The 57671-nt window shown below is 42.9% G+C and carries 54 protein-coding genes and 5 pseudogenes (1 of these 59 running past the window's edge); 25 read left to right on the top strand and 34 right to left on the bottom strand.

Features of this window, described 5'->3' with window-relative positions:
- Nucleotides 1-761, top strand: the 3' portion of a protein-coding gene (locus RMY63_RS16620) for an SMEK domain-containing protein (protein WP_322729753.1). 55 nt of this gene lie to the left of the window's left edge; 761 of the gene's 816 nt are visible here — the last part of the coding sequence; the start codon falls outside the window, past its left edge; its stop codon occupies nucleotides 759-761.
- On the top strand, nucleotides 745-4206 hold the full coding sequence (locus RMY63_RS16615; protein WP_322729752.1) for an NACHT domain-containing protein: 3462 nt from the start codon (nucleotides 745-747) through the stop codon (nucleotides 4204-4206). Before RMY63_RS16620 ends, RMY63_RS16615 begins: the two co-directional genes overlap by 17 nt.
- 147 nt (nucleotides 4207-4353) lie before the next feature.
- On the opposite strand, the gene RMY63_RS16610 is transcribed toward RMY63_RS16615, so the two are convergent.
- The 3 genes from RMY63_RS16610 to RMY63_RS16600 all read right to left on the bottom strand — a co-directional run bounded on the left by RMY63_RS16610 (nucleotide 4354) and on the right by RMY63_RS16600 (nucleotide 7014).
- Nucleotides 4354-4683: a helix-turn-helix transcriptional regulator gene (locus tag RMY63_RS16610; protein ID WP_322729751.1), complete on the bottom strand. Its 330-nt coding sequence runs from the start codon at nucleotides 4681-4683 to the stop codon at nucleotides 4354-4356.
- Nucleotides 4676-5065 carry a type II toxin-antitoxin system RelE/ParE family toxin gene (locus tag RMY63_RS16605; protein WP_322729750.1) on the bottom strand — a complete coding sequence of 130 codons (390 nt, stop codon included), beginning with the start codon at nucleotides 5063-5065 and terminating at the stop codon, nucleotides 4676-4678. The genes RMY63_RS16610 and RMY63_RS16605 overlap by 8 nt, the downstream gene beginning before the upstream one ends.
- Before the next feature lie 194 nt (nucleotides 5066-5259).
- Nucleotides 5260-7014 (bottom strand): N-acetylmuramoyl-L-alanine amidase, encoded by a 1755-nt coding sequence (locus RMY63_RS16600; protein ID WP_322729749.1) that lies wholly within the window; start codon nucleotides 7012-7014, stop codon nucleotides 5260-5262.
- A gap of 84 nt (nucleotides 7015-7098) precedes the next feature.
- Here RMY63_RS16600 and RMY63_RS16595 point away from each other — a divergent pair, with 84 nt between their 5' ends.
- The gene (locus tag RMY63_RS16595; protein WP_322729748.1) at nucleotides 7099-8736 is read left to right on the top strand and encodes a CTP synthase; all 1638 of its coding nucleotides are present in this window, start codon (nucleotides 7099-7101) and stop codon (nucleotides 8734-8736) included.
- 101 nt (nucleotides 8737-8837) lie between these two features.
- Nucleotides 8838-9260 carry a hypothetical protein gene (locus tag RMY63_RS16590; protein ID WP_322729747.1) on the top strand — a complete coding sequence of 141 codons (423 nt, stop codon included), beginning with the start codon at nucleotides 8838-8840 and terminating at the stop codon, nucleotides 9258-9260.
- A 191-nt stretch (nucleotides 9261-9451) separates the two neighbouring features.
- Here RMY63_RS16590 and RMY63_RS16585 read toward each other — a convergent pair whose 3' ends face one another.
- From RMY63_RS16585 to RMY63_RS16570, 4 genes are all read right to left on the bottom strand, one after another.
- Nucleotides 9452-10930 carry an ABC transporter substrate-binding protein gene (locus RMY63_RS16585; protein WP_322729746.1) on the bottom strand — a complete coding sequence of 493 codons (1479 nt, stop codon included), beginning with the start codon at nucleotides 10928-10930 and terminating at the stop codon, nucleotides 9452-9454.
- 304 nt (nucleotides 10931-11234) lie between these two features.
- Nucleotides 11235-12137, bottom strand: a complete 903-nt coding sequence (locus tag RMY63_RS16580) for an ROK family protein (protein WP_322729745.1) — start codon at nucleotides 12135-12137, stop codon at nucleotides 11235-11237.
- 133 nt (nucleotides 12138-12270) lie between these two features.
- A complete protein-coding gene (locus tag RMY63_RS16575; RefSeq protein ID WP_322729744.1) occupies nucleotides 12271-12480 on the bottom strand; it encodes a hypothetical protein in 210 nt (69 codons plus the stop codon).
- A gap of 116 nt (nucleotides 12481-12596) precedes the next feature.
- Nucleotides 12597-13493, bottom strand: coding sequence for an ABC transporter permease (locus tag RMY63_RS16570; protein WP_322729795.1), 897 nt, complete (start codon nucleotides 13491-13493; stop codon nucleotides 12597-12599).
- A 193-nt stretch (nucleotides 13494-13686) separates the two neighbouring features.
- Here RMY63_RS16570 and RMY63_RS41820 point away from each other — a divergent pair.
- A pseudogene (locus RMY63_RS41820) lies at nucleotides 13687-13743 on the top strand (hypothetical protein); the annotation flags it as partial.
- Nucleotides 13744-14178: 435 nt separating this feature from the next.
- Here RMY63_RS41820 and RMY63_RS16565 read toward each other — a convergent pair.
- The 9 genes and pseudogenes from RMY63_RS16565 to RMY63_RS16525 form a co-directional block, all read right to left on the bottom strand.
- Nucleotides 14179-15252 (bottom strand): GHMP kinase, encoded by a 1074-nt coding sequence (locus RMY63_RS16565; RefSeq protein ID WP_322729743.1) that lies wholly within the window; start codon nucleotides 15250-15252, stop codon nucleotides 14179-14181.
- A gap of 360 nt (nucleotides 15253-15612) precedes the next feature.
- Complete coding sequence (locus RMY63_RS16560) at nucleotides 15613-16155, bottom strand: (2Fe-2S) ferredoxin domain-containing protein (RefSeq protein ID WP_322729742.1); 543 nt, start codon at nucleotides 16153-16155, stop codon at nucleotides 15613-15615.
- 252 nt (nucleotides 16156-16407) lie between these two features.
- The gene (gene nifT / locus RMY63_RS16555) at nucleotides 16408-16611 is read right to left on the bottom strand and encodes a putative nitrogen fixation protein NifT (protein WP_069070440.1); all 204 of its coding nucleotides are present in this window, start codon (nucleotides 16609-16611) and stop codon (nucleotides 16408-16410) included.
- A complete protein-coding gene (locus tag RMY63_RS16550) occupies nucleotides 16586-16873 on the bottom strand; it encodes a nitrogen fixation protein NifZ (protein WP_069070441.1) in 288 nt (95 codons plus the stop codon). The genes nifT and RMY63_RS16550 overlap by 26 nt, the downstream gene beginning before the upstream one ends.
- Nucleotides 16860-17993 (bottom strand): homocitrate synthase, encoded by a 1134-nt coding sequence (nifV, locus tag RMY63_RS16545; RefSeq protein WP_322729741.1) that lies wholly within the window; start codon nucleotides 17991-17993, stop codon nucleotides 16860-16862. The genes RMY63_RS16550 and nifV overlap by 14 nt, the downstream gene beginning before the upstream one ends.
- A gap of 371 nt (nucleotides 17994-18364) precedes the next feature.
- A complete protein-coding gene (locus tag RMY63_RS16540; RefSeq protein WP_322729740.1) occupies nucleotides 18365-18562 on the bottom strand; it encodes a DUF2949 domain-containing protein in 198 nt (65 codons plus the stop codon).
- A 305-nt stretch (nucleotides 18563-18867) separates the two neighbouring features.
- Nucleotides 18868-19098: an Asr1405/Asl0597 family protein gene (locus tag RMY63_RS16535; RefSeq protein ID WP_322729739.1), complete on the bottom strand. Its 231-nt coding sequence runs from the start codon at nucleotides 19096-19098 to the stop codon at nucleotides 18868-18870.
- A 142-nt stretch (nucleotides 19099-19240) separates the two neighbouring features.
- Nucleotides 19241-19981 carry a serine O-acetyltransferase gene (gene cysE, locus RMY63_RS16530; protein ID WP_322729738.1) on the bottom strand — a complete coding sequence of 247 codons (741 nt, stop codon included), beginning with the start codon at nucleotides 19979-19981 and terminating at the stop codon, nucleotides 19241-19243.
- Nucleotides 19982-20842: 861 nt separating this feature from the next.
- Nucleotides 20843-21034: pseudogene (locus RMY63_RS16525) on the bottom strand (hypothetical protein); the annotation flags it as partial.
- Between the two features lie 116 nt (nucleotides 21035-21150).
- On the opposite strand from RMY63_RS16525, the gene RMY63_RS16520 reads away from it, so the two are divergent.
- The 3 genes from RMY63_RS16520 (at nucleotide 21151) to RMY63_RS16510 (ending at nucleotide 24027) form a co-directional block, all read left to right on the top strand.
- Nucleotides 21151-23205: a serine/threonine-protein kinase gene (locus RMY63_RS16520; protein ID WP_322729737.1), complete on the top strand. Its 2055-nt coding sequence runs from the start codon at nucleotides 21151-21153 to the stop codon at nucleotides 23203-23205.
- Between the two features lie 208 nt (nucleotides 23206-23413).
- Nucleotides 23414-23641, top strand: coding sequence for a type II toxin-antitoxin system prevent-host-death family antitoxin (locus tag RMY63_RS16515; RefSeq protein WP_322729736.1), 228 nt, complete (start codon nucleotides 23414-23416; stop codon nucleotides 23639-23641).
- Nucleotides 23641-24027, top strand: coding sequence for a type II toxin-antitoxin system VapC family toxin (locus tag RMY63_RS16510; protein ID WP_322729735.1), 387 nt, complete (start codon nucleotides 23641-23643; stop codon nucleotides 24025-24027). The genes RMY63_RS16515 and RMY63_RS16510 overlap by 1 nt, the downstream gene beginning before the upstream one ends.
- Nucleotides 24028-24111: 84 nt before the next feature.
- Here RMY63_RS16510 and RMY63_RS16505 read toward each other — a convergent pair whose 3' ends face one another.
- Nucleotides 24112-24348, bottom strand: coding sequence for a DUF6887 family protein (locus RMY63_RS16505; protein WP_322729734.1), 237 nt, complete (start codon nucleotides 24346-24348; stop codon nucleotides 24112-24114).
- Nucleotides 24349-24474: a DUF6888 family protein gene (locus tag RMY63_RS41815; RefSeq protein ID WP_416212524.1), complete on the bottom strand. Its 126-nt coding sequence runs from the start codon at nucleotides 24472-24474 to the stop codon at nucleotides 24349-24351.
- A gap of 107 nt (nucleotides 24475-24581) precedes the next feature.
- Between RMY63_RS41815 and RMY63_RS16500 the strand changes: the two genes are divergently transcribed.
- From RMY63_RS16500 to RMY63_RS16485, 4 genes and pseudogenes are all read left to right on the top strand, one after another.
- Entirely contained in the window at nucleotides 24582-25409 is an 828-nt protein-coding gene (locus tag RMY63_RS16500; RefSeq protein ID WP_322729733.1) for an Rpn family recombination-promoting nuclease/putative transposase, read from the top strand.
- A gap of 183 nt (nucleotides 25410-25592) precedes the next feature.
- Nucleotides 25593-25799 (top strand): annotated as a pseudogene (locus RMY63_RS16495) (flagellar assembly protein H); the annotation flags it as partial.
- 88 nt (nucleotides 25800-25887) lie between these two features.
- The gene (locus tag RMY63_RS16490) at nucleotides 25888-26175 is read left to right on the top strand and encodes an addiction module protein (RefSeq protein WP_322729732.1); all 288 of its coding nucleotides are present in this window, start codon (nucleotides 25888-25890) and stop codon (nucleotides 26173-26175) included.
- 58 nt (nucleotides 26176-26233) lie between these two features.
- On the top strand, nucleotides 26234-27040 hold the full coding sequence (locus tag RMY63_RS16485) for an Rpn family recombination-promoting nuclease/putative transposase (RefSeq protein ID WP_322729731.1): 807 nt from the start codon (nucleotides 26234-26236) through the stop codon (nucleotides 27038-27040).
- A gap of 77 nt (nucleotides 27041-27117) precedes the next feature.
- Here RMY63_RS16485 and RMY63_RS16480 read toward each other — a convergent pair whose 3' ends face one another.
- From RMY63_RS16480 to RMY63_RS41810, 3 genes and pseudogenes are all read right to left on the bottom strand, one after another.
- A complete protein-coding gene (locus tag RMY63_RS16480) occupies nucleotides 27118-27495 on the bottom strand; it encodes a hypothetical protein (protein WP_416212526.1) in 378 nt (125 codons plus the stop codon).
- Nucleotides 27496-28002: 507 nt separating this feature from the next.
- Nucleotides 28003-29292: pseudogene (locus RMY63_RS16475) on the bottom strand (NACHT domain-containing protein); the annotation flags it as partial.
- Nucleotides 29237-29497, bottom strand: coding sequence for a zinc-binding dehydrogenase (locus tag RMY63_RS41810; protein ID WP_416212525.1), 261 nt, complete (start codon nucleotides 29495-29497; stop codon nucleotides 29237-29239). The pseudogene RMY63_RS16475 and the gene RMY63_RS41810, both read right to left, overlap by 56 nt.
- A 261-nt stretch (nucleotides 29498-29758) precedes the next feature.
- Here RMY63_RS41810 and RMY63_RS16465 point away from each other — a divergent pair, with 261 nt between their 5' ends.
- Nucleotides 29759-31102: a PQQ-dependent sugar dehydrogenase gene (locus RMY63_RS16465; protein ID WP_322729730.1), complete on the top strand. Its 1344-nt coding sequence runs from the start codon at nucleotides 29759-29761 to the stop codon at nucleotides 31100-31102.
- Between the two features lie 89 nt (nucleotides 31103-31191).
- Here RMY63_RS16465 and RMY63_RS16460 read toward each other — a convergent pair whose 3' ends face one another.
- On the bottom strand, nucleotides 31192-32166 hold the full coding sequence (locus tag RMY63_RS16460; RefSeq protein WP_322729729.1) for an NAD(P)-dependent alcohol dehydrogenase: 975 nt from the start codon (nucleotides 32164-32166) through the stop codon (nucleotides 31192-31194).
- Between the two features lie 164 nt (nucleotides 32167-32330).
- Between RMY63_RS16460 and RMY63_RS16455 the strand changes: the two genes are divergently transcribed.
- Entirely contained in the window at nucleotides 32331-32753 is a 423-nt protein-coding gene (locus RMY63_RS16455) for a XisH family protein (protein WP_322729728.1), read from the top strand.
- Nucleotides 32735-33076 carry a XisI protein gene (locus tag RMY63_RS16450; protein WP_322729727.1) on the top strand — a complete coding sequence of 114 codons (342 nt, stop codon included), beginning with the start codon at nucleotides 32735-32737 and terminating at the stop codon, nucleotides 33074-33076. The genes RMY63_RS16455 and RMY63_RS16450 overlap by 19 nt, the downstream gene beginning before the upstream one ends.
- A gap of 35 nt (nucleotides 33077-33111) precedes the next feature.
- Here RMY63_RS16450 and RMY63_RS16445 read toward each other — a convergent pair whose 3' ends face one another.
- Nucleotides 33112-33690 carry a Uma2 family endonuclease gene (locus tag RMY63_RS16445; protein WP_322729726.1) on the bottom strand — a complete coding sequence of 193 codons (579 nt, stop codon included), beginning with the start codon at nucleotides 33688-33690 and terminating at the stop codon, nucleotides 33112-33114.
- Between the two features lie 1293 nt (nucleotides 33691-34983).
- Between RMY63_RS16445 and nifB the strand changes: the two genes are divergently transcribed.
- The 8 genes and pseudogenes from nifB (at nucleotide 34984) to RMY63_RS16405 (ending at nucleotide 42397) form a co-directional block, all read left to right on the top strand.
- On the top strand, nucleotides 34984-36429 hold the full coding sequence (gene nifB / locus RMY63_RS16440; RefSeq protein ID WP_322729725.1) for a nitrogenase cofactor biosynthesis protein NifB: 1446 nt from the start codon (nucleotides 34984-34986) through the stop codon (nucleotides 36427-36429).
- 141 nt (nucleotides 36430-36570) lie between these two features.
- Complete coding sequence (locus RMY63_RS16435; protein WP_322729724.1) at nucleotides 36571-36948, top strand: 4Fe-4S binding protein; 378 nt, start codon at nucleotides 36571-36573, stop codon at nucleotides 36946-36948.
- Between the two features lie 25 nt (nucleotides 36949-36973).
- The gene (nifS, locus tag RMY63_RS16430) at nucleotides 36974-38188 is read left to right on the top strand and encodes a cysteine desulfurase NifS (protein WP_322729723.1); all 1215 of its coding nucleotides are present in this window, start codon (nucleotides 36974-36976) and stop codon (nucleotides 38186-38188) included.
- A 137-nt stretch (nucleotides 38189-38325) separates the two neighbouring features.
- On the top strand, nucleotides 38326-39225 hold the full coding sequence (nifU, locus tag RMY63_RS16425; RefSeq protein WP_322729722.1) for a Fe-S cluster assembly protein NifU: 900 nt from the start codon (nucleotides 38326-38328) through the stop codon (nucleotides 39223-39225).
- A gap of 294 nt (nucleotides 39226-39519) precedes the next feature.
- A complete protein-coding gene (locus tag RMY63_RS16420) occupies nucleotides 39520-39876 on the top strand; it encodes a group 1 truncated hemoglobin (protein ID WP_322729721.1) in 357 nt (118 codons plus the stop codon).
- A 409-nt stretch (nucleotides 39877-40285) separates the two neighbouring features.
- Nucleotides 40286-41179 (top strand): nitrogenase iron protein, encoded by an 894-nt coding sequence (gene nifH / locus RMY63_RS16415; RefSeq protein WP_322729720.1) that lies wholly within the window; start codon nucleotides 40286-40288, stop codon nucleotides 41177-41179.
- A gap of 148 nt (nucleotides 41180-41327) precedes the next feature.
- A pseudogene (locus tag RMY63_RS16410) lies at nucleotides 41328-42125 on the top strand (nitrogenase component 1); the annotation flags it as partial.
- A 140-nt stretch (nucleotides 42126-42265) separates the two neighbouring features.
- Nucleotides 42266-42397 (top strand): hypothetical protein, encoded by a 132-nt coding sequence (locus tag RMY63_RS16405; protein ID WP_322729719.1) that lies wholly within the window; start codon nucleotides 42266-42268, stop codon nucleotides 42395-42397.
- A 16-nt stretch (nucleotides 42398-42413) separates the two neighbouring features.
- On the opposite strand, the gene RMY63_RS16400 is transcribed toward RMY63_RS16405, so the two are convergent.
- The 9 genes from RMY63_RS16400 to RMY63_RS16360 all read right to left on the bottom strand — a co-directional run bounded on the left by RMY63_RS16400 (nucleotide 42414) and on the right by RMY63_RS16360 (nucleotide 53235).
- On the bottom strand, nucleotides 42414-42785 hold the full coding sequence (locus tag RMY63_RS16400; RefSeq protein WP_322729718.1) for a VOC family protein: 372 nt from the start codon (nucleotides 42783-42785) through the stop codon (nucleotides 42414-42416).
- Nucleotides 42786-42902: 117 nt separating this feature from the next.
- On the bottom strand, nucleotides 42903-44036 hold the full coding sequence (locus RMY63_RS16395) for a DNA methyltransferase (protein WP_322729717.1): 1134 nt from the start codon (nucleotides 44034-44036) through the stop codon (nucleotides 42903-42905).
- Nucleotides 44003-44869, bottom strand: a complete 867-nt coding sequence (locus RMY63_RS16390) for a DNA adenine methylase (RefSeq protein WP_322729716.1) — start codon at nucleotides 44867-44869, stop codon at nucleotides 44003-44005. The genes RMY63_RS16395 and RMY63_RS16390 overlap by 34 nt, the downstream gene beginning before the upstream one ends.
- Before the next feature lie 116 nt (nucleotides 44870-44985).
- Nucleotides 44986-45294, bottom strand: a complete 309-nt coding sequence (locus tag RMY63_RS16385) for a type II toxin-antitoxin system Phd/YefM family antitoxin (RefSeq protein ID WP_322729715.1) — start codon at nucleotides 45292-45294, stop codon at nucleotides 44986-44988.
- Nucleotides 45295-45918: 624 nt separating this feature from the next.
- On the bottom strand, nucleotides 45919-46527 hold the full coding sequence (locus tag RMY63_RS16380; protein WP_322729714.1) for a PIN domain-containing protein: 609 nt from the start codon (nucleotides 46525-46527) through the stop codon (nucleotides 45919-45921).
- Nucleotides 46524-46994 carry a hypothetical protein gene (locus tag RMY63_RS16375; protein ID WP_322729713.1) on the bottom strand — a complete coding sequence of 157 codons (471 nt, stop codon included), beginning with the start codon at nucleotides 46992-46994 and terminating at the stop codon, nucleotides 46524-46526. Before RMY63_RS16375 ends, RMY63_RS16380 begins: the two co-directional genes overlap by 4 nt.
- Nucleotides 46995-47417: 423 nt before the next feature.
- On the bottom strand, nucleotides 47418-48296 hold the full coding sequence (locus tag RMY63_RS16370) for a hypothetical protein (protein ID WP_322729712.1): 879 nt from the start codon (nucleotides 48294-48296) through the stop codon (nucleotides 47418-47420).
- A 15-nt stretch (nucleotides 48297-48311) separates the two neighbouring features.
- Nucleotides 48312-48695 (bottom strand): hypothetical protein, encoded by a 384-nt coding sequence (locus tag RMY63_RS16365; protein ID WP_322729711.1) that lies wholly within the window; start codon nucleotides 48693-48695, stop codon nucleotides 48312-48314.
- A gap of 34 nt (nucleotides 48696-48729) precedes the next feature.
- Nucleotides 48730-53235: a CHAT domain-containing tetratricopeptide repeat protein gene (locus RMY63_RS16360; RefSeq protein ID WP_322729710.1), complete on the bottom strand. Its 4506-nt coding sequence runs from the start codon at nucleotides 53233-53235 to the stop codon at nucleotides 48730-48732.
- A 224-nt stretch (nucleotides 53236-53459) separates the two neighbouring features.
- Between RMY63_RS16360 and RMY63_RS16355 the strand changes: the two genes are divergently transcribed.
- Together RMY63_RS16355 and RMY63_RS16350 are read left to right on the top strand one after the other, a co-directional pair.
- Complete coding sequence (locus tag RMY63_RS16355) at nucleotides 53460-54122, top strand: tyrosine-type recombinase/integrase (RefSeq protein WP_322729709.1); 663 nt, start codon at nucleotides 53460-53462, stop codon at nucleotides 54120-54122.
- Between the two features lie 301 nt (nucleotides 54123-54423).
- A complete protein-coding gene (locus tag RMY63_RS16350) occupies nucleotides 54424-54660 on the top strand; it encodes an EF-hand domain-containing protein (RefSeq protein ID WP_416212523.1) in 237 nt (78 codons plus the stop codon).
- A 532-nt stretch (nucleotides 54661-55192) separates the two neighbouring features.
- Here RMY63_RS16350 and RMY63_RS16345 read toward each other — a convergent pair.
- The gene (locus tag RMY63_RS16345) at nucleotides 55193-55396 is read right to left on the bottom strand and encodes a hypothetical protein (RefSeq protein ID WP_322729707.1); all 204 of its coding nucleotides are present in this window, start codon (nucleotides 55394-55396) and stop codon (nucleotides 55193-55195) included.
- Nucleotides 55397-55578: 182 nt separating this feature from the next.
- Nucleotides 55579-57090 carry a group II intron reverse transcriptase/maturase gene (locus tag RMY63_RS16340; RefSeq protein WP_322729706.1) on the bottom strand — a complete coding sequence of 504 codons (1512 nt, stop codon included), beginning with the start codon at nucleotides 57088-57090 and terminating at the stop codon, nucleotides 55579-55581.
- Between the last annotated feature and the right edge of the window lie 581 nt (nucleotides 57091-57671).

The following is a 57671-nucleotide window of genomic DNA, read 5'->3' as shown; positions in this document are numbered from 1 at the left end:
CAGAGATCAAGGCTGCTACAGCGATGGAGAAAACAGATATAAACAAAGTATCTGAGAATGTATTAATACCTCTCTTTGCAGAAATTTACGGCTTTGAAAATCTTAAAAACTTGAATTTTACAGAAGGTAGTAACTTTCCTGGTATTGATTTAGGTGATGAAACTGCAAAAGTTGCTTTTCAGATTACAGCTACGCCTAATATTAACAAGATAAAGCACACATTAAATAAATTTATCGAATATGAATTATATAAGAAATATGATAGATTAATTATTTATGTTTTGCTAGAAAAGCAAAATTCTTATTCAAATAAAAAAATTAATAAAATCATCCAAGGTAAGCTTAATTTCAATACCAAGCAAGATATTTTGGATTATCGCGACGTACTCAAAGCTATTAATCAATTTCAAATTGAGAAAGCATTAAGCATAAAAACCCTTTTGGAAGAAAATTTTGGCACTGGTAAAATGCAAGTTGAGAGTAAAGAATTAGTAAATGGTTCTCATAAAAAATTAAACTCAGAACTTGAGGAGACTTTAAAACTGTATTTTACGAAATGTTTTGAGGATGATGAATTTGCAGAATTAGACCAAGCAGGCGAAACTGATCCAGAAAGTCGTACATTGCTAGAACAGATATTTATTGATCTTGATATTAAAATTAGAGGTGAAAAACCTATTAAGTTAAGGTTAGAGGATTTGCCTGAATCAACCAGAAGAAAGTTTTTTTACTTAGAAGAAGCAGATGACATCCCTTTTTGAAACAGATCAATCTACTAATCTCACGGTCATGGATTGTCTTTTGGAAGAGTATTATACCAGGGTTGTAGTGATTGGTGGCCCTGGGAAGGGAAAATCTACACTGGGGCAGCAGTTAGCGCAGGTACATCGTGCCAAGTTGATTGGAAAAAAAGATTATCAATCTAAAAAACCTAAAACTGTAAGGATTCCCTTTCGGATTGTACTCAAGCACTTTGCCCAATGGCTTGCTAAAAGGCCTGATTTGGATAGCTTAGAAGCTTATATAGCTGAGAGGATGGGCGTACTAACCTCACGAACTAACTTAGTATCCCCAAAAGATATTCAAGATATTCTTTGCTGCCGTCCTTGCCTTTTGATTTTAGATGGACTGGATGAAGTCGGAATTACTGAATTACAAGAGAAGATGCTGGTACGTATTAAAAACTTTCTGTCAGTAGCAGAAAGTTTAAATGCTGATTTAATGGTAGTAGGAAGTTCTAGACCAAAAGAATTTGATAAACAGTATAAAAGTTACTTTAATACTAAAGAATTTTTGCATTTAGAACTAGTCGATATGTCAGCCCAAAAAGTTAATGAATATGCTGATAAATGGGTATTAGCAAAAAAAATAAAAGATGAAGAAAAACAAAGAATAATTTCTACTCTTGAAGAATGCCAGCAAGATACCAATACCTCTGCGTTACTAACAAGTCCTCTTTACGTAACAATTATCCTACTTATTATCAAGAATCGTGGTCGTCCTCCCAGTCAAAAAGAAGATTTATTTAATAAATATTGGGAGATTATATTTGCTAGAGAACAAAGTAAAGATAAGGGAATTATTAAAAGTGATGAGTCGCTCTTATTTGGATTACATTCTTACTTAGGATATTTACTGCATCACAGAGCTGCAAAAGAAAACGTTCAATCGCGCTTACCTGAAAATGACTTTAGAGATGCTGTTTGTAAATTCCTACGTCAAGAAGGCAAGCGTTCCACTGCTGAAACCATAAATTTTAAGATGGAAGCCTTGGTGAAGGATGGTGATAGATTAGTTTTGATTACTGAAGCTAATGATTTGTTTGGTTTTGATATTCGCTCTTTTCAAGAATTCTTTGCAGCGGTTCATTTAGTAGAGAATGCCGAGGATACTGCTCAACGTTTTGAAAGCTTAAAAAATATCATTTATTTAGCACACTGGCGGAATGTTGCTTTATTTTTCGTTGGTCGTATTGCTCGAAGCCATAAGGGAGAAGCTAATAAGATTTTAAGACTCTGTAAAGAGATAGACCAAACAAAAACAAATCATTATTTACGGCCAGGAGCTTGGTTTGCGCTTGAAGTAGCAAGCGATGGTGCTTTTAGTAAAATTAATCCGGATTTACAATATGAATTTATAGAATACGGACTAAAAGTTTTAGACACGGGGCTAACTACAGAGCAAAAAGAAGCATTGGAATCTTTCATAGAGCAATTATCTCAAGAAGATAAACAAGAATCATTGCATCCTCTTCTAGAAGAGAAGTTGCGTTCTTTGCCAGATTCATGCTCAGAAACAGTATTAGAACTTTATGGTCAACATTTTGGAGCAAAAAAACCTTTCCAAGATAAGATTAATGCTCTGCTTCAAACTCAACGAGAAACAACTGTAATTACTGCATTGTGTCTTGCTATGAGCTATAAATCTGAGCCTTCATGGATGGTAGAGAGATTACAAGATTATTGGGACTACTACAAAAAAATATTTAGTGAGCGTGGGTTCTCTTCGTCTGAAATAAAAATGTGGTTAAGCTCACTTGAATATACTGAGGCAGTTCTGAGAAATTGGTCAATTTCTGAAGACCAAGCAAACGAATTAGCAGAAATATTTTCTTTAGAAGTGTATTATAATTCTTCAAGTTCTGAGCAACAACTTATCGGGGAGTTTCTAAAACCAAAAACGCTTTCTGAACAATTAATATTATTGCTGAGATGCTCTAGATTATTGATCGAGTTGTCCATGAAAACTAACAAACACAGAAATATTTTAATATATGGAGAGGAACAAGATGTCTCACAACATGCAATAGCTATAAGAATGATGAGGATTGGGCTAGAACCATCTGACTCTATGCCTAAAGAAATTATCGATAATATAGAGGAGCTATTGCAATGCCATAACTTAATACCCAGGCTAGAAGTAAGTTTATGGTCGTTACTTTGGTTTTTCAAAGAGCCTCATATTGATCATATATCTGTCTTTATGGAAAGATTAAAATTAATTCACCGCACTTCATTCCTTTCTAATAAATGGTGGCGTTCTTTTGCTTTAAGAAAAAATTGGCCTCTTTTGAATCTAGCCGTGGATAAACAATTACTTGAAGAACAAGATAGTGTTAATAGATTATTACCCTTCTTGGAAGCTAAAAAACAGATAGCTATTTTTAAAGAAATAGAGGAGACTATTCTCAAATATAAGCAGCAATCAGATGATAGACAACATTTACAAAAACTTATAATAGCAATACATACGCAGATTGGATTAAATGAACTTTTGCCTGAGTTATTACCATTAGCTAATCAAATAGGCATAAGTGTTGAAGATTTAGCAGAAGCATATATTTATAGCCCTATTAGCTTCAGTACATTGAAATGCGAAAGTGATGAACTCTACGAAATCTTAACGATTGCTGAAGAGGCTATAAAACAGCATAAAAGATTAAGTAGAATATTAATGAATCTGATTGAACTTAAGTGGTCATCAGATCCAATCTTCTTAAGAAAGACACAGGACATTTTAGAATTAATTCTTACTACTTGGTCGCAATCTTTAGACGACACTATTACTAACTTATGTTGGGTTTATTTCCTAAAAATATTAAGTTATGATACTCCGACTCAAAGAATAATACTACTTGTGTTTAATACTCTACCTCTTAAAGAACTTTTACTTAATAAAAGAGAGTTTTATCGGAGTGGCATTTCTAATAATTTTTTATTGAAATCTACAGATGTATTAGAATCATTTCTTAGTCATGAGGATGAAAATGTTCGTATAGGGAGCGTATTCCTTTTATATGTAATTTTTCGCTCGCCAATGAAATCTTATAAATTCTCCAATAAAGAAGAAATACAAGAAGCCATTAATCTTTGCTTTAATGCAGATGCAGGATGGAGTCTGATAAATTCTGACAGTAACAAGCATTCTTTACTAGGAATTTTATACTTAACTTTGTCAGATTATCCAATTGAGAATATTAATTATAGACAAATGTTATTAGCAGCATTGCAACAAACTCAAATTATCGAGAAAGAGGAAGCTTGGGTTAAGATGCTAAGAGAGATTCAAATGCCTGTTAATAAGTATGAGACATGGCATAACCTGTTAGAAGAAATTTTAAAACAACCTTGGAATTACAGCAATTTAGTATTGAGTGCAGCAATGGAGCGATATCAAGAAACCAGTAATAATAACGATACACTATAAAAGTCAAAAAGCTTGAACAAAGACCGATCGCAACATTGAGCAGGAACTAGCTAAAAAATAGCGATTACGGAATATTGACGCTGCCGAAGAATATTCACAAGTAGACTTATGAAAAAGTGGGTAGTTTACCGCACTTCTAGAATAATCTTATTGGGAGACTACGGTTGTATGTCCAATTGAGCGATTTTCAGGTTTGGGTTTAATTGTGATTTCTACATCATTACCTAAACTATTCAAATAGCTAATCAATCTATCAAGTGAAAACCCGCTTAATCGTCCTCTAATTAATGAAGAAACTTTCGGCTGATCAATTCCTAAAAGTTCACCAGCTTGTACTTGTGTTAATTTTCGAGTAGCAATGATTTCACTAATTTTACGAGCAAGTTCGGCTTTGACTAGTCTTTCTTCAGGATTGGGTAATCCTAAATCAGCAAACACATTTCCGCTACTAACGTAAACATTATTTTCGTTACTCATTTTTTATCTCATTCTTTTTAGCTGTTTCTGTTGAATAATCTTTCTGAGCGTCTTTTAATCTCTTTTTAACCAAATCTATGTCTTGTTGCAGTGTAGCAATACCATGTTTTGATTTCTTTTGAAATGAATGCAATAAGTAAACAACTCCTGCAAATTTAACAGTGTAAATTGCTCTGTATGTATCCCCATCAAAATCATCTACAATTTCTAAAACGCTAGCCCCTGAAAATCCATGTAAAGGTTTTGCATCAGGATGCTTTTCACCATGTTGTGCCAAATCCAGAGCATAACCCATTACATCTTGTACATCTTCAGGAAACTCCTTTAAATCATCAAGAGCGCTTGCAATCCATTTAAGGGGTTTTTCTTGTTGTTCACTCATGCAATCTCAATTATGCCAAAATTGGCATATTATTTCAATAAGTAATTTTGTTGTATCAAATTTAATCTATCACCATCAAATATTGGTTAAATCTTGCAAGTGACTTCAGAACTAAAAAATAGCGTTGGCGCTAGCCTTGTCGTCAGACATCGCACTCCATCAAATACAATGAGGAACTAGTTGTACCTGCAAATTTATTTCACACTCCTAACCCACTCAGTAATCCCCTGAGCGATCGCATCAGCCGTTTTCTTCTGTACCTCTGGGTTCACTATCTGCTCAAATTCATCAGGATTGCTCATAAAACCCAATTCCAGTAACACTGATGGTGCAGCAGTTGGGCGTGTCAACGCCAGGTTATCCCAAAACACACCATAAGAAGATTTGCCGATTTTTTTGACTACATAGTTGTGTAAAAACATTGCCAGGTTGTGGGCTTGGGGTTGATACCAAAAAGCGCCGAATCCCTTGGTTTTTTCGGCATCACCATCATCGGGTAGAGAATTGTGATGTATGGAAATAGCGATCGCAGGTTCTTCTCGACTAATAATTGCCTGACGTTCTACTAGGGAAACCTCCTTATCATCCTCCCGTGTCATCACTACCGTTGCTCCTCGCTTCACCAACTCATCCCGCAGCAACTTGGACACCACCAAATTCAAATCTTTTTCTAAATATCCAGTTGGACCACTGGCACCAGATTCTTTACCGCCATGCCCTGGATCGAGTACAATCTTGAAATTAGCTAAAGGCTTGCGTCTTGTGTTACCAATTTTCGGCGGATGATGCAAAGCCAAAACCAGGGTTGTACCGTCGTATCTCAGCTTATATCCCCACTGTTGAGCTTTTTTCAGGTTAAAGGTGTATTTTACTTGTTCTGGAGCCTCCTGTTGCCAGTCTAGGCGATAAATTAGAGGGTCATCATCCAGGCGAATTATGTCCGTTTGGGCAGTGGTATTGTAGAGAGTGAGAGCGAAAGCACCCTCACTTTGTTGTACGCTCACAGGTACGGGAACTTGTAAGGGGAAAACTATCTCTGTCACACCAGGGAGTTGACGGTATCCGACACTGCGAATTATTGTTTGTGGCGGAACTGCACCAGGTAGAATGCGGGTTTCTTTACTATTAATCCAAGCGCCATAGTCTAGGCGCAACCATTCACCTTCCCTACCTGTAACTGTTGCGCGCGTGCCTTTGGGTAGTGGTGTAAGTCGAGAATAATCGGTGCTTGGGCCAGTACGAGTAACACCTGACTCTACTGTAACCTCAAAAACTGGCAACTGTGCTCTTGAGAGGATTTCAATCTTACCAGATCCTGGTTGAGCGATCGTCTTGCCATCAAGCGTCAGTTGAAATTGAGGTTTTCCCAGATCAGCGGCTGTTGCCACTGTGGTACAACCTTGATAGTTGCCTACGCTAGACTGGGCATGAGGCTGATTTTGCCCTGTCAGAGCTGCCAAATTACTTGGTAGTTCTGCCTGTTGAGGTTGGGGTGAAAGGGCAATAGTTTGATTAGCCAAGTTTACAGAGACATTGGCGTTAGGGGGTGCGATCGCGCCAAAACAAATTACTTCTCCCGGTAATCTGGCAATGTCAACTGCGGGAGTCAGGGAATCTTTCGCAAAGGCTACCCCCTGTGGTAGTTCCGGGCTAGTGTTAAGCCTGATCACCTTAATCTTAAGTTCTTGATTCTGGCGACGCACAGTAAAAAGATTCTCCCCCAATTGCAAGGGGAAACTAGGAGAAAAATGACCAGCTTTGCTGCGGGTAATTGGCTTACTATTGATCAAAACCTGACCATCTGGTGGTGCAGTGCCCAGAAAGAATATTTTTTGGGCACTTGTCTGGTAGTTGGTCTGGGGAAAAATGACTATAAGAGATGGCTGTGCCAATGCTATGGAGGAGGAAAGAATAAAGCCTAATATTACTAATCCTAGAAGTTTTTTCACAGCAAATCACAGAAGATTACACCACAACAACTGTGGCACAATGACGGGATGTATTTTTAGAAGTTGTTAGAAATTCAAACTACTATGACTAAGTTTATCTTTGTTACTGGAGGCGTAGTTTCCAGTATTGGTAAAGGCATTGTAGCAGCAAGTCTAGGGCGTTTGCTCAAGTCGCGCGAATATTCGGTGTCGATTCTCAAACTTGACCCTTATATTAATATCGATCCTGGCACAATGAGTCCCTTTCAGCATGGGGAAGTATTCGTTACCCAAGATGGTGCGGAGACAGATTTAGACTTGGGGCATTACGAACGCTTTACCGATACCTCGATGTCGCGCTTAAATTGTGTAACTACTGGCTCGATTTACCAAGCAGTCATTAATAAAGAGCGGCGCGGAGACTACAATGGCGGTACTGTACAAGTAATTCCTCATATCACCAATGAAATTAAAGAGCGGATTCTGCGAGTTGCTAAAAGTACAAACCCTTCTGTAGTGATTACAGAAATTGGCGGGACGGTGGGAGATATTGAATCACTGCCGTTTTTGGAAGCAATTCGCCAGTTCCGTAAAGAGGTGGGACGGCAGAATGTGCTGTATATGCACGTAACACTGGTGCCGTGGATTGCTTCTGCGGGTGAAATGAAAACTAAGCCGACACAGCATTCAGTTAAGGAACTGAGATCCATTGGCATTCAACCAGATATTTTAGTTTGTCGGAGCGATCGCCCCTTACCCAAGGGATTAAAGCAGAAATTGTCGGGATTTTGCGATGTGCCGGAAGAATGCGTTATCACTTCCCAAGATGCCAAAAGTATCTATGAAGTACCGCTAAATCTAGAACGGGAAGGAATGGCAGAACAAGTGCTGAACTTGCTGCAAATGGAACAACGTAAACCAGACTTGACGCAGTGGCAAACCTTGGTAAAACGGTTACATAGTCCCAAGCACGAGGTAGAAATTGCCATCGTTGGTAAATATGTGCAGTTAAGTGATGCCTATCTATCTGTAGTGGAAGCGCTAAACCATGCTGCAATCTCCACTTATGGCAAACTGCGCCTGCGTTGGGTGAACTCAGAAAATTTAGAAACAGAACCAGCCGAAAATTATCTTGAGGGTGTTGATGGCATAGTTGTGCCAGGAGGTTTCGGGGTTCGGGGAGTCGATGGTAAAATTGCCGCCATTAAATACGCCCGCGATCGCCAAATTCCCTTTTTGGGTTTATGTTTGGGTATGCAATGTTCTGTGATTGAATGGGCCAGAAACGTCGGGGGATTAACAGATGCCAATAGTGCTGAATTTGACCCTTACACAATTTATCCGGTAATAAATTTATTGCCAGAACAGCAGGAAGTTGTGGATTTAGGGGGTACAATGCGCTTAGGGCTATACCCTTGTCGTGTTCTCCCTGATACTTTAGCTTTTAAGCTTTATCAAGAAGATGTGATTTATGAACGACATCGACACCGCTATGAGTTCAACAATGCTTACCGCGATTTGTTGTTAAAGTCTGGCTATACGATTAGTGGTACTTCTCCTGATGGGCGTTTAGTTGAAATTGTGGAATTACCCAAGCACCCATTCTTTCTTGCTTGCCAATTTCATCCAGAATTTCAATCACGCCCCAGTACACCTCATCCCTTATTTAAAGGATTCATTCAAACAGCGATCGCTCTTTCTGTTTCGACATCTAGCACACCAACACCATTGGAGGTGTCATAACAATTCATAATTCAAAATTAATTACAACATTAACTTAAGGCTTCAGTAGATTTGGACATCCAGGGTGCATCATTCGTAAATTTCGGACTTGAGGAGATGTTGTGGCGTACTGGGTGAAAATCCTTTACGAGAGGAAAGAATATATAATAAATTTTGAACGTGTCCATGCTTTTTGTTATGAACTGAATGGCAGAGTTACTTTTTGGCTACCCGATAGTGCCATTCCCATAGTAATTAACCCACAAAATAACCTGGAAGACTATCAAAAAATTCTCGATTATTTACAATGTGTGACAGGATTAGAATTAGATTGTGCCCATTGGGTAAAAATAATTTACGAAAAAAATGAATATGTAATTAATCTCAACTGCATCAGTTCCTTTTGTCATGAACCGAACGGCAGGATAACTTTTTGGTTGCCAGATGGCACTATTCCTATTATCATCAACCCTGTAAGTAATCCTGAATCTTATGAAAAAGTTGTGAAATACGTTCAGAAAGCAACAGGATATTCTTTATCTTGAAATTCCTGTGTAGCATAACAAGGTAACAATAAAGTTGAAAAACAGATTTACTATCTTCCCAATCTTAAAAAATGGTTTGTGAAAGTTTTTGCTCAATTATCCTGGCTATTGAATCATCTTTTTTGTAGAGTTATCTAAGAAAAAAATTGTACCTTTAGTAGTAAGGTGCTGATTTTAAAATTGCATATAGCTCACTGCCATTCGTTAAAAATTTGTTTTATCCGCTCAATTGCCATGTCTGCTGCTTCTTCTGGAGATATACTATTGACAACTATTTGATTGAGAGCCTTACCCCAAACATTCTCTTCTAAAACTAGGCTGTAAGCAGGATTTTGAACAATATAAAATGGACGAGTTAGACCTTTAGTAAGTGTTTGAGTTGCAGTGGAAAGATGAGGATCTGCTGGATTTGTCCAAAAAGGGTCTTTCCAAACAGACTTCATTACTGGTAGATACCGACCTCCGGTAGCTTTAAGATAGTTTCCTATGATCTCAGGTTTAATTAAATACGCGAGAAAGTCTTTGGCTACCTTCTGGTTTTTAGACTCGGCAAACAAAACTATTTCATTAACCGAGACTAAGTGGCGCATCGGTTTACCATTGGGTTTGTTCGGAAATTCTAGGATACCAAGCTTATTACGATAGGTGTCAGGATCTTGGCGGACAGCAGCAGGAATCGAGAGCGAGGAGTTAGGCGTCATAACCACGCCACGATTGAGCAAGCTGCGATTATTGTCTGGATTTAACCAGTTTACTGCGTCTGGTGGTACGTAACCTTGCTGAAAAAATTTCGCATACCACTCTAAGCTCTCAACAATACCTTGATGCATTTTAGGATCGTTGAGGAGAAGTTGACCGTTGGAGTCTAAAATTTGGACATCGTATGCCTCTAAAATCTGCTCAAATAAGTAGTAGGTATCTGTAGATCCAGTGGAGAAAGGAAAGCCTAACCCGTAAATATTCTGTTTTTGCTGTGCCCGCAGATCATCTTGCACTTGTTTCCAAAACTCCCAGAAAGCATCCCACTTTTTGGGGATATCGCTTTGAGTTCGACCTATTTTCTCTAGCAAGTCTCGCCAGTAGAAGATGTGAATTGTTAATTGATTAATTGGGACTGCATAGTAACTCAGCTTTTTATCAACGTTGTTATATAAACGAACTGCTTCCAGCACACCTTCAGAATAAATACTTTTGACTGGCTCAATTACATCAGAGACATCTGCCAGTTTACCTTCCCAGGCAAGACGTGGATACAGCTCCCTCTCAGCACTGCTATTTATTACCATATCAGGCGAATTACCTGCCTGAAGTGCCCTTTGAGTCTTTTGTGGCAGCTCATCGTTAGTATAGAAAGTAAGTTTAATTTTGTTGCCGCTTTGTTGTTCCCAGTTACTAATGATCTTCTGGAGTGCTTCATCCTCTTCCAATGTATAACCTTTATCTGACCAAATCTTCAGAATTTTACTGTTAATAGGAGACTCAATGACTAAGGATTGATTAGATTTTAAGATGTTAATATAGGCAAGAATTATCAAGCTGAGTATCAATGCCACGAGTACGTAGCGATGGCTAGCTCTTATTAGCATTACGGTAAAAGTTTGCTTGACTCTTTGCTGATTCTTAAAGCCTTTAGCCATTGGATTGGCTTTGGTTCTGAATAATATACTCATTTTTTATGATTTTTGTCAGAAAAACATCTTTACTGCATCTTCTGACATCACATAGCGCTTATTCAAGTGTTATAGCAAAGTGCTGAGTGCTGAGTGCTGAGTGCTGAGTAAAAACCCAGTAATTTCAAGGTTTTGAGCAATCACCAATGTCCTAACTGCCTTGGCGGTTGCTATATTTAATCCGCAATCCTAAGTTCTCTGTCTATTCTGTAAAAAAGTTGGCGTCTGTAGCAAGTTGCAAACCAAATTTTTCTTCTAATCCGTAAAGACTGATGTCTCTAGCTGGGGTTGTTTGAACCATAATTTAAAATCTTGAATAGCATTGCCATGCCAACTTTGCTGCACCTACTATCCCTGCAAAATTGCCTAACTCCGCTGGCAATATTTGTAAACCCGCTCGTGATAAAGGCTGCACTCGCTTCTCAATTTCTGCCTTCACACTTGGTAAGAAAAACTCAAAGCTGCCACTGATACCGCCACCAATGACGATCGCTTGCGGTGTGAGTACATAAATCAAACTCGTCAAACCAATTCCCAAACTAGTACCATATTCTTGCCAAAAAGTCAATGCTGCGGCATCTCCTTGTCGGGCAAGAAAACCCAATTCGATGGGTTCCTTGAGAGTGCGACGGCGAATTGCAGTTGCACAGGCATATTGTTCCAAAGAGCCTCGATTGCCACTATTACAAATTGGACCATCAGGATTTAATGAAATCAAACCCAATTCTCCGGCGGCTCCTTGATGTCCAATAAATAGTTTGCCATCAAGAATAATTGCGCCACCAACTCCAGTACCTAAAGTTAACAGAATCAGATTTTGAAAGTGGCGACCGGCTCCTAGCCAAGCTTCTCCCAAAAGAGCGCAATTAGCATCATTAGCGATCGCAGTCGGTTTGCCAGTTTTAGCTTCTAACCAGTCTGCTAAAGGCACATCGATCCATCCAGGTAAGTTAATGGCGATTTTGGCAATGCGTCCGGCGGCATCGGATGGGCCAGGAGTACCAACACCAATTGCAACAGCTTGATTATCTGGATCAATTTGAGCGATCGCATCTACCAGCACCGCCAGCACAGCCTCCGGCGTTGTTGGTTGAGGAGATACCACAGTCAAAGATAAGAGACAAGTACCATCATCTGCAAAACGCCCCAGCTTAATTGCTGTTCCCCCAACATCAATGCCAATTACTTGAATTTTGTCATTTGTCATTTGTCATTTGTCATTTGTCATTTGTCATTTGTCATTGGGCATGGGGCATTGGGCATTGGTAATTGGTGAATTAGCTATTCCCTATTCCCTATTCCCTATTCCCTATTCCCTATTATTTGGGTGCGAGTCGTTTTCACCCCCGATCTGTTCGTGCAGTGTCTTTGCTTGGGAGAAGACGCGCAGCTTTCAACTCCGATTTCTGTAAATTAGCAAAAGTCGTGCTGCGAAAACTCGATTGCTCTTGCCAAGCTGTAATTGGCGCACCTCTTAAGATACCAGCAAGAGCAATGGAAAGGATAAACCCGCCAGTAGCGGCAGCAATTAACGTTAGATTATCTTTCATACAAATCTCTCTATTGTTTATTTGTCATTTGTCATTTGTCCTTTGTCTAAAACTAATGACCATTGTACAGACGCGATTAATCGCGTCTCTACTGACCAATGACTAATGACTAATGATTACTGTCGGATTCTATTTTCTCTTCGTAATCGGGGATTGACAAATTCATTTAACCCTTCACCAAGTAGTGATAACCCCACCACCATGAATGTCATCGTTAAACCAGGGAAAAGGGTAGTCCACCAAATACCAGTAGGTAGAGCTTCTAGGGCTTGTTTTAAATCATGTCCCCATTCTGCCACTTCTTCGGGAAGTCCTAGCCCCAAAAAGCCTAAACCGCCCAACACCAAAATCGCATCAGCAGCGTTGAGTGTAAATAGAACGGGTACGCTTTGAATGACGTTGAAAAACAGATAACGAGAAAGTACAACCCAAGTGGAAGCACCCATCGCTTGAGCAGCTTCGATGAACACTTCAGTTTTCACGCTCACAGTATGGTTGCGAACAACACGATAATATTGGGGGATATAGGCAATGCTAATAGCGATCGCTGCATTTAATATCCCACGCCCCACCACAAACGCCAGTGTCACAGATAGCAGTAGCCCTGGTAGAGTGTAGATGCTATCCATAATAAATAGCAACACTTTATCTAATTTACCGCCGAGATACCCACTAAGCATCCCTAAAGGCACACCGATAATCATACTCAGCGCCGTTGCTAAAATCACCACCTGCAAAGCAGCTTGAGCACCAAACAATGTTCGGGAGAACACATCATAGCCGAGGCGACTAGTACCAAACCAATGTTTAGCTGAGGGTGGCTCATGAATTGGATTAGAGAGAAAATCTTTGGGGTTTTGCAGCCATCCCCAAGCCTGCAATACGGGAGCGAAGAAGGCCAGGAAGATGAAAAATAGGGTAATGCCTAACCCGATGAACATGAGTTTTTGGGAAAGATTGAGACTTTTGCCAAACTGTAAAAATGTCGGTAGTCGCCGTTTTGTAATGGCCATAAAGCGATCGCCTGTAGCAAAGCTTGATACGCTGACCATTTTACATATTAGATAGGGGATTGCGTAAACATCCTGAATAAAAATCCGACTACCTCACGCTGGATACAGAACTAGAATGAGTTAGAGGTGAAATTGTGCCTGTTCAAGCCAAAATAATCGAAGGAATACTTGTTCGGTAAATACAAGAGGCAGAGTGAGGCTTGTCAGGCAATTGTCTAACACCAGTTGTAGAGGAAATTGGGGTTATCGGAGAAATCGTATTTGGGTGAAAAATGGTTGCCGAGCTGAGTTTTCAGTTGGCGATCGCAGAAACGACAGATATGACAGATATGACAGAGATAATAGAAACGACAGATATGACAGATAAGAGACTGGGTATTGCATCAATATAGATAGTTAAGCAGAATAGGCTACTAACAGAGAACATGTTTTAAACAGCAAACCTCAACTGCTGAGGTAACTGCTGTTCAATTAGTTAATTACTTCTGGACTCCACTTAATTACTCTACTGCTAAAGTCTGCAAACTGCTTACCTTTCTCAGTGTCCATAACTTTACTGAGTTTGATTCCAAAATCTACTCAGAATGAGGGTTGAACCATCATTTGAGTAATCATAAGCTGTATGTCTTGTTTAATTTAGCAGACTGGTGGTATTTTAACAAACATTCCAATACTGCTTTTTGTCCTAAGCTAAGTCAATCATAGGAGTTGGTAGTTTTGAAATAGTTAATTGTAACGCTTGCATTTGAGGAAAATCGCGCTTAATAATTTCGATAGCTTTTCTTTGACTCTCTTGATTTTTAACGATCAGTTGTGCAGTGCCATCACCCTGAGAACCCACGCCTTTTCCTCCGAAGATATAAGGCTCAAGTGGGTCATGATGCAGAAGCAGATGCAGCTTTTTTGCAGTTAATTGATCAGGACAAGCCGGAACTACATACCGATCAAATTCAGCTTGGGCTTTTGTCATTAAAGCTCCAAGAAGTTGGGCATCTCTGAGTTGTATGGCTTCAACTGCTGCTCGGGTAATTTCAGAGCTAATAGAACCAAAATATTTTTGGACATTTTGCTGAATTTCATTAGTAGCAAAAGGATAACACTGATTTAATCTTTGTAATATTTTTTGTGTGTTTTTGTTACCACCGAGATCGACAATCACAAAAAACAAATCCTCACTAACTTTAAGGGAAAGCAGGTCGATTTCTTCACCATCAAATATCATCAATATTGGGCGATTTCCATAAGCACAAGCCTGATCCATACGGCCACAAAGGCTAGGAGTGGTTCTTTCTCCCAGGTAAGCAAACTCCATTTCTTCACGAGTTGTCAATTTCAAGTCATACAAACAATTAAAAGCCCTCGCAATCAGAACACAAAAGGCAGCACTTGAAGATAATCCCTTTTGGATGGGTAAGTCGGTTAGATAATTATCAACCTCAAGTCCGCCGACACCATAGTGAGTCAGAATTTGATAAGCTGTACCAGCAGCATAACTAAAAAAACCACCCTTTGCCGCTATGCACTTCAGGGTGTTAGATTCCATAGGTAATCTCAGCGGTTCATAACTCCTGCCATCATTGAGAGAAGCACGAATAATTAATTCAGTAGAATTAGGTTTGACCGAGGCATAAATTCCTTGATTAGTACCAACAATTAAGGTGTAGCCCTTTTCGATCAGAGGATTAACACTGCGATATTCTCCTGCCCAATCGCTGTGTTCTCCGAATAAACAAAGACGGCCTGGAACAAAAATTTTCATTTGAAGTTTCTTGTAGTTAATTGGGGTATATTATCCTGATTAACTTGAATCAACAACATACCACCCATTACTCCAATAGCCCCAACATTAGCAGGGCTTTCGGTAATAAAAGGGAAAATCGATTATTCCTGCGATGGACTATGCCCATCTAAGAGAGGGATGGCTACTTTAAAAAGCTGTGACGCTCGTTTGCACAGTGTTAGCGTCTTCTTCTTTATCAAATTCTGTAGCTAGTTCTAACTTAGCCGTTCGCAGTTTGACAAGAGTGCTACATAGACGATATTTACAACAAATAGAGGTAAAATTTTTACCCCTACAAAGTTGTGTATTATTTTAAGAATAGCTGGCTGGAGAAGATTATTACTCTGTTAAGTGACTTTCTAGCAAAGATGCGATCGCTTCGGGATGAATATTCTTGTATTTCTTTTTACCAAGCTGTAAAACACAGTTGGGAGCGCTGCCACAGCATTTTTGGCAACTAGTATGTTCAATGCTAACTTTGTCTAACAAACCGCGATCGCACAAAGTTTTTTCTAATTCTGATAATAAACCTTTACCACCACGTTTCAGGCAACCGCCCTTTTGACATACCATAATCCTCGCTTTAGGTTGAGGTGGTAAATCTTGCTTTGGACATGCATCAATTGGTGTCACCCGATAAGCTTTGATTTTTATTTTACTTGTGCGCGAGTCTACCTTACTATGACCACAAATGCGAATTTGCTGACCAGGAACTAAGGATGAACTTAGTAAACGGCGCAACTCTTTAGGCAGTTTAATGTCTACATTTCCAGATGGAACTGCCAATTGCAAGTATTTATATTTTCCTGGTTCACCACCAACAAAACCTAGTAATTGTCCTTCAAGGTTCAATTCTGATAACGTCAAATACTTGTTACCCATGTTGATAAAAAGTTAGGAGTGGGGAGTTAAAGCGAAGAGTTAGGAGTGAGGAGTTAGGAGTTAGGAGTGAGGAGTTAAGAATGAGGAGTGGGCAGTTAGGAGTGAGGAGTTAAAATTCATAACTCATAACTCTAACTTACAACTCATAACTCTAACTTACAACTCATAACTCTTAACTTACAACTCATAACTCTTAACTTACAACTCATAACTCTTAACTTACAACTCATAACTCTTAACTCCTAACTATTTTTAAGCTAGGCGTTTAGCTTCTACTGTTTGAGGTAAATTTGCTGTGTCTGGCAATTCACGAAATTCTAATTCCCAACCATTTGCTAGGGTGAGAATCTTGCCATCATTTCCATCGGTTTGTTTGACGACTTCTTCTTCAAGGTCTTTTTTAGCAACGTAAACTACTAAAGTGCCGGCATCATTCATCCGTAGCATTACTTTCATGAGATTCCTCAACCGATTCTAGTTCTTTTTTCTTGCAGCCGACGACAAAGCCTGTTTCTAAGAAATGCACAGCATATATATAGGAAGTCTGCAAATATGTGCCTATACTCGCTATGTAACCGATATCTCCCTTGTTTACTAAAACTTGGCCGACTTCCTTACCAGGAAAGGTACCATCGTTTTTTAGCAGTTTCCGAACTCTGACTTTTTCACCAATTTCAAAAGCAGGTGGCAAGTTTAGTTCTAATTCATCGCGTTGCATGAGAGTACCTCTGTTCTCTGACCAAATTCAATAATTCTTCTGTCGTCAAACTGCGTTTTTTCTGTACCGATTGATGGCGCACTGCGTCTAAAACAGATTGGGTTTCTTGGGAGTTCAAGAAAATTCCATGTTGCTCTAGCAAGTTTGAAACCAAATGCCGTCCAGAATGTTTTCCTACTACTAAACGCCGTTCCCAACCTACTTCTTCAGGAGCAAATGGTTCGTAGGTAATGGGATTTTGCAATACCCCGTGAGCATGGATGCCAGATTCGTGAGCAAAAGTATTTTCGCCAACGATCGCTTTCCAGGGTGGTACATCGGCTCCTGATGCGGCTGCAACTAGTTGAGACAGTTCCAGCAAACTGGGTGTGTCAATGCCCAAATCAACGCCGTAGATGCGTTTAATCGCCATGACAACTTCTTCTAAAGCTGCATTTCCCGCCCGTTCACCCAATCCGTTGACTGTGGTATTTACTGATGATGCTCCGGCTTTGATACCCGCAAGGGCGTTGGCAGTTGCCAGACCAAAATCATTATGCGTGTGGATTTCTAGGGGAATCGTCAACGCTGAAACCAGCCTTTGGACTTTTGTGTAGGTGGTAAAGGGGTCGAGAACTCCTACGGTGTCGCAGAAGCGGAAGCGGGATGCACCCCATTCTTGGGCATAAAGGGCTACATCTAAGAGGAAGTTTTCATCAGCTCTGGAAGAATCTTCTCCGCCGACTGCTACCCAAAGACCTTGATCGAGGGCGAAGTTGATAGAGTCTTTGAGTTTTTGTAAGCTGACTCGCCACTGACCGTGAAATTTAGTGGCAATTTGGATACCAGAGACGGGAATAGCAATATGCACCCGGTTCAAACCACAGGCGATGGAAGCCTTGATATCTGAGATGACAGCGCGGTTCCAGCCCAAGAGTTTTGCTTGTAAACCTAAGTTAGAAATTGCGGCGATCGCCCGCGTTTCTTCGTCACCCATTGCCGGTATACCCACTTCTAATTCCGGTATACCAATGGCATCGAGAAACTTAGCGATCGCTACTTTTTCTTGTAGAGTAAAGGCAACACCTGCTGCTTGTTCGCCATCACGTAATGTAGTGTCATTAATTATGATTTGATTCATTGCAAATATCCCTCTCTTGGAAGTATTCTTAATATCCTTTCCCTCTACAATCCCCAGCGATGGCAAATGCTAAAAATATCACAATTCATAATGTAGGATACATGATCCTTAATTATTGCCTCATTAGTAGCATCACATCTGTATGGCAGGGAACTAAAACAATGTATAATTTACTAATCGTTTTTACCGATGTCATTTGAAATGTCTTCGATTAGCAATGAACTAATATAACTATTAGCAAATCCCGAACAAAGTAATACACAGAATCCAGCAATTAAGGATGTAATCATCTTCGTAACCTCATCTTTTCTAGTACATTTGGGTGTAATTTAGACAGGGAATGGTACTTAAAGCTAAGGGGTACAAACTAGCTAACTTTGGTCTGCTAGCCAATCAAATATCTTTCCTAGCTGCTCCAAGTCAACGAAACCATACTGCCAGAGGAGCATCGGTAGCGGGCCATTTTCTAATTCACGGTGTCGCAGAGCTACAGCAATATCGGCATTTGAAAGTTCAAGTTCATTGTGCAAAAAATTGAGTAGGTTTATATCTCTGTTCCGAGTCGCCATAATTGATTGAACTTTCAATTTCTTAATTTAGGAAAAGTTAAAAATCAGAAATTCCAATTTATATTTGGGAACTTCGCCTTTTTAATTGTTGCTATATGTCAGGAAAGTTTCAGATTTAGTAGACCCAACAAAATCTAAACCCCGTCTAATCCATCTCAGTCTGCAATAAATTCTGTTAGCAGACAGTAGCTTCAACTTCTAAACCTATTCGAGCTTTGTGCATCTATGAACAAAAAGGATGAAGTTCAGTACTTGAGTCATGAATTCAAGATTAATCGTCTCTAAATTAGGTCTTTTTGAAATAATCATGACTCATCACTGTAATGCCAGCAACGCTCTAGCCACTCTAATAATTCGTGACGAGAAGCAAGAAATTGCATAACTGTACTGCGAATTAGAATTGCTTCGAGCAAATTGTTCACTTGGACTCGCAAAGAACCATCGGGGGGACAGTAGCTCTTAATTTTTAACTCTTGCAAACGGTGATAGATTCGCCAGCGATCGCTCAAAGGAATCTGCAAAATGTGATTTGTCATTTGTCATTTGTCCTTTGTCATTTGTCATTTGTCCTTTGTCCTACCCTGCGGGAAGCCGCTGGCGCGTCTATGTCATTTGTCAGTTGTCCTTTGTCAATGACCAATCACTAATCAGCAATGACTAATGACCAATCACCAATGACTAATGACTCTTAACGCTTAAAGTTTGCAGTTGTTTTTCGAGTTGCTCGATGCGCGAGAGCAAAGAACGAATCACGGTTGCTTCCATATCGGGTAGCTTTCCATGTTCTAAAGGAGAAAGGCTGGCGCTTTCGTTACGAGAAATAATTCGACCGGGAACTCCCACAACTGTGCAGTCGTTGGGGATATTCCTTAAGACAATGGAACCTGCACCAATACGGACGCGATCGCCAATTTGCAGATTACCCAAAACTTTCGCACCCGCCCCAATCACTGCATTTTTACCGACTGTGGGATGACGCTTACCAGTTTCTTTACCAGTTCCGCCAAGAGTGACGCCCTGATAAATTAGTGTGTAGTCGCCGACGATCGCAGTTTCGCCAATGACAACTCCCATTCCGTGGTCGATAAACACGCCTTGACCAATCTCTGCACCTGGGTGAATTTCAATTCCGGTCAAAAATCGCCCTAAGTGAGAAATTAAACGGGGGATAAAACCGACTCCTCGACCATGTAACCAGTGAGCAAGACGATGCAAACATAGCGCGTGCAATCCAGGGTAGCAAAACACCACTTCTAGCCAATTCCGTGCTGCTGGGTCGCGCTCAAAAATAATGCGAAAATCACCCAATAATGGCTCAAAAAAAACGCCAGAGAGGAGATTTTTCAGCATGGATCTATGTGCAGAATCCTGCGTTTTGGTAGTTTGGCGATCGCTAATACTGTCTAAAGACTGTTGCATCGGTAATGTCTATCTGGTGAATGAGTCATCTGCTATTTTTATGCTTATATCAGGTGACTTCCAACTCGATAGGAAACCCAATGCTGATTGGATTTATTGGATTGATTGAGGTTGTACTCAAACACCAAAACCCCGACTCCAGATAAACTTAAAATTTATCTTGGGGTAGGGGCACTAGTATTTAATGATGGGGGTACTAGTATTTTTGGGGCAGGGGTTAAGAATTTCTGTTCTCGCTACAAGAAACTTTACCTGTAAGTCTTTGCTAAGATTTCGTCAAGATATTTTGCAATATATTAAGCTGTACTCAGATGTACTCAAACATGAGTTTGATAAGGCTACAAATCTATTTTTTGTATATCCTATTACTATTAGTATCTTATTATTGGATTAGACGAAACACAGGTTTCTTTATTTTCTTTTAGGATTCGCTGTCTGTATGTATGTATACGTTTCAAAATATAGTTATCGCTCATCGTAACTGTTTTCTTATTATATAGATGTGTGGGAATAGCCAACACAAAATCTTATAGCGGCATAATAGATAGATATTCTCATAGCAGTTAAATAATTGCTGATTGCTGTAGCGGCGTAAAGCTATGCTACTCTAGCTACGAAACTTGTAAAGGCTCATTAACGAGTATCAAAGGCTCATTAATGCAGTTCAAATACTCTTTAATGGAGTTTAAATACTCTTTAACGGAGTTTAAATACTCTTTAACGGAGTTCAAAGGCTGATTAATGGAGTTCAAAGGCTGATTAACGAGTATTAAAGGCTCATTAATGGAGTTCAGAGGCTGATTAATGAGTATCAAAGGCTTATTAATGGAGTTCAGAGGCTGATTAATGAGTATCAAAGACTCAAGAACCAGACGCAGCTTTAGTAAGTCTACCTTTGATAGCCTTAAAGCGATCGCCTAACTGTTCAGCGACAGTCTTTAAACCGGGAGTCTTTTTCGATGCAGTCTTGACGTAATCATAAACAGTTAAACTGCTAGTCATCGCTTCACTACCGACAGCCATTAGGGTATCATCTATTTGTTCGGTGAGTTGGTCATCAGCAACCCTGTCGAGCAGAAAAACGTAATTTATACACTATTTTGCAGTTTCTACCAGAAGTAGGTCGTGCTTAAGCGATAATAAATGCATTTGCTTATAGATGCACAGTTATGATCTGCTGCCTAAATCCAGCTTGCCACAATCCGCCCAATCCAGATCGCACAATGTTTTGCTCAAACTGCGGTGTAGGATTGGTGGTGTTGAGAAACCGCTATCGCCCGATTAAATCATTAGGTGGTGGGGGATTTGGTAAAACTTATTTGGCAGAAGATGTAGATAAACTTAATGAGCATTGTGTAATCAAGCAATTTGCACCGCAAGTACAGGGAACTGGCGCATTAAATAAAGCCACAGAACTATTTGAGCAAGAAGCAAAGCGATTGCAACAGTTAGGAGAACATCCACAAATACCTACACTGTTGGCATATTTTGAGCAAGATAATCGTCTGTATTTAGTGCAGCAATTTATCAACGGACAGAATTTATTGGCAGAATTACAACAGCAGGGAATTTTCAATGAGCAGAAAGTCAAAGAATTATTGCTTGATTTGTTAGAAATTCTCAAAACAGTTCATCAACACAAAGTCATTCACCGCGATATCAAACCAGAGAATATCATTCGGCGCGGTGATGGGAAATTGGTACTAATTGACTTTGGTGCATCCAAACAACTGACAAAAACAGTGATGACGCAAGTAGGAACAACCATTGGTTCATTTGGTTATGCGCCACTGGAACAGATGCAGGGTGGTGAAGCTTACCCAGCGAGTGATTTATATAGTGTCGGTGCAACTTGCTTTCACCTGTTGAGTGGAATTCACCCTTGGGAATTGTGGAAACGACAAGGTTATGGCTGGGTTGCGAATTGGCGACAGCATTTACAGCAACCAGTGAGTCAGGATTTGGGTCAAACGCTGGATATATTGTTGCAAGAAGAATACCAACAGCGTTATCAGTCCGCTGAGGAAGTTTTACAAAATTTCAATCTCCAGCCAGTAATTGCAGCTTCAGTATCACTACCGTCTACAGTAATTTCTCAACCGCCACCATCAACGCTAGTAGCACCAGCAAAGCCACTAGTAATACCGCAAGGATTGTCACAAAAGCCATCCAGACAAAATACTAATTGGAGAAAAAGATTCCTGGTAGGTGTTGCTATTACAATAGTTGGAACTCAAATATATGGTTATTTTCGTTATGGCTTATTTCCGACTAATCCGATATCCATAATTGCTAGCATACCAAGCGGAGTTTTATTACAAAGAACTCTCACAGAACATTCTTCCTCGGTTTTATCCGTCGCCATTAGTCCAGATAGCAATATCCTTGCCAGTGGTAGTGGTGACAGTACCATCAAACTGTGGAATATCGCAACAGGAGAGCAAATCCGCACCCTTCTTTTGGAACGCTACGCGAACAAAGAGCATTCTAACTATGTTAATTCCCTCGCCATCAGCCCAGACAGCAAAACCCTTGCCAGTGGCAGTTTTGACAACAACATCAGACTGTGGAATCTGTCAACGGGAGAGCAAATCCGCACTCTCTCAGGGTATCTCTCAGGGTATTCTGTCGCGGTTTTTTCCGTCGCCTTCAGCCCAGATGGTAAAACCCTTGCCAGTGCTAATTCTAACCAGAAGATCCTACTGTGGAATCTGGAAACAGGAGAGCAAATCTTCATTCTTACAGAGCATTCTGACGCGGTTTTATCCGTCGCCTTCAGCCCAGATGGTAAAACCCTTGCCAGTGGTAGTTGGGACAAGACCATAAAACTGTGGAATCTAGGAACAGGAAAGCTAATCCGCACCCTTACAGGGCATTCTAACTATGTTAATTCTGTCGCCATCAGCCCAGATAGCAAAACCCTTGCCAGTGGTAGTTCTGACAAGACTATAAAACTGTGGAATCTAGGAACAGGAAAGCTAATCCGCACCCTTACAGGGCATTCTAACTATGTTAATTCTGTCGCCATCAGCCCAGATGGCAAAACCCTTGCCAGTGGTAGTTTTGACAAGACTATCAAACTGTGGAATCTGGCAACAGGAGAAGAAATCTGCACCCTTACAGGGCATTCTGACGGGGGTATTTCCGTCGCCATCAGCCCAGATGGCAAAACCCTTGCCAGTGGTAGTGATGACAAGACCATCAAAATTTGGCGGCTAAAGTAGTGAGTGCTGAGTTCGCTGTTTTGAATATTGAGCTAGACACAGAAAAAGTAACCTAAACTAAAATCAAGATGCTTGGCTCACATTAGCCGCGAGATGGGAGACACATTTGTTACCGAAGTTGGACATGCTCTCAATCGCATTGAACCGTTTTCTCTAAGCATAAACTTATAAAAATAGCTGTAAAATAATTAATTAAATGGTGATAGTTATGCAACACATTACGATTGACGCAGCATCACAACACTTACACGAATTAATCGCAGCAGCAATCAATGGCGAGGAAATTATTATTACCAAAGATGAGCAGCCCGTGGTAAAACTGACTCCGGTGATTCCAGAAAAAAAACGCTCTCCTTTATTTGGTAGCGCTAAAGATTTGATTACAATCTCAGATGACTTTGATGAGCCATTAGAAGAATTCCAAGATTATATGTAATGCGGATACTGCTAGATACTCATACTTTGATTTGGTTTTTCCAAGGACATAAAAGTTTTAGTGACAAGATGAGGCTATTAATAGAAGACCAAAATAACGAAAAGCTCATCAGCATTGCTAGTGTGTGGGAAATGTCAATCAAACAAAGCATTGGTAAGCTAAGTTTTAGTTTACCAATTAAGACTTTTATCGAGCAACAAATAGCATTCAATGATTTTAAACTACTCAATATCAATCTCGACCACATTGATGTAATTACTACCCTACCCTTACAACATCGTGACCCCTTTGATAGAATTTTAATTGCTCAAGCAATGGTAGAGAAAATTCCAATTATTAGTATAGATATAGCATTTGATGCTTATTTGATTACGAGACTTTGGTAATATTGACTTTGATAGATTTTGTAGATTGGATTGTTCCCGTTAGCGTCGCGTAGCGAAGTATGAGAACCAACAACACTCTTATCTCTAAGATTCATTATTGTCACGGCTATTTTCCGCATCAATTATCTGTTTAATCGCTTCCTCAGCTATGCGAATATTTTCCTCTACTTGTATTCCATCTGCTGTAGCCAGTGGAGGCATAGTTTTCCATTTCAGACTAGGATGATGAAACAGCGCACGCATAGCTTCCATATCATCACGGTGTTCTAATACATACTTTCTCAACTCAGGTACACTCATCTGTTCAAAGTTCGGTTTCATTTACAAACCTCCAAGGTTCATGAGAGGGTACGATAATTTGTAGGTTATCACCGCCAAAATATATACATCTCCAGTCTTGTCATCAAATCTGAACAACCGGATGTCTCGATAGTAGTTAGACAACATTTGACAAACTATTAAACAAGTTATAGCTTGCTGTGCATTGGGATATATAGTATTTTCCTCAATTGTGACATGAATAATATAAGCTCTACAGTGATACAATATCCAGAGTGAAAACCGACAGCATATTTTATCGCTTATTTAAAGAATTTCCCCATATCTTCTTTGAACTGATTGGCAACTCAGGCGAAACAGCGAATTTATACCAATTTTCTTCAGTTGAAGTCAAGCAAACAGCCTTCAGAATTGATGGTGTATTTCTGCCCATCCAAGATCGAGAAGTGCCGATTTATTTTGTTGAGGTTCAGTTTCAACCAGACACAGAGATTTACTTACGCTTAGTATCAGAAATTTCTTTATACTTACGCCAAAATAGACGCAAAAATCCTTGGCGAGGAGTGGTGATTTATCCCAGCAGAGATATAGATATAGGTGAGAAAGAAGATTTCATAGAATTCTTCCACAGCCAGCGTATCAGTAGAATTTACCTAGATGAATTAGGCTCAGCTGCATCCTTACCAATAGGCATTGCTACGATAAAATTAGTAATTGAAGACGAAGATATAGCTATTAACAGCGCCAAGGAATTAATCAACCGCACCCAGCAAGCAGTAAATTTACGACTGCCACAAAAACAATTACTAGAATTGATTGAGACAATCTTAGTTTATAAATTTCCGCAAATGAGTCAAAAGGAGATAGAAGCAATGTTTGGATTAAGTGAATTGAAGCAGACACGGGTTTATCAAGAAGCTTTAGAAGAAGGTAAACAAGAAGGTGAACAAAAAGGTAAACAAGAAGGACGTTTAGAAGCCAAATTAGAAGCTATCCCGAAACTGTTAGCACTGGGTTTAACCCAAGAACAGGTAGCACAAGCGTTGGATTTGGACATTGCACAAGTTCAAGAAGCAGCACAGCTTGGGCGATCGCCGGAATAATTGCCGCGATCGCAGTCTATTCCTAAGTGCGATCGCCTCCCATCAACTACTTTAGTAGAGTAGTGAGTGCTGAGTTAGGAGTTTTGAGTACTATTGCACATTAATCAAGATGATCCAGAGCTATGCCGAGCGATATCAAATGACAAGTTGCGCCACTAATAATTGACAGATATCGTAACCAAAATGAGTCGCAAGGAGATAGAAGCAATGTTTGGCTTAAGCGATTCAAAGCAAACGCGGGTTTACCAAGAAGGACGTTTAGAAGCAAAATTAGAAGCTGTACCTAAACTTTTAGCACTGGGTTTAACTGTAGAACAGATAGCGCAGGCGTTGGATTTAGATGTTGCACAAGTCCAGCAAGTAGAACAGCAAAAGCGATCGCCGGAATAATTGCCGCGATCGCACATTAATCTTGATTATCTGGATCTATGGCATCTCAGTTCTATGATAAAAACAAGCCACTAATTAGGTTTAACTTATGTCTTCCCCTGTCCTGGGAAACCCTACGACTACTGAGACTTCCTATGTTCTTCTGTACAATGTCAGTTGGGAACAGTTAGAACAGCTTGATGTCACCCTTGCAGGGACAAGCGCACGACTAACTTATTTAGATAATATTCTCGAAATTATGTCCCCAAATCAATTAGAAATTGATACTCTGTGGGCAGAAGAAGCAGAGAAAAGGTTTCAAGCTGTTAAACAAGGTGAAGTTACTCTAATTCCTGGCGAACAGGTGTTGCAAGAGCTACGTTCCAGGAGTAAGTAAATAAAATTTACCGCAGTGATAAAATCCCTATAGCCAAAAACTCTGCTACAACATCCAGGTGAAAACAGACAGCATATTTTATCGCCTATTTCAAGAATTCCCTAGCATCTTCTTTGAACTAATTGGCAATCCTCCTGAAACCGCCAACATCTATCAATTTGCTTCAGTTGAAATCAAGCAAACAGCCTTTAGAATTGATGGTGTATTTCTTCCCATACAAGACGAAGAAAGTCCAATTTATTTTGTTGAAGTTCAATTTCAACCAGACTCAGACATTTACTTGCGCCTTGTCTCAGAAATTTCTTTATACTTACGCCAAAATAAACGTAAAAATCCTTGGCGAGGAGTGGTGATTTATCCTAGCAGAGATATAGATACAGGTAATAAAGAAGATTTCTTAGAATTATTCGATAGCCGACGTATCAGTATAATTGACTTAGATGAATTAGGTGAAGCTGCATCACTGCCGCTAGGCATTGCTACGATAAAATTAGTAATTGAAGAGGAAGATACAGCCATTAGCACCGCCAGGGAATTAATCAACCGTACCCAGCAAGCGGTAAATTTGCAACTGCCACAAAAACAATTACTAGAATTGATTGAGACAATCTTGGTTTATAAATTGCCTAACTTAAGTCGAGAGGAGATAGAAGCAATGTTTGGATTAAGTGAATTGAAGCAAACGCGAGTTTATCAAGAAGGTAAACAAGAAGGTAAACAAGAAGGTCGCTTTGAGGCAAAATTAGAAGCTGTACCGAAGCTTTTAGCACTGGGTTTAACTCCCGAACAAATAGCACAGGCATTAGACTTGACTATTTTACAAGTCCAGCAAATAGCACAGCAAACGTCCCCAAATCAACAGTAAAGTAAACTTACTAAATTCATACCTTCACTGAGCAACGCTATATTTTTAAAACTCAGTTCTATGATAGAAACAAGCCATCAAGAACCAGATGCAGCTTTAGTCGGTCTACCTTTGATAGCTTTAAAGCGTTCGCCCAACTGTTCAGCGACAGTTTTTAAGCCTGGAGTCTTTTTCGATGCAGTCTTCACGTAATCATAAACTGTCAAACTGCTAGTCATAGCTTCACTACCGACAGCCATTAGGGTATCATCTACCTGTTCGGTGAGTTGCTGCATGGAGATTAAAAGTTCGGTCAGCGCAGCCGCTAATTGATAATCTTGAACCAGTTCTTCAATGGCTGCATCCGAGAGTTTGAAATCGATAACACTTTGGGGAGTGGTTCCAGCAGCAATAAACTCTATAATTTCATCGTAGACTTTGGCTGTATTTACATCTGCACCCAGGAAACATAACATAAAGTTGCGAGTCCGCAGTTGATTAATCATTACCTTTGCAACTTCTCTGGGTTTATCAAATTCTATGGTTTTTAGATAATCAGTCAGAACTTTGACTAAATCATTTTCATTAATCAAATTACCTGCCAAACCTTTCTCACCAGTTTGCATAAGATAAGCAACCTGACGCAGCATCACTTGCTTATCTTTATAATCAATCGTCTTAGGATCTAACCTCTTATCTTCTATTAAAGCGCGTTCCACATCCCATTGATGTAGCAGTACCCGCGATGCTTGATTATAAAGCTCGGCTCTATCTCTTGGTAGCTCTTGATTACGATTCAGAATTGCCATCATCGTCAACAGCAGAGGATTTCCCGCCAATTCTGCAATAGATTTGGAAGCTGCAATTCCTCTTTTTAGCCGTTCCCGTTTTCTGACTTTATCTACTGCATCAGTAAAAGTTAACTCATGCCAACGGTTGATAAAATCCTGAATTTGTTCTGAGTCTAAATCTTGTAATATAAAGTGGCGAAACTCAGCATTAAGCAATCGTTGTGGTTTGTAGCCAATAATCCGAGAAGTGACAATTACCTGCACATCAGGATAGTCATTAGTAAAGCGATGAATATCAGTAATTACATCCTCTCGCTTACCAGGGTCAAATACCTCATCCAAACCATCAAACATCACTAAAGCATTACCAGCTTTTAATTGTTTATCTAGTTCAAGCTGATTGAGATGATGAATTGCACCACTACATTGATGAAAGAATTCGAGAAAATTATTGCACTCTTTATCTTCCCGTCGCCGCATATAAGTGCGTAATTCAATTAGCAAGGGAATTGGTAAAGATATAACATTATCCAGTGGCGACTCAGCCCAATTCAAAGCCAGAAATTGCAACAATGTAGACTTCCCGGAACCAGGATCGCCGAAAATCACAAGATTTTTATAATCTTGCTTTTTATTGACAACATCTAATACTGAACGTATCGGCTGTTCAAAATAAACCCGTTTGTGGCGTTCTAATTCTTCTAATTCCACTTCTGCTTCTAGTTGATCACTTTCTCGCAGCCGTCTCAGATGTTCTTTAGGCAGTTCGTGAACTTGTGGTAAAACTTGATGAGTTTCTCGGACATTTTGAGCAGTAAAAATCCGCCATAATTTCAGTTCGTTATAGGCATAGCCGCTAGTATCTAAGCTATCTAACTTGAGATTGCCATAGCGATCGCGGATTCCTTCTTGATATTTCACTAAATTAAAATCTACAATAACACCAGCAATTTCTTTGGTGTTGATTTCAATATCAGATAACTTTTGTAATTCTAGGATATGGTGTAATTCTTTTGAATCTAAAAGAAGTTCTTGGACTTGTGTTAAATACTGTTCTGTAATTGATTGCCAGTTAAACTTAGATGGCAGAGGTTTTAATTGCAGGCTGTTCCAACTCTCTTCTAGGGTTTTAGCGTCTAGAGATTCACAATTAACATCAAAAGCCTTACCAAGAGTTTCTGCAACCGACTTATCGCTGATAAATTTCTGGATGTCTTTGGTGTACTCTTTAATCTCAGCTTCAGCAAGTTTGCAACGAACCTTTAACTGCTGCTGCATGAGTTGTAAAAATTCCTTTAAGGCTTTCCCCGCAGCAATTTCTATGTCTTCCTTCTTAAGTTTCTGAAAAATCTTGCCAGGGATGCCTTTTAATAAATCTTTAGCCCAATCTTTAGCAGCATCCTTGGCTAAATCTTCCAAAATGGGTTTAAAAATAAACCCAGCGGCCTGAGTTACACCCCAAATAGCTAACCAGTCCAGCATAATACTCGCTTCTGTTGAGATTTTGATTACGAGTATATCCACTAGCTTGAGTAATGTTTCCAGATTTCAGGGTGATTGCAGAAATATCTTGCGCGATCGCAATTTCCCCCACAGCCCGCTCACTTTTGCTATAACCATGAGCCGTCGCTAGTTCTACCAAGGGATATGTGCAATCAATCACCACAGAAATTTTACCAGGTTCAATCTATTCTTTCAGATAAACCAAATCTTGAGTTTTGGGTTTGAGGACTTTTTTGGTTTGAAAGAGCCATCGCTCTGCCTTTTTTATAACTCTCGATTCACCCATTTTTTGATGAGTTAGAAAAAATAGCAGTAGATAAAGATATTTTAAGTGTTTAAAAAAAATAATACCTTTGAGTTAACCTTGTTCAGACTCTCGGTCAAAGCGGCTAGCCGAGAATTATGTGTAACATAGATCACTACCAAGTTAGAGGGAAGTTTCAAAATGGTTGCATTTACTCTAAAACCAACACAGATACTTGAACGCATACTATCCGCATCGCTAATTAGTTTGATGTCCTTAGAGGTTCTTACCACCGCAGCGATCAGCCAACCACCCCCTGCGTCTGTTCAAACCAAGCTGAAAGTGCCTAGTACAATGACCTCTTGGCCCTTTAATACTAACCGTTACTTGAAAGTGCCGCCCAATTTCTCCGTCGCAGTTTATGCTCGCATTAGCAAAGCTCGTTTTATGGCAGTTGCTCCCAATGGCGATCTTCTAGTATCACAGCCCAGTTCCGGTAAAGTGTTAATTGTCCGGCCAAATAGCAGCAAAGACCCAATTATTTCTGACTTCGTAACGGGTCTACGCAAACCACACGACATTGTGTTTCATAAGATTGACAACACCACATACATTTATATCTCTGAAACTCATCAAATTAACCGCTTCATCTACAACTCTGGAGACTTAATCGCCAAAAATCGTCAAATCGTTGTAACTGGCTTACCAGACCGCAGCACACGGGAACTCAAAGGCGCTTATGGTCACGAACTGAAAAATATCGCACTTGATGCCAACCACAAACTGTACGTGTCGATCGCCTCTACATGCAATGCCTGTAAGGAAGATACTGTCAGTATTCCAAAACGTGGTGCAATTTACCAGTACAACGCTAATGGAACTAATCAGCGACTTTTTGCCCAAGGTTTACGTAATGCTGAAGGGTTAGCATTCTTACCTGGCACAAATGACCTTTGGGTAGTCGTTAATAATCGAGATAACATCGCCTATCCCTTTAAAGATAGCAGTGGCAATTACGGTAAGATTGTCCCCTCCTATGTAGACGACCACCCACCAGAGGAGTTCACGAAAGTCCGAGATGGCGGTAACTACGGTTGGCCATTCTGCAATCCCAATCCTGACACTTCAAACGGCCTCAACAATATGCCATTTAACTGGGACTATCAGTTTAATGGTGATGGAAAGGTTAATTGTAATGCAATGGACAGGATTAACAAAGGTATCCAAGCCCATTCAGCTCCTTTGGGACTAACATTCTTACAAAATACCAACTTTCCCAGCCTATACTCAAATGGGGTAGTGACAGCGCTGCATGGTTCATGGAATCGGCAGAAGAAAACGGGCTACAAAATAGCTTACTTTCCCTGGAACAGTACGACAAAGACCCCAGGGCAGGAGATAGATCTAGTCACCGATTGGGTAGTTCCAGCAACCCAAGAAACCTGGGGGCGACCTGTGGATATGGTAGTAGACCAACAAGGTAATTTGTTAATTTCGGATGACTACAGCGGCACTATCTATAAGCTCTCCTACACGCCGTCATAACTGGTTAAGGTCTACAGAGACCTAACTTTGGCGGAATTTCCCAGTCTTTTCTTACGACTCCAGGAGTATACAAAGCCAACCGAGATGACTTAAATATTGTTGGTAATAACTGCGATGTCTACGACGGGCTGCGCCAACGCAATTTTCCCCACTGCACGCCCAGTTTCACTATAACTATGAGCTGCTGCTAGTTCTTGCAAGGGATATGTGCGATCAATTACCACACGAATTTTACCAGCTTCAATTAATTCTTTGAGAAAAAGCAAGTCTTTAGCGTTAGGTTTCTCAAAGAAAAATTTCGCTTTTTGACCGGGAAGGAACGCCGTTAAGACGCTCTCTAAGAAGACTTTGGGGCTGGGTAGTGTGGTGATATAAAATCCATTGGGTTTGAGGACTCTTTTGGTTTGAGAGAGCGATCGCTTACCCACTGCATCAAAGATAATGTCATACTGCACTGTATCTTCGGTAAAATCTTGTTGCGTATAATCAATCACGCGGTCTGCTCCTAGAGATTTCACCAAATCCAAATTTTTAGTACTGCAAACTCCCGTCACCACTGCCCCTAAAGCCTGAGCAATTTGGACTGCAAAAGTCCCTACACCACCCGCAGCACCATTAATTAAAACATTTTGTCCTGTTTGAATATTTCCTTGATCTCGCAGCGCTTGCAAAGCCGTGAGCGCTGCTAAAGGCACAGCCGCAGCTTCTTCATAAGATAAATTCGTTGGTTTAAGCACCGCCAAGTTTTCTGGGATGGCTGCAAACTCCGCGTAACCTCCTCCAGGGAAGCTAGTACTGCCATAGATAGCATCTCCTGGTTTAAAGCGCGTAACTTGGGAGCCAACCTCTACAACTTCTCCCGCCACATCAAACCCCAGAATCTTTGGGAATTTGCTGCCAGTAATTAAGCTCAACATCCCTTTGCGAATTTTCCAATCAATGGGATTAACGCTACTAGCACGAACTTTCACAAGTAACTGCGTTGGCTCAATTTTCGGCTGCTCCACGTCTTCATACTGCAACACCTCAACGGGCCCATACCGACGGATAATGACTGCTTTCATTGCATTCCTCCTACTACCCTATTTTGCTAAATTAACTTAGACAGCCTGTTTTTTCTGATAAATCTAGTGTAGCGATGTCTACGCATACGCATGGCATTTAATGAAGATGCTAGGTGTAGTTAGAGATTCCTAAAATATAAATATCAGTCTAAAACTACACCTGTATGCCAGCTAGAGACATCTATCACAGCAATGTAAAAAATGCTTTGATTAAAGACAAATGGATAATTACTCATGACCCACTGACTCTGAAGTTTGGTAAAAAAGATTTGTATGTTGATTTAGGTGCTAGACAACTGTTGGCAGCCCAAAAAGCAGAATCTAAAATTGCAGTTGAGATTAAAAGTTTTATCGGGAGATCGGATGTTGATGATTTAGAAAAAGCATTGGGTCAGTATATTTTATATCAGGATATATTGATTGAATTGGAGCCAGAACGAGTACTATATCTTGCAATACCTAACAGTATTTTTGATGATTTATTTGAAGAACCTATCGGCAAACTGTTACTGAAAAATCATCGTTTAAAGCTGATTACCTTTGATCCAAAACAGGAGGTTATTAAACAATGGATTACACCAAGTTAAACGACTATCGCCAGGTGATTGAAACTATCCTCAGTGAATATGCTTCACTACCCTATTCTTATGCCAATATTCAATCAGAGGTAGTATTTGATCGAAGCCGCGATCGCTATTTGTGGATGGATATTGGTTGGGATGGCGATCGTCGCATTCATGGCTGTCTGGTTCATATTGACCTAATTGACGGCAAAATCTGGATTCAACGGGATGGCACGGAAGAAGGCATTGCCGCCGATTTAGAACGGGCTGGAATTCCCAAAGAACACATTGTTCTGGGGTTTCGTCCACCGGAGTTAAGACCATACACGGGCTATGCAGTTGCTTAAGGTGCGTAGGCGCAGCCCGTCGTAGACATCGCTTTTCATTCTTCAGTGCTAAATACAACACCTTCATACAGCAGTTCAATCGGACACTCAAATTCAATGCTCGATAAAGTGACGATATCTCCAGCCGTGTAGGGATAGTAAAGCCACATCCTACCCTCACCGCGACAGTAACGTTCGACGGAGATTTGTTCCGAGTCAATCAAGATATATTCTTCCAAACTGGGGATTGTCAGATAATAAGTGAATTTTTCATCCCGATCTTTCGCGCTTGTCCCTGGCGAAAGAACTTCAGCAATCAGCTTGGGATGTTGAATAAATTTGCGAGCATTGAGGTCTTGAGGGTCGCAACTGACAATAACATCAGGATAATAGTAGCGACTCTGGGGAGTAAGTTGCATTTTCACGTCTAACACATTCACTCGACAACCTCTGGAACGCAGATGAGGGTACAAAGGTCTGTAGAGATTTAGTGCAATGTCATTATGGGGAATTGTACCGCCTGTCATGGCAAACACTTCGCCATTGGCATATTCGTAGCGAAGGTCTTGCTGAGGTTCCCATTCCAGATATTCCTCAACGGTCATTTTTGGCAGTTGTTGGGGGAGGGCTATCATAACTAAGATTTTTTTACGCTTGGTTTGATTGTAGCTAAATAGTATCAGCAATAAAAGGGGAAAGGGTAAAGGGGAAGGGGAAAAGGGATGAATAGGTCGCCCTAACGTGGCGAGGTTTTTACCTGACCCAAAATACAAGGATTATTTCGCCCTAACGTGGCGAGGTTTTTACCTTTCCCCTTTCCCCCTTCCCCCTTCCTCCTTACCCTTCGATAAACAGCGGCTTCTGGAAAACCTCTCTCTTAGAAGAAGAAATACTTTAAATTTTCCCCCTTCCCATGTCGGAAAGGAATTTTTTTTGCTAAGGTTTGTAGTGAGCAATTCAGAAAAATCATTGTGATCGCTCAATCATGTTAGATTATAGTTTGTTGTTTCTCTCAAACACAAAATCTGAGAGTTTCTTACCCATCTCCTCATTATGGGAATGAAAAAAAAGGAGATAAAAGTTAAATTTTTTGAAAATTATGTGCAGCAACACATCTATTTACATTAGCTTCTACGGCTTACCAGATAAGGCTTAAAGGCATAATTGAACATCATTATCAAAGAAAAATTAAATAAATATGAATTGCATTTTTACCCTCAAAAAAATGATATGTTAGATACAGAATTGAATTTCGCTTTTTTTCTGGAGTAGAACGATGTAGACTACTCCAGTTTTTAACCCTCAAACCCTTGCCATTTATTGTTTTTGACGAAATTTGAAGGGAATCTGAGTACACATTGAAATAACCCAAACCCAGTTTTAAGTTAGTTTAAGTTCTTGCTGGGATTGGGTTTTAGCTGAGTACAAATAAATCCTGAACCCCCATCTATAAACACTAGAACCCCAACCAAAAAATACTAGAACCCCTACCCGAAAAAAACTTTTTTAATTCTTGTAATGCTTGAAGAATTAGGGTTTTTCTTATTTGAGTACAAATGTAATAAATCCAATAAATTCTATCCTAGAGAGATGCAACATCTGGCTGGGAGACGGCTGATATAAATCTTATATCGCCAATCACCTAACGCTCTAAAACAAAGCGAAGAGTGAGTGGAGGGATGACATAGCACCATGCCTGAAGTGAATAGAAGTCGCGGCTCAGGGCACAAATTCTACCCAAGAACCGAACGTTGACACACACCAGCCGAACATCTAAGATTCATCGCCTGCCTTACTTGAAAACAAGTCGCCCGAACCCAAGGGTTTGCAGGCAGTGTGAAAGACGCGACTTCAATTCTGGGCATGAAAGAGTAGCAATAGCATCTCCCACAGTGGCAGCCAAGTCCACCGACCTTTTGCGAAATTCAATGACATCACCGTCTACACGACTCCTCAACTCCAACGCTACGGAATCGCCAACCCAAGCAAAATCCGGTGGTTGCGGCTGCGACAGCACCAGCAGCGCCACCGTGGAAAGGGACGAAAAGCTGCAAGAACGCATTGCGAAACATCCCTGCTACAGCGAAGACGCTCATCACCACTACGCTCGGATGCACGTTGCAGTTGCTCCAGCTTGTAACATTCAATGCAACTATTGCAACCGCAAATATGATTGCGCTAACGAAAGCCGTCCTGGAGTTGTTAGCGAATTGCTAACACCAGAAGAAGCAGCACACAAAGCTTTGGTCATTGGCGGTAAGATTCCGCAAATGACAGTTGTGGGAATTGCCGGCCCTGGCGACCCATTGGCGAACCCAGAAAAAACCTTCCGCACATTTGAGTTGATTGCAGAGCAAGCACCAGATATCAAGCTATGCTTATCAACCAATGGTTTAATGCTGCCAGACTACATCGATCGCATTAAACAATTAAATATAGATCACGTGACGATCACCATTAACATGGTAGATCCAGAGATCGGTGCTAAGATTTATCCTTGGGTTCACTACAAACGCAGGCGTTACAGAGGCATTGAAGGCGCAAGAATTCTCCACGAAAGACAGATGGAAGGATTGCAAGCCCTCAAAGAAGCTGACATCTTGTGTAAAGTCAACTCTGTGATGATTCCCGGAATCAATGACCATCACCTAGTTGAAGTGAATCGAGTCATTCGTGAAAAAGGTGCATTCTTGCACAACATCATGCCATTGATTTCTGCACCAGAACATGGCACACATTTCGGTTTAACCGGTCAACGCGGCCCCACACCTAAAGAACTCAAAGAAGTTCAAGACAACTGCTCTGGTAACATGAAAATGATGCGTCATTGTCGTCAGTGCCGCGCCGATGCAGTAGGATTATTGGGAGAAGACCGCAGCCAGGAATTTTCCAAAGAGAAATTCTTGGAAATGGCTCCTGAATATGACATGGAACAACGCGCTACTGTTCACGAAGGAATTGAGAAGTTTAAAGAAGAACTTAAAGTAGCCAAAGACAAGGCACTAGCCGGCAAGAAAGTTGCCAACAGTCCGAAAGTCCTCGTTGCAGTAGCAACCAAAGGCGGCGGATTGGTTAACCAACACTTCGGTCATGCGAAAGAATTCCAAATTTACGAAGTGGATGGAAACGAAGTTCGCTTTGTCGGTCATCGCAAAATTGACCAATACTGCCAAGGTGGATACGGCGAAGAAGCTTCTTTTGAGCATATTATGAAAGCGATCGCAGATTGCAAAGCAGTTTTAGTCTCCAAGATTGGTAACTGTCCTCAAGAAAAATTGCAAGAAGCTGGAATACAGACTGTTGAAGCTTACGACGTGATTGAGAAGGTTGCTTTGGAGTTTTACGAGCAATACGTTAAAGAATTAGGGAATTAGGGAATTAGGGAGTAGGGAGTAGGGAGTAGGGAGTAGGAATATTTAACACTCACCACTCCCCAGTACAGACGCGATTAATCGGGTCTCTCCCACTCCCCATTCCCCACTCCCCACTCCCCATTCCCCAAAAGGAGAATAATCATGGCTTACAAAATTCTTACTAGCCAGTGTATTTCCTGCAATCTCTGTCTATCTGTATGTCCCACAAATGCAGTTAAAGTGGTTGACGGACAGCACTGGATTGACCCTGAACTTTGTACAAACTGCATTGGTAGCATTCATACGGTGCCTCAGTGTAAAGCTGGTTGTCCTACCTGCAACGGTTGCGTTAAGCAGCCTAGCGATTACTGGGAAGGCTGGTTTGCCGATTACAACCGCGTAGTTGCTAAATTAACAAATAAACAAGATTACTGGGAACGTTGGTTTAACTGTTATTCGCAGAAATATTCCGAACAGTTGCAAAAGCGTCAACCCCAAATAATTCGTAATGACGCTCCTTCGTCGCTAACGCTTCGCTAACGTAATTCGTAATTAGAAGACAACAATGCAAAATAACTGCATCTATCTCGATAATAATGCCACCACTAAGGTAGACTCAGAAGTTATAGAGGTAATGCTACCTTACCTCACAGATTATTACGGCAATCCCTCCAGTATGCATACCTTTGGTGGGCAAGTTGGTAAAGCAGTGAGAACAGCAAGAGAACAACTTGCAGCTATCCTGGGAGCCGATGAGTCAGAAATTGTCTACACAAGTTGTGGTACTGAGGGAGATAACGCGGCGATTCGAGCCGCACTGTTAGCGCAACCAGAAAAGCGGCACATCGTCACCACCCAAGTTGAACATCCAGCAGTACTCAATGTCTGCAAACAATTAGAAACCCAAGGTTATAGTGTTACCTATCTATCAGTAAATCATCAAGGGCAGTTGGATCTAGATGAACTAGAAGCTTCCTTGACGGGTAACACCGCCTTGGTGACAATTATGTATGCTAATAATGAAACCGGCACGGTTTTCCCGATTGAGCAAATTGGGTTGCGCGTAAAAGAATATGGCGCTATCTTCCATGTAGATGCGGTGCAAGCAGTGGGAAAAATCCCCTTGAATATGAAGACTAGCACCGTGGATATGTTAACCCTGTCTGGTCACAAGCTGCACGGGCCGAAAGGAATTGGTGCTTTATATATCCGGCGTGGGGTTCGGTTCCGTCCCTTCATGATTGGGGGACACCAAGAACGCGGACGTAGAGCGGGAACAGAGAATGTTCCAGCAATTATTGCCTTGGGCAAAGCTGCCCAACTAGAACTGTTACACTTAGAAGAAGCGATCGCAAGAGAAAAAAAACTGCGCGATCGCCTCGAACAAACTTTACTCGCTAAAATTCCCGATTGTGTAGTTAACGGTGACGTTACGCAGAGATTGCCAAACACCACAAATATCGGCTTCAAGTACATCGAAGGTGAAGCAATTCTACTGTTATTGAACAAATACGGTATCTGTGCATCATCCGGTTCTGCTTGCACCTCCGGTTCTCTAGAACCCTCCCACGTCCTGCGGGCAATGGGCTTACCCTACACAACTTTGCACGGTTCCATCCGCTTCAGTCTTTGTCGCTACACAACAGTTGCCGAAATTGATCGAGTGATAGAGGTAATGCCCGCTATTGTAGAACGTTTACGCGCCCTCTCACCCTTCAAAAATGATGATGCAGGATGGCTGCAAGGACAAGAACAAGCACTGTTAGGAGTTAGGAGTTAGAAGTTAGGAGTTAGGAATTAGAAGTTAAGAAGTAGCTTTGGCTGACTATTAATGATTTCATAACTCATCACTCCTCACTCCTCACTCTTGCTCATAACTCATCACTCCTAACTCATCACTCTTAACTAATAAAAGTTATGTGGGACTACACTGATAAAGTATTAGAACTGTTTTACGATCCCAAAAATCAGGGAGCAATCGAAGAAACCAGCGAACCTGGAGTTAAGGTTGCAACGGGCGAAATCGGGAGCATTGCTTGCGGTGATGCTCTCAGATTGCATCTGAAAGTGGAAGTAGAATCTGATAAGATTTTAGATGCTCGCTTTCAAACCTTTGGCTGTACTAGTGCGATCGCATCTTCTAGTGCATTAACCGAAATGGTCAAAGGTTTAACCTTAGATGAAGCCCTGAAAGTGTCCAACAGAGACATTGCAGATTACCTGGGTGGTTTGCCAGAAGCAAAGATGCATTGCTCTGTCATGGGACAAGAAGCCCTAGAAGCTGCTATCTATAACTATCGTGGCATACCTCTAGCTGACCACGATGATGATGATGAAGGCGCGTTAGTTTGCAGTTGCTTTGGCATCAGCGAGTCTAAGATTCGTCGCGTGATTCTAGAAAATCATCTCACGGATGCTGAACAAGTAACAAATTATGTAAAAGCTGGTGGCGGATGCGGTTCCTGTCTGGCGAACATAGATGATATTATTAGATCAGTTCAACAGGAATACGCCTCACCTGCTCTCAACAATTACGGCGTAAAAGTTGCCACAGAAATTGTTACGTCTAAAGAGCGATCGCTAACCAACGTGCAAAAGATTGCTCTAATTCAAAAAGTTCTCGATGAAGAAGTCAGACCCGTACTCATCGCTGACGGGGGAGATGTAGAACTGTATGATGTCGAAGGCGATCGTGTTAAAGTTGTGTTGCAAGGTGCTTGCGGTTCCTGTTCTAGTAGTACAGCAACCCTAAAAATTGCGATCGAAGCCAGATTACAAGATCGTGTCAGCAAGAGCCTTGTAGTCGAAGCAGTTTAGGAATTGCTGTAGGACTTAACGTACTCTACAAATACGCCCTAATATGCATTCAGCCAGGAACAGAAAGTAGGATTTGAATCGAATCATTGTCTCCACTCAATGCTTCATACCAATTCGCCAAAAGAAAGTAACAGATTCAAATTTAACTTTCTTAATTACAAATTGCGAATTGCGAATTGCGAATTGCGAATTGGTATCAGTCCTACCACTATTACTGCTAACAGCATATAGGCTTCATAGATTAAGCGCCTACTTGCAAATTTCATCATCCAACTCGCTTCAAAGGAACAGAATATGAGCACATTGTACGACAAACTTGGCGGACAACCAGCTATTGAACAAATAGTAGATGAACTCCACAAACGCATTGCCACAGACAGCCTCCTCAATCCCATTTTTGCTGGTACAGATATGGCGAAGCAACGTAATCATCTAGTTGCTTTCTTATCTCAAATATTTGAAGGGCCAAAGCAATACGGCGGTCGTCCAATGGACAAAACACACGCTGGAATGAATTTACAGCAACAACACTTCGATGAGATCGCCAAGCTCCTGAGTGAATCAATGGCTGTGCGTGGAGAGTCGCCAGAAGACACCAAAGCTGCACTAGAGCGCGTCACAAATTTCAAGGGCGCTATTTTGAACAAATAATAGGACTTATGCATTGATTGTTGACAAATAACAACATCAAGTCCTATTGAATCTTGCAAGCTGAAACACATTATGACGTATTTGTAAATTGCGTAATTTTCTTTGTTCTTTGTCAAACAAATGACAAAGAACAAAGAGAGAAGTCTGAGCGCCGGCTTCCGGCGTTGGCGCAGCCAGCCGTAGGCATCAGAACTTCAAAGACAAAAAACAAAAAGAAAAAAATTTAGCCAGGAAATATATGTACTTACTTTCAATAATTTTAGCTGTGGAGCGATCGCCCCCAGCAGGCATTTATGCCAACGCTACCAACGATGCTCTACACGCGCTCACTACTGTCGCTCAACTGGCGTGAACGCAACTGACAAACGCGCATACCCACTAACCAACCAATTGCAGGGAAACACGAATCATGACAGACGAAAAAATAAGACAGATAGCTTTCTACGGTAAGGGCGGTATCGGTAAATCTACCACTTCCCAAAACACTTTAGCGGCTATGGCAGAAATGGGTCAACGCATCCTCATCGTCGGTTGCGACCCTAAAGCTGACTCCACCCGTTTGATGCTACACAGCAAAGCTCAAACAACCGTTCTTCACCTCGCCGCAGAACGTGGTGCAGTAGAAGATATCGAAATCGAAGAAGTAATGCTGACCGGTTTCCGCAACGTTCGTTGCGTAGAATCTGGTGGTCCAGAACCCGGTGTAGGTTGCGCTGGTCGTGGTATCATCACCGCCATCAACTTCTTAGAAGAAAATGGTGCTTACCAAGACCTAGACTTCGTATCTTACGACGTATTAGGTGACGTTGTGTGTGGTGGTTTCGCAATGCCAATCCGCGAAGGTAAGGCACAAGAAATCTACATCGTGACATCAGGTGAAATGATGGCGATGTATGCTGCTAACAACATCGCTCGTGGTGTTCTTAAGTATGCTCACACTGGTGGCGTGCGTTTGGGTGGTTTGATTTGTAACAGCCGTAACACTGACCGGGAAATCGAACTCATCGAAACCTTGGCAAAACGGTTGAACACCCAAATGATTCACTTCGTACCCCGTGACAACATCGTTCAACACGCAGAATTGCGCCGGATGACTGTTAACGAGTACGCACCCGAAAGCAACCAAGCTAACGAATATCGGATTTTGGCTCAAAAAATTATCGACAACAAAAATCTGGCTATTCCTACACCCATCGAAATGGAAGAACTAGAAGAATTGTTGATTGAATTCGGTATTCTCGAAAGCGACGAAAATGCTGCAATGTTGGTTGGCAAGACTGCTGCTGAAGCTCCTGTAGTATAAGTCGCAGCTAAGAAATAACGCTTTAGTACAAGGAAAAAGGAAGAGTTCCATATCTTACCTTTTCCTCTCCCTCGCATCTCCCCCCTAACCTTAGAGGGGACTCCTAGTCCCCCTATGCCCCGATCCTTACGAATCACAGAGGCTAAGTATGACACCTCCAGAAAATCAAAACATCATTGAAGAAAGAAAAGAGCTAATTAAAGAAGTTCTTAGCGCTTACCCAGAAAAAGCTGCGAAAAAGCGGGAAAAGCACTTAGGCGTATACGAAGAAGGTAAGACCGATTGCGGCGTTAAGTCTAACATCAAATCCCTGCCTGGGGTAATGACCGCTCGTGGTTGTGCTTATGCTGGTTCTAAAGGTGTGGTCTGGGGTCCTATTAAGGACATGATCCACATCAGCCACGGGCCTGTAGGTTGCGGTTACTGGTCTTGGTCTGGTCGTCGTAACTACTACATCGGTACCACAGGTGTTGACACCTTTGGTACCATGCACTTCACCTCTGACTTCCAAGAAAGAGATATCGTGTTCGGTGGTGACAAGAAACTTGTCAAGCTCATCCAAGAACTAGATGTACTTTTCCCACTCAACCGTGGTGTTTCCATTCAATCTGAATGCCCCATCGGTCTAATTGGGGATGATATCGAAGCAGTTGCTCGGAAGACATCGAAAGAAATTGGCAAGCCAGTTGTACCTGTGCGTTGCGAAGGCTTCCGGGGTGTTTCCCAATCTTTGGGACACCACATTGCTAACGACATGGTTCGTGACTGGGTGTTTACCAGATCCGACCAAGCTAAGAAAGACGGTACACTTCAATTTGAAGGTACTCCTTATGATGTAGCCATTATTGGTGACTATAACATCGGTGGTGATGCTTGGGCTAGCCGCATCCTGTTAGAAGAAATCGGCTTGCGCGTAGTCGCTCAGTGGTCTGGTGATGGCAGGTTATGATTAACAAGAACGCCTTGCAAACCAAGCCGAAACACTCAAGGATTGCGGGCGCGATCGCATTTATATTTTCAGCCCGAATACTTCGGCAATGCACATCCATACTCGTCCCAACAATCAAGCGTTGAGACAGGTTAACAGTGTCAAACAATAGGATTTTTCATCGATTTGGGTTGCAAGAATCATTGGAATCCAGGCGGGCACGGACACAAAAACGCTACACCTACCATGCTAGGAGTGCTGCTGGCTCAACACTTAACCATTTTTCTTAAAAAATGTAGAAAAATATTACTCTGGCTTTTCTCCCCGATGGCACACTGCCTCCAGATTATGTCCATCAGGATCAATCACGAAGGCGGCGTAATAATTAGGATGATACTGGGGACGAAAGCCGGGGGCACCATTATCTTGGCCACCCGCTGCCAGGGCAGCGGCGTGGAAGGCTTGCACCTGGGCGTGATTAGCGGCACTGAAGGCCACATGGATAGCGGTAGGGGCTGGGCCAAAGCTGCCAAACCAAAAATTGAAACCATCTTTACCGATCATCGCCCAGCCTTCTCCCTCCATCACGATGCTTAACCCCAAAGGGGCAAGGGCTTGCGTGTAAAAGGCTTTGCTTTTGGTAAAATCCTTAACGTTAAAACCGATGTGGTCAAACATATGATTTCTCTAAAGTAAAAAAATACACGTATTTGAACTGCTTGAGGCAGCTTTTTTACTTCTTGGCTGGGTAGGGAAGTAACAGTAAAAATTATGACAAATTAGTGCCTCAAACGCTCAAAACTCTCTTGCACTTTCGGCAGCTTGTCTTAATGCTAAAAAAGCTTCTTTGAGCGGTTGACTGATAGCGCTTTCTGGTTCTGCCAGCACAAGCTGTTGATACGCTTCCAGAAATTGCGATCGCAGCCGATGAAACAAATGCAAAAAGTGCCGTAAAAAGCTTAGGCAATCCAACACCACAATCTCTATGCCGCCTGTACGGTCGTACATTGTTGCGGCATATTCCCGCACCCGCTCATCAATCACATCTGTTGTAATAAATATATAGTTGTCAACCCGCTTGCCTGTGATGTTGATTTTCTGCAAGGCACGGTCAATATCCTCCACAGTGACACGTCGGGTCTTCATTTCATAGCTGGTGATGACCTGCTGATCGTCAACCAGTGTGATTTCCATATCTCCCAGGGCCCCTGTCTGCTGATCTGCCGCATTATGCGCTTCTAGGGGTAGAAAACGCTCTCCGATATACTGTTGTGCTGCTTGATACGCGGCAGCGACAATTAAGACAGGTAGACGGCTTGAACCTCGACAATCCAAATGCTGTTTAAGGAGTGTAACGATTTCCTCTGCTGACAGAGGGATAGCATCTTCAGATTTTTTGAGGTCAGCCAGCAGGGTTGTCATGCGCTGGCGCTTCTCGTTTCGGGCAATCAGAAGACAACGGATAGTTTCTGTTAGCAGATCCTCTGCTGTTATCCTTCCTTCTTGAACTTCATCAAGTAATTGCAAGGCGGCTTCGTAAAGTTTGGGGGGTCTTCCCACCAGATTGACAGATGGGGTCAACGTAACATTGCGGTTACGCAGGGCAGGGGTCAGAAAAGCGGTGGTGGGATTACACGGGAGCTCGTGCCTGTTGATAAAGGCGGTAACAAAATTTTCATCGTAGTATCGCCCAGAGTAGGCATCTGGTGTGGCTATCTCAGTGTAAGGTTTGCGGATGTCAACCTCTGGACGGTGAATTGCTGCCAACGAGCAGGCAAGCAACAAACGAACCACCGCACGGTTGCCTACATAGCGCGACACATAGTCAACTTTTTCAGCAATACTAGGGGAAGTGACAATCGGCTGCCCTATCGACGCTTCGGCTCTTTGGAAGGCTACATCAAGGATAACTGCTGGGGTTGTTGACATGGAATGCTTTCTGCAAGATTAAGCGTGGAGGTTGCCAGATCATAATTGACCCAAAGCACTTCCTGCCGTAATTGCTTGATAGAATGACAGTGCTTCAGAGGTGCTTTGATACAGTTCCAGTCACCGTATAGTTCCTGCATCAACGGACAATCATACCCCGAAAGGGCAACTTTGCCTTGAACAGCCTGCAAAACACGGGCAAGCGATCGGTGGTCGTCGTCGGTCATCTCGTGTGCATAAGCCTTGCTATCTCCACGGGAGTCATGCGGATACGGGGGATCACAGTAAAATAAAGTTTCTGGGCTGTCATAGCGTTGAATAATGTCAATGGCTGGGTCGTTCTCAATTTGGACGCGCAAAAGTCGCTGAACGATTTCTGACAAACCTTCTACACTGCCCAGCCATCGGGAAACCGCCCCCGCCATGCCCGCACGACTGGTCAGTTTGCAGTGGGCCCATCGCCCTTCACTGGCGGTTTGTGCCAAACCTGTCCTGACTTGTCGGGCCCGGATAAAAAAGCGTCTTGCCCGTTCTAGATCGGATAAATCCTCTTCCTGGGCGATCGCTGTCCGAAATTCTTCCCGCGAAAATGGCGTTAGCCCGATCGCTTGCATGAGTTCGTCTTGTTGGTCGCGCAGCACCCGAAAAAAGTTCACCACCTCGCCATCTATATCGTTGTAAGTCTCCACAGGGGCAGGTTTCCGGTTCAACAGTACCGCAGCCGACCCACCAAAAGGTTCGCAGTAGTGGGTTGCTTTAGGCAACAAAGGCAACAACCAGTCCAGATGACTGTACTTACCGCCATACCAACCAAAGGCAATTTTCTTCGCCATGCAAGCTAACCTCAACCGGAGTGATATGCCCGAAACTTAGAATAAACGTAACGTATATGTATATAACGTATATAGTGTAGAGAAACCAGAATAAGGGATAAAAACCTTTAGATCGGCTAACGCTGTCGGGGTGATTCGTAACCTGGTATGTCATACTTTGAACGCAATTCTTCCAAAGCTTCTACCGTATCCTGGTCTTTTCCTTCGGCAACTTCTGCGATCGCTTGGCGAATAGTGGCAGCCGACCGCACTAACTCCAACTCATCCAATAATTTCTGATACGATGCCGCATCCTGCATGATCACCGATGCCTTACCGTTGACAGTGAGAACAATCGGTTTATGGCTTTCCTGTAAGTGTTCAATGAAGTGCTTGGCATTGCGCTGAAAGTCCGAAAGGGGATAAATCTCCCGTGCATCAAGCATAGCTGTCACCTTTACATGAAATATTCATGGAACTTCATGTTATAGCATCAAACTAAGAAATCCAATAACTTTCTTCACTCTACGTTGGGGAAAACTTAACAAGTGTATAAAAAATTATCAAAATGCTTATCTCTTATTTATTTATCCAAAAATTATCCTTTAACTTGGTTTAATCACTGTGATTAGGAGACCATTTATTTCGATTGCTTCCAACAAAAATTTTCATACTTTTTTGCACGCTTGTTAGGTTTATTCTTCTTTGGATGGAAATAGCGCTGCGGCGATAAACAGCAAAATATCAATAACAGAAACGATAATTTTCGTGGGCAATCTTGTTAATCAGGATGGTAAATACCCACGAAGTTTAATGTTTATTTACCATAATATACATTATGAATTAGTACAAAAAAGCAGTTAAAACTTTGAAAATTATTTAATGTACATCTTATAAATAATCAGCTTTTTGTGAGGAAATATCTGCTGAATTTTATATTTATAATTCTATATTCATCTCTGTCTGCCACTTCTCCCCTGTTGGATAATTTCAGAGAATAATCTGCTACTCCAGCTTTAAGAGTTCCGCTATATAAGTAGTTCTTCTATCGTTCACTTTTGCGACAATCTTTACGACGACAGACGTGATTGAATAAAAGCATAGCCCTGATCAAATCTTGGTATCATCCTGCAATTCAATCTATTTAGTTCATCAACGATATCAGGACTGTCGAAATCTTTGGAGTTCCGATTGAGAAAACATGCTGCCGCTGGTGAGTGTTGGCGCAGATGGGTGATGACTGATGCGTAAACCAGAGCATCTTGAGGACTGAGATCGTAAGGAACCTCACACGCTGCTGCTTCGTTGAGGATATCGGCAGTCAGCGGAATGATTTGTGCAACTTTCAACAGTCGCTCCCGATACTGTACAAAGCGATTTCGTTCTTCCTCATTACTCTGCACCAGTAACAAGGCAATGTCTTGAATACTACGGATACGACTCATGTAAGAAGCTGTACGTGAAAGTTGCCGTAGCTCAATATCAAGAGCTTGTTGAATTTCCTTACGACTCTTGGCTTGACAGCTTAGTTTTTCATGGGGTTCAGCTAGACTATAGGCTGGAATGACGAGTTGCCCATGCCTCGCTTCACAAAGCTGCAAAATCTGTTCGCAGCTGCTAAACTGTTCCTGCCCAAAAGCTAGTTCTAGAACAAAGTTGGTTTCAACGTAAATGTTCACGCAGCGGTCGTATGCTCAAAATTTCCACCTGTTATAGCATCATACAGCCCTGATTCTATCAGCCATTGCTGCGATGCATCGGTGTCTTTAAGGGGGTTGTCAGCATGAATAATTTCCCCTAGCCACGATGCCACGATCAGTTCAAAGCTCTGACCGCTGATTTGGTCATCACTTACTCCCGCCTGTTCAAAATAAGGCTGAAGAACAGGGCGGGCATCAATACTATAGTCGGGTTCACTCTGTTCTGGCTGGTCATCAGCATCCGTCCATAAATAGAAGCGATCTGGAAATACCATCAGGAAATAAGGGGCTTTCGGAAAAGTACCGTGGGCGAGGATATTGCGCCGAAGCCGCGTAGCCCACTCTGGCGAGGCATTACGTTTTGTCTTCACCTCGACAACGAGCATCCGTTGACCACTACGGTCATCAACGGATAAATCCCAGTTACTATCTTCCTTAGAAAACATGAATAAAATCTACTTTATAAGAATAAAATCTATTTTACAGACTGATTATTCTGACAGAGGATACTCTTTGTAAGTCATTACCTCAACTGGAAAAATTTTTGTATAATTTAAAACTTTTTATGGAAGATGAAGCGATCGCCTGTAAACTTGCCAAGCAGGGTATTTGCAGACCGTGATTCTGGTTGATAGCGATTTTTATATTTACCGATTCCAATGGACAAAGGCATTCGAGGTCATTCCCTAAATTACCAACTTCTGACCCAAGGTTGGTAAAACACCTAAGGTGGGTGACGGCTCTCACAAGCAGGAGACATTAGGTGTTTAGCCCCAGATTACAATTTTTGGCTCTTTCGTTGACCTGCTACCCTTAACTCGGTTTTCTGCACGAATGCTACTCATACCACTTGTAGGTGCAACGCCGAATCAGCGGCCTCGCCACAGGTATTCGGTCAGTTCTTTTCCCACACGACGTTCCTCCTTCGGATCAGCAGGCAGCCCCCAACGCAGAGACTGATAAAGTAAGTGGCGATGCAGATCAAATGCTGCTTCTACTAGCTCGCCATATGTTGTTGCAGCTTCCAGTGCCCAATAGTAATAAGCAAAGATGCTGGAAATAATACCCACTGGAGCCGCCCACCATGCCCAAATTGTCCAAATGATAAATAGCAGACTCCACAGCCAAACACGAGCAGCGGTGTTTAAGTCAGCACGAGCCTCTTGCAAGTCTTTTTTGACAGCATCGGGGAGAAGAAGCCACAGGCGAGACCAGCAGATGACAGCATCTAGTCCATATTTTTCCAGGGGACGTTGTTCAGCTGCATGGAGAATATTTCCCAGGCGAGTGGGCATGATTTGGTTGGGTAAAGGAAAATAGATTTGCTGCCAATCCAGTTGAACCAATTCATTGCGCTCTTCGACGGTGAGTTGAGCAGGGTCAATTTGGAGGAGTTGTTGCCAGCGATCGCTAATTTGTTGACTGCGTTTAGTTTCTCTTGCAATAAACCAACGACGCAGGGAACGCAGCAAAGGATGCCAGTAACCTTCCAGAAATCGCAATACAGGTAGATCGAAGCGTTGCACCACAAAACCAGAGGCGGCGATCAGACAGAATCCGCCAACAAGTAGGGCGATTTGTAGAGGTTGGGGTTGTTGACCAAACCAACTACTAGCAGATTTCCAGCCAAAGCGTTGTAGGAAAGCAGCAACTCCGCCTAACCAAAAGACAAAAGCAGGCGTGAGCAGCGTGGCAACCCATTGTTCAGCTAATTTGCTGCCAAAGTTTTCCAAGAATTTGGCTGACATGATGTACCTTGGCGGTTATGCTGGGTCGAGAGGCTGATTGTGCTTTGGGCAGAGGGGTGGCTCGATGCCGACTCTGGGACGATACCATATATAGTCACATTGTGGACAAACAAATTTAGCAGCATTCACTATTGAAGTATGACCGGGTAAGGGAGAGAAAGTTCTTTCATGCTCTGGTTGCTGTTTGTCTTGGAGAAATTTGGACAGCCACTCGCGGGTAGCATCTTGAGAAGAGAGAAGCTCCAGTATAAGATTATCAACTGATTGTCCAGTACTAGCTTGTGCAAGTAGGTTTGCTATTTGCTGATCAATCTCCTTTGCTTTTACATCTTCAAGCAACTCACTTAGGTAGGGGCGGATAGAACGCGCAGCTTCTAAAATGTATGAATCTTCAGACATGATTGGTTATACTATAGTTACTAATAGTGAGCGTTTATACACCTACATACTGGAAGGCTGCCCAGTGGAAGGGATGGTGAAAATCTCGTGCATTGGGGTTTGATAGGCGGACTTTCTGGTAGAGAAAGCTGGCAATGTGGGCAGGTATTCTTACGTTAGTAGCAAATTCAGGCAGTGAAGTTTTAAAGTAGGCAGCTTTTTCACCGTTGGTAGAATCTCGCACCCACTGTTGGGCTTGACGAAGGGCTTGGCTGATTTCCAGACCCTCAATGCGCCAGAGGTCATAGAAGCGGGTCATTAGCATCATGGTACTGAAATCGGAGACTGACCAAAGGGAGGCAGCAACTCCGGCAACGCCAGCCTGAAGCAAGCCGATAGGGAGGTTTATCACCTCATCGGGGAGGTCGATGCCGGGTAAGCCCGTTTCGCAGGCAGAGAGAACAGCCAGCCTCACGCCCGTCAGCTTGAGGCTAAAGATTTCGCGTAGGGTGAGGATATCTTCGTTTGCCAGTGCCAGTCCGCTGTTAAGGGGTTCTCTCAAATTAGCGAAGCCGTGGCAGGAGAAGTGCAGGACGGTGTGCTGAGGCAGGGCATCAAGGACAGCGGCACTGGTGGCTTCGGCATTGCGTAGGCGCTGATGGTGAGGGAAGGTAGCAATGGCAGTGTCAATTTCCAGTTGGGAGTTGGGCAAGGGGGAGGCTTCGGTGTGGTTGGGTTCGTCAATGGCGAGGAGGGAATCTGGTATAATGCGACTGGCAATGGTCTGGGCTGTTTTGAGGGAGCGAGCGTTGGGGGCATAGGTGAAGTGGACGGCATCGAGAGCATAGTGCCGTCCGGTGAGGATTGTTGGATCTTCAGTCCAGGCAGCGTGGAGGGGTAGCAGCCCCAGGTATCCGGTGGGAATCAGGATGGCTTTGTGAAAGTTTAGGGCACTCAAGTGTTGGATAAGGGGAGACATGAGATGCTCCCAGAGTTGGGCAGTGCCTTGGTCGATGGCGACGAACCAGGCAGGGCGGTTTTCTTGTTGTTGATTGTAGGCATCGAACCAGCGGTCGAGCAGTTCCAGCAGGAAGGCTTCGGACAGGTCTTGGAGCCAGAGAGGATGCACGGTGGCGGTAGAAATTTCGGTAGTGCCGATTTGTTGAGTGACAATTAAGGCAAGCCCCCCCGCAGCAGTGGTGACAAGATAGACTAATGGCGTCGCGTGGGGGAGGGCGCTGATGATGTCGGTGAAGTCAGGAGGTTTGAGGAAATCGCTGTATCCCGGTACTTGGCGGATAGCAGCAATGGCAAGATTTAATTCTTGGCGAGATTGAGAAACTTGCTGACGCAGATAGTCGGGGGTGATGCCGTAACGCTCGGAGGTGGAGAGGGTGCTAATGGTGCGCTGTTGGTCTTCCAGTTGGCGGAGTTTAGTGGCAGCTTGATCATAGCAGGTATACAGATTGGGAGCCGTAGTTTGGAGTTGTTCCAAGTCGGCGCGTTCCCGCGCCAGGGTGTCGCTTAAGCCACGGGCGCGTCCTTCCTCTAGGGTAAGGACGGCACGCTGGAGTTTCCCTGCCTTTGCGAGGGCGTAGGCAGCGCGGTGATGGAGATCGCTGGTTTCGGAGAGTTCGGCAGCTTGGCTCTCGAGGAAGAGGGCACTTTGGTAAAGAGTTTCGGCGGCTTGCAATGCTTGTTCATAGGTGGAAGTGGCTTCTATCCAGCGTTGTTGGTCGAAGTAGAGATTGCCGAGGTTGCGGGCTGTTCTCCGACAATCATTTGGAAATAATTCAGGGCGATAGATTTCCAGGCTCAACTGGTAGGCGGCAATGGCCTGTTCGAGGTTATGGGCACGGTCTCCCCGAATGCGTTCTCTGTAAGCATTTGCCAGATTGTACTGCGTTCTTGCCCAATCTTCTGGGAATGCCTCACGGGTATAAACCTGCAACGCCAACTGGTAGGCGGCAATGGCCTGTTCGAGGTTCTCAGCACGGTCTCCCCGAATGCGTTCATTGTAAGCTGCTGCCAGATTGTGCTGCGTTCTTGCCCAATCTTTTGGGAATGCCTCACGGGTTCTAACCTGTAACGCCAACTGGTAGGCGGCAATGGCCTGTTCGAGGTTCTCAGCACGGTCTCCCCGAATGCGATCACTGTAAGCAATTGCCAGATTGTTCTGCATCCGTGCCCAATGTTCTGGGAATGCCTCACGGGTATAAACCTGCAACGCCAACTGGGTGGCGGCAATGGCCAGTTCGAGGTTCTCAGCACGGTCTCCCCGAATGCGGTCTCTGTAAGCTGCTGCCAGATTGTTCTGCGTCATTGCCCAATCTTTTGGGAATGCCTCACGGGTTCTAACCTGCAACGCCAACTGGGTGGCGGCAATGGCCTGTTCGAGGTTCTCAGCACGGTCTCCCCGAATGCGGTCTCTGTAAGCATTTGCCAGATTGTGCTGCGTCATTGCCCAATCTTTTGGGAATGCCTCACGGGTATAAACCTGCAACGCCAACTGGGTGGCGGCAATGGCCTGTTCGAGGTTCTCAGCACGGTCTCCCCGAATGCGGTCTCTGTAAGCATTTGCCAGATTGTGCTGCGTCATTGCCCAATCTTTTGGGAGTGCCTCACGGGTTCTAACCTGCAACGTCAGCTGGTAGGCGGCAATGGCCTGTTCGAGGTTCTCAGCACGGTCTCCCCGAATGCGATCAGTGTAAGCATTTGCCAGATTGTGCTGCGTCATTGCCCAATCTTTTGGGAATGCCTCACGGGTTCTAACCTGCAACGCCAACTGGGTGGCGGCAATGGCCAGTTCGAGGTTCTCAGCACGGTCTCCCCGAATGCGTTCTCTGTAAGCAATTGCCAGATTGTGCTGCGTTCTTGCCCAATCTTTTGGGAATGCCTCACGGGTATAAACCTGCAACGCCAACTGGTAGGCGGCAATGGCCTGTTCGAGGTTCTCAGCACGGTCTCCCCGAATGCGTTCATTGTAAGCTGCTGCCAGATTGTGCTGCGTCATTGCCCAATCTTTTGGGAATGCCTCACGGGTATAAACCTGCAACGCCAACTGGGTGGCGGCAATGGCCTGTTCGAGGTTCTCAGCACGGTCTCCCCGAATGCGGTCTCTGTAAGCTGCTGCCAGATTGTTCTGCGTCATTGCCCAATCTTTTGGGAATGCCTCACGGGTTCTAACCTGCAACGCCAACTGGGTGGCGGCAATGGCCAGTTCGAGGTTCTCAGCACGGTCTCCCCGAATGCGTTCTCTGTAAGCATTTGCCAGATTGTTCTGCGTCCGTGCCCAATGTTCTGGGAATGCCTCACGGGTATAAACCTGCAACGCCAACTGGATGGCGGCAATAGCCTGTTCGAGGTTCTCAGCACGGTCTCCCCGAATGCGTTCATTGTAAGCTGCTGCCAGATTGATCTGCGTCCGTGCCCAATGTTCTGGGAATGCCTCACGGGTATAAACCTGCAACGCCAACTGGGTGGCGGCAATGGCCTGTTCGAGGTTCTCAGCACGGTCTCCCCGAATGCGTTCTCTGTAAGCATTTGCCAGATTGTTCTGCGTCATTGCCCATTGTTCTGGCAATACCTCACGGGTATAAATCTGCAACGCCAACTGGTAGGCGGCAATGGCCTGTTCGAGGTTCTCAGCACGGTCTCCCCGAATGCGATCAGTGTAAGCATTTGCCAGATTGTGCTGCGTCATTGCCCAATCTTTTGGGAGTGCCTCACGGGTATAAACCTGCAACGCCAACTGGATGGCGGCAATGGCCTGTTCGAGGTTATGGGCACGGTCTCCCCGAATGCGTTCTCTGTAAGCGTTTGCCAGATTGATCTGCGTCCGTGCCCAATGTTCTGGGAATGCCTCACGGGTATAAACCTGCAACGCCAACTGGATGGCGGCAATGGCCTGTTCGAGGTTCTCAGCACGGTCTCCCAAAATGCGTTCATTGTAAGCAATTGCCAGATTGTTCTGCGTCCCTGCCCAATCTTTTGGGGATGCCTCACGGGTATAAATCTGCAACGCCAACTGGTGGGCGGCAATGGCTAATTCTAAATTTAACCTGCGTTTTCCTAAGGGAAACTGAGCGATTAAATTTCCCAACTTGCCAAATAATGCCGCAACAAACGTTAGTTGATTTGTATCCCCATTGAATAAACTGGATGCAACCATGGGCATTGCCTCCAACAGCGTGTCATTAAATTGGTGCTGATGCTCTGCTAGGAAGGGATATATCTGTTTTGCATCCCCACGACTATCTGCAACCAGTTGCAGCACTTCTACCAAAAATGCTACCGATTCCTGCATCGACGACTCAGCAATGGGTGTCCCCTCTTCTCCCGCCAACCTTGCTGCCAACTGTTGGGCAAACTGCTGTAACCACGCTGCGGCGTCTTGGTTTCCGTGCTGCTCCAGCAAATCTACCATTTGCGACATTACTGCCAACAGCCGTCCATCTACCAGATCAGCATGCTGCTGTAAGATTACCAATTGTTCTCCATTGGTACAACCTAGAAGCTGCTGAACCAGGTTCACATATGCCTCTATCGGTTGTTCAGTCATAAATTAGCCTTCCACTTTCACTTGGCTTTTACTGATCATATAACAAACAATTCTTCCCTCTGTGACCTCTTAACATCGCAGATTGGTCCCGACTCTTCTTTACAAATATAATTTCTTACAAAAAAAATCTCCTAAATCCCAACAAATAACCGAAAGCTGGTAAAACGAGAAAAATCTGGCATACTGACGGTAACGCTAACCTTTGTCCCGTCGAGTTTCGTTGTATGTCTGCGCTGGATACCTTACTCGATACCCAATCACCGAAAGTTGGTAAAACGGAAAAAGGTGAGCCAGATGTCTTTAGGCGCAAGTCTCCGAATCAACGCCGATATGAGGAAGTGCGATCGCGGGAATATTTATTACCCTCAGAAGTGGACGCGATGATGAAAGCCATTAAAAAACATGGCGGTAGACACGCGCACCGGGATGCAACGCTGGTTCTGCTTCAGTATCGGCACGGGTTGCGGGTGGGGGAAGTTGCTGGCTTGCGGTGGGAACAAGTGGATTTCACAGCGGCAACGCTGCATGTCAACCGACTCAAAAACGGCTCCTCTGCGGTTCATCCGCTCTACGGCGACGAACTACGGGCGTTGCGGAAACTGCAAAAGGACTACCCAAACACTCCCTTTATCTTCATGTCATCGCGTAAATCACCGCTGGCTCCTGATTCCATCCGTGGCATTATTGAGCAGGCGGGGAAGCTGGCAGAACTGCCCTTCCCGGTTCACGCCCACATGCTGCGCCATGCCTGCGGCTATTACCTGGCACGAGAGAAAACCGATACCCGGACTATTCAAGGATACTTGGGGCATAAGAACATCCAGCACACAGTTCGGTACACACAACTATCTCCTGAACCTTATAAAGGACTCTGGAAGAAAGCCTAAGTAATCATTACATGGGTTAAAGCTGGTTTTGTCTAGGTAGACCGAAATTCCTTTCCCTTAGCTCAAGGTATTTTCAGTATAGTGTGTAAATTATGGCACTATCTTAGCGTAACTAACTTAAATCAAGTTGAGCAACCTAACATACCGCTCTAGCGTTTTTAGCACTTACCATCACTGAAAAAATAACTTCACAGGTTGTACTGGTGGCATTTCATGCTACCAGGGATAAACACACAAGGATTTGAGTTTTTGTCAAAACTTTGAAAAGATTAAGATTGAAAATTTAATCAGAAAGAATTTTATGGCAACCGAACAAGAGCTTCAAAAGATTTTTAACGAATTAGATTCAGACGGTGATGGCAAGGTCACTATTGATGAACTGATCTCAAATAAGAATCAGGCTTTGTACTTATCAACGTTAGCTGAGACCGGAAATTTCAACAATCTGCTAACACAGTATGATTCTGACTCAGACGGTAGCCTTTCCTTTGAAGAATTAAAAACAGCAGTTTCAGCAGCAGGTAATTTAGAAGATTAATTCCGAGTGATCGCCAAGTTACCCACACAATCTAATAACCCAAACGTTAGCCCCGGCACTTTCTCATCAAGGAAATCCGGGGGCTTTTGCTTATCGTTCAATTAGCGGGGTATACAGCGTCCGGGAAAGTACGTTAATTACCTGAGAGTGTTTATACTTAACATAGTTTTATGATGCCGATTTGCCAAAAGGTTAAAAATACCCTGAGACGTGCTGGCATTTTTTATACTTAACTTTTCTAACTTACTGTATTTACTTATTGTTACACATTTTGGTTATCTCACGCCCACCTACTTAGCTAAAGGCCCAGTTATGAGATGACTGGGCTTTTTTGTATGCGATGTTTACAACAGGCTGCGCCTACGCTTGGGTTTTCCTCTAAGAATATTTCAGATAAAACCCTGATAAAACAGGCTTTTCAGTCTCAGTATATTTTCATAAATAAAATCGGAGTCCTATATTCTGCATAATCAAGAAAAGATATCTAGCAAATGTCACCACTTAAACATGACTAAAGTCACTAAGCGCCCCATCACTTTCCATCCCTAACTTCGAGTTGAGAAATCCTCATTGATGGGTGTTCCGCCATCATCCGCCAATAATATCCAGCAGGCAATGGCATTGCCCTACCACCGCAACGGTGCAAAAAAACTGACTCACCCCGACGCATAACTGAACAGTCACAAATCGCCACTTGTTGACCCAACGCTGTAGAAAAACTCAGCAGCGAACCCACAGCCCTCGGTCATCGCAACTCTTGGAGACGCTGCGCGAACGATTTGGGAGCAACAGAATTGGGAGGGGTCACAATCCCCAACGAAATTGGTTCCTTGTTAGAGTCGATGGGCAGTATTACCTGCCGCACCTCTCTGTTCAATCTGGGCGTGCAGGTTTCCCAGCACCCAGCTTTCGATGTTCTTAACTTTCGTTTTTGCCCGTATGGATATAATCGTGGCAGCTTTCGTGAACGGCTAGAAGGTTTTTAATTTTCCAGTTTTTGTGGTTTTCATCGACATGATGTAGATGCACCTTCTCTTCACTGAGCGTTTTTAGCCCGCAATGTCCACATTTATGGTTTTGCCGTTTTAAGGCTTTAGAGGTTTCGCCATCGTAGAGTTTGCTGTTTCGCTCACTCCAGTAGGTCAAGTCTCCGTCAAAAGGTGATTTTTCTCCTTTAACATTGACGTGTTTATTTTCGGAGTAAGGAATTGTTGGGAACGCTTTATCTAGCATTTGTTTGCTAGACTCGCGGTTTTGTTTGGCTTCCTTATTGAATACCTTGAACGCTCTGTGTTGGATGTGGTACAGCGAAAGTCTTGCACCTTCCATTTTGCAGTAGCGATGGTAGTTCCTCCATCCTCTAATCACAGGTGCTAATTTCTCAGCTTTGACTGTGGCACCATAATTCGAGTTGTTGACAATGTGTTTTACTTTCTTACGGAATGCTTTGAAGTTGTCCACTGAAGGGATACATCTGAACTTTCCGTTGCTTTGCACCTTGAAGTGCCAGCCGAGGAAATCAAACCCATTTGTCGAAGCGGTCAGCTTGGTTTTCTTTTCGCTGACATTCATTCCTCTTTCGGCAAGAAATTGGCTGATGTTTTCAAGTGTTTTTTCTGCGTTATCTTTGGGTTTGAGTATAATAACCATATCATCCGCGTATCGGACTGATTGGTGAATCTCCTCTATTCCATTGAGCGCAATGTTGGCTAGCAGAGGACTCACCACTCCCCCTTGAGGAGTTCCTTGTTTAGGAAACTCTGGATTGACTCCTGCTTTGAGACATCGGAAGATTCCGAGTTTTATGCTCGCGGGTGCGATGAGTCTTTCCATAATGGCTGAGTGGTTTATCCTATCGAAGCATTTTTCGATATCGAGTTCGATGACTCGTTTTTCTATTCCGTGTACCTTGGAGCTTAGATTTTGGAACAGGTATTTTTGTGCGTCATATGCTGAACGTCCTGGTCGGAAGCCGTAGCTCCGGGAGTGGAAAGTTGCTTCGTGTGCTGGTTCCAGTGCGTTTTTGACTAGACACTGCCAAGCCCTATCCGCAATGGTGGGGACTTTCAGGATGCGGGTTTTTCCGTCCTTTTTGGGGATTGGTATTTCCCGTAGTGGTTGATGGTACCAGTTGTTGGCTTTGATTCTGAGTTCGTTGCTCAGTTCTAGCCTTTGCTCAGAGGTGAGCGATGCCTTACCATCAACTCCTGCTGTCTTTTTCCCAGCATTTAGCTGAGTTACTTGACGGATTGCCAGTAATCTTGCCGAGGTGGATTTCAGTATCAGCTTTTGTAGGAGCTTTGCTTTGCGCTTGTTTCCGACTCGAATGGCTTTGTACACTCGTTTTTGTAGGCGGAAGAGGTTTTTGCGGAATTGCTTCCACGGTAGGTTCTTCCAAGATTCACTAGCATTACTGCTGTGTCCAATCATGCTCTGACTCCACTCCGTGTATTCTGAACACCTCTGACCAGTTACAGTCAGTCCTACCCGAATTGAGGGGGTTCCGCTACTCGTCTAGCCTACTTGGGGTTCGACCTCCCCTAGACCTTCAATTCGTTTTTCTTCGTTCCCTCGGTTAGATTGTTTCGTTCTGTTAGGTGGAACCAATTCAACCACTGGATTCCCTAGACTCATACCACTATTGGGCAGTTGTGTGGCGGGAATATAGTCTTGTCTCCAGTCAAATCGGGGTTTTTGTTGTTGCGCCCCGTGTGGCAGTAGGTTGTTTTTCTAGGTTCTATTTTCACCATAAGAACACCCCATTAACGCCAGTGTCATCCCACAACGGATGTCTGATTGCGTCCTATTCCCAGCTTCACTCTCCAGAAACCGAGTCTGGTCGGTGTGGGTAGGTCGGGAGTCACAACTGAGTCTGTTGGGCGGGGCTTGCACCCGCATCAGACCGAGAGTTCAACCTTTCACGGCAGTAATCTGCTGCCAGGTTGGTGAGGTTATTTAGTCGGGTAAGGTTAGAGCGTCACCGCTCTCCCCTCCCCTAAGAACCGTGCATG

The sequence above is a fragment of the Nostoc sp. ChiQUE01b genome, assembly GCF_034531255.1.
Classification (GTDB): domain Bacteria; phylum Cyanobacteriota; class Cyanobacteriia; order Cyanobacteriales; family Nostocaceae; genus Nostoc.
Note: the sequence above shows the minus strand (reverse complement) of the source record. Positions and strands in the feature narration are given on the sequence as shown.

Excerpts from the sequence above, each read along its gene's own strand:
- RMY63_RS16615 (WP_322729752.1), top strand. The coding sequence starts at position 745 with ATGACATCCCTTTTTGAAACAGATCAATCTACTAATCTCACGGTCATG.
- RMY63_RS16610 (WP_322729751.1), bottom strand. The coding sequence starts at position 4,683 with ATGAGTAACGAAAATAATGTTTACGTTAGTAGCGGAAATGTGTTTGCT.
- RMY63_RS16605 (WP_322729750.1), bottom strand. The coding sequence starts at position 5,065 with ATGAGTGAACAACAAGAAAAACCCCTTAAATGGATTGCAAGCGCTCTT.
- RMY63_RS16595 (WP_322729748.1), top strand. The coding sequence starts at position 7,099 with ATGACTAAGTTTATCTTTGTTACTGGAGGCGTAGTTTCCAGTATTGGT.
- RMY63_RS16585 (WP_322729746.1), bottom strand. The coding sequence starts at position 10,930 with ATGAGTATATTATTCAGAACCAAAGCCAATCCAATGGCTAAAGGCTTT.
- RMY63_RS16580 (WP_322729745.1), bottom strand. The coding sequence starts at position 12,137 with ATGACAAATGACAAAATTCAAGTAATTGGCATTGATGTTGGGGGAACA.
- RMY63_RS16575 (WP_322729744.1), bottom strand. The coding sequence starts at position 12,480 with ATGAAAGATAATCTAACGTTAATTGCTGCCGCTACTGGCGGGTTTATC.
- RMY63_RS16570 (WP_322729795.1), bottom strand. The coding sequence starts at position 13,493 with ATGGCCATTACAAAACGGCGACTACCGACATTTTTACAGTTTGGCAAA.
- RMY63_RS16565 (WP_322729743.1), bottom strand. The coding sequence starts at position 15,252 with ATGAAAATTTTTGTTCCAGGCCGTCTTTGTTTATTCGGAGAACACAGC.
- RMY63_RS16560 (WP_322729742.1), bottom strand. The coding sequence starts at position 16,155 with ATGGGTAACAAGTATTTGACGTTATCAGAATTGAACCTTGAAGGACAA.
- nifT (WP_069070440.1), bottom strand. The coding sequence starts at position 16,611 with ATGAAAGTAATGCTACGGATGAATGATGCCGGCACTTTAGTAGTTTAC.
- RMY63_RS16550 (WP_069070441.1), bottom strand. The coding sequence starts at position 16,873 with ATGCAACGCGATGAATTAGAACTAAACTTGCCACCTGCTTTTGAAATT.
- nifV (WP_322729741.1), bottom strand. The coding sequence starts at position 17,993 with ATGAATCAAATCATAATTAATGACACTACATTACGTGATGGCGAACAA.
- RMY63_RS16540 (WP_322729740.1), bottom strand. The coding sequence starts at position 18,562 with ATGGCGACTCGGAACAGAGATATAAACCTACTCAATTTTTTGCACAAT.
- RMY63_RS16535 (WP_322729739.1), bottom strand. The coding sequence starts at position 19,098 with ATGACAAATCACATTTTGCAGATTCCTTTGAGCGATCGCTGGCGAATC.
- cysE (WP_322729738.1), bottom strand. The coding sequence starts at position 19,981 with ATGCAACAGTCTTTAGACAGTATTAGCGATCGCCAAACTACCAAAACG.
- RMY63_RS16520 (WP_322729737.1), top strand. The coding sequence starts at position 21,151 with ATGATCTGCTGCCTAAATCCAGCTTGCCACAATCCGCCCAATCCAGAT.
- RMY63_RS16515 (WP_322729736.1), top strand. The coding sequence starts at position 23,414 with ATGCAACACATTACGATTGACGCAGCATCACAACACTTACACGAATTA.
- RMY63_RS16510 (WP_322729735.1), top strand. The coding sequence starts at position 23,641 with ATGCGGATACTGCTAGATACTCATACTTTGATTTGGTTTTTCCAAGGA.
- RMY63_RS16505 (WP_322729734.1), bottom strand. The coding sequence starts at position 24,348 with ATGAAACCGAACTTTGAACAGATGAGTGTACCTGAGTTGAGAAAGTAT.
- RMY63_RS41815 (WP_416212524.1), bottom strand. The coding sequence starts at position 24,474 with ATGTTGTCTAACTACTATCGAGACATCCGGTTGTTCAGATTTGATGAC.
- RMY63_RS16490 (WP_322729732.1), top strand. The coding sequence starts at position 25,888 with ATGTCTTCCCCTGTCCTGGGAAACCCTACGACTACTGAGACTTCCTAT.
- RMY63_RS16480 (WP_416212526.1), bottom strand. The coding sequence starts at position 27,495 with ATGTTATGTTTCCTGGGTGCAGATGTAAATACAGCCAAAGTCTACGAT.
- RMY63_RS16465 (WP_322729730.1), top strand. The coding sequence starts at position 29,759 with ATGGTTGCATTTACTCTAAAACCAACACAGATACTTGAACGCATACTA.
- RMY63_RS16460 (WP_322729729.1), bottom strand. The coding sequence starts at position 32,166 with ATGAAAGCAGTCATTATCCGTCGGTATGGGCCCGTTGAGGTGTTGCAG.
- RMY63_RS16455 (WP_322729728.1), top strand. The coding sequence starts at position 32,331 with ATGCCAGCTAGAGACATCTATCACAGCAATGTAAAAAATGCTTTGATT.
- RMY63_RS16450 (WP_322729727.1), top strand. The coding sequence starts at position 32,735 with ATGGATTACACCAAGTTAAACGACTATCGCCAGGTGATTGAAACTATC.
- RMY63_RS16445 (WP_322729726.1), bottom strand. The coding sequence starts at position 33,690 with ATGATAGCCCTCCCCCAACAACTGCCAAAAATGACCGTTGAGGAATAT.
- nifB (WP_322729725.1), top strand. The coding sequence starts at position 34,984 with ATGACATCACCGTCTACACGACTCCTCAACTCCAACGCTACGGAATCG.
- RMY63_RS16435 (WP_322729724.1), top strand. The coding sequence starts at position 36,571 with ATGGCTTACAAAATTCTTACTAGCCAGTGTATTTCCTGCAATCTCTGT.
- nifS (WP_322729723.1), top strand. The coding sequence starts at position 36,974 with ATGCAAAATAACTGCATCTATCTCGATAATAATGCCACCACTAAGGTA.
- nifU (WP_322729722.1), top strand. The coding sequence starts at position 38,326 with ATGTGGGACTACACTGATAAAGTATTAGAACTGTTTTACGATCCCAAA.
- RMY63_RS16420 (WP_322729721.1), top strand. The coding sequence starts at position 39,520 with ATGAGCACATTGTACGACAAACTTGGCGGACAACCAGCTATTGAACAA.
- nifH (WP_322729720.1), top strand. The coding sequence starts at position 40,286 with ATGACAGACGAAAAAATAAGACAGATAGCTTTCTACGGTAAGGGCGGT.
- RMY63_RS16400 (WP_322729718.1), bottom strand. The coding sequence starts at position 42,785 with ATGTTTGACCACATCGGTTTTAACGTTAAGGATTTTACCAAAAGCAAA.
- RMY63_RS16395 (WP_322729717.1), bottom strand. The coding sequence starts at position 44,036 with ATGTCAACAACCCCAGCAGTTATCCTTGATGTAGCCTTCCAAAGAGCC.
- RMY63_RS16390 (WP_322729716.1), bottom strand. The coding sequence starts at position 44,869 with ATGGCGAAGAAAATTGCCTTTGGTTGGTATGGCGGTAAGTACAGTCAT.
- RMY63_RS16385 (WP_322729715.1), bottom strand. The coding sequence starts at position 45,294 with ATGCTTGATGCACGGGAGATTTATCCCCTTTCGGACTTTCAGCGCAAT.
- RMY63_RS16375 (WP_322729713.1), bottom strand. The coding sequence starts at position 46,994 with ATGTTTTCTAAGGAAGATAGTAACTGGGATTTATCCGTTGATGACCGT.
- RMY63_RS16370 (WP_322729712.1), bottom strand. The coding sequence starts at position 48,296 with ATGTCAGCCAAATTCTTGGAAAACTTTGGCAGCAAATTAGCTGAACAA.
- RMY63_RS16365 (WP_322729711.1), bottom strand. The coding sequence starts at position 48,695 with ATGTCTGAAGATTCATACATTTTAGAAGCTGCGCGTTCTATCCGCCCC.
- RMY63_RS16360 (WP_322729710.1), bottom strand. The coding sequence starts at position 53,235 with ATGACTGAACAACCGATAGAGGCATATGTGAACCTGGTTCAGCAGCTT.
- RMY63_RS16355 (WP_322729709.1), top strand. The coding sequence starts at position 53,460 with ATGTCTGCGCTGGATACCTTACTCGATACCCAATCACCGAAAGTTGGT.
- RMY63_RS16350 (WP_416212523.1), top strand. The coding sequence starts at position 54,424 with ATGGCAACCGAACAAGAGCTTCAAAAGATTTTTAACGAATTAGATTCA.
- RMY63_RS16340 (WP_322729706.1), bottom strand. The coding sequence starts at position 57,090 with ATGATTGGACACAGCAGTAATGCTAGTGAATCTTGGAAGAACCTACCG.